At 60.5% G+C, this 55623-nt stretch carries 58 protein-coding genes and 1 pseudogene (2 of these 59 cut by a window edge); 41 read left to right on the forward strand and 18 right to left on the reverse strand.

Annotation, left to right across the window (positions count from 1 at the left end; all coding sequences use genetic code 11):
• A protein-coding gene (locus tag GTP58_RS15735; protein ID WP_161078277.1) for a glycoside hydrolase family 88 protein crosses the window boundary here: on the reverse strand, nt 1-1452 show its 5' portion. The gene continues 744 nt to the left of window position 1, outside the view; only the first 1452 of its 2196 coding nucleotides appear in the window; its start codon is at nt 1450-1452; its stop codon lies beyond the left edge, outside the window.
• Nucleotides 1453-1487: 35 nt separating this feature from the next.
• Nucleotides 1488-2300, reverse strand: coding sequence for an NAD(P)-dependent oxidoreductase (locus tag GTP58_RS15740; protein WP_161078278.1), 813 nt, complete (start codon nt 2298-2300; stop codon nt 1488-1490).
• 86 nt (nt 2301-2386) lie between these two features.
• Between GTP58_RS15740 and GTP58_RS15745 the strand changes: the two genes are divergently transcribed.
• The 6 genes from GTP58_RS15745 to gudD all read left to right on the forward strand — a co-directional run bounded on the left by GTP58_RS15745 (nt 2387) and on the right by gudD (nt 11188).
• The gene (locus GTP58_RS15745) at nt 2387-3382 is read left to right on the forward strand and encodes a LacI family DNA-binding transcriptional regulator (protein ID WP_072785769.1); all 996 of its coding nucleotides are present in this window, start codon (nt 2387-2389) and stop codon (nt 3380-3382) included.
• Between the two features lie 68 nt (nt 3383-3450).
• Nucleotides 3451-5337, forward strand: a complete 1887-nt coding sequence (locus GTP58_RS15750) for a hypothetical protein (RefSeq protein WP_161078279.1) — start codon at nt 3451-3453, stop codon at nt 5335-5337.
• Complete coding sequence (locus GTP58_RS15755; protein ID WP_072786181.1) at nt 5318-5698, forward strand: 5-carboxymethyl-2-hydroxymuconate Delta-isomerase; 381 nt, start codon at nt 5318-5320, stop codon at nt 5696-5698. Before GTP58_RS15750 ends, GTP58_RS15755 begins: the two co-directional genes overlap by 20 nt.
• A gap of 19 nt (nt 5699-5717) precedes the next feature.
• A complete protein-coding gene (locus GTP58_RS15760; protein WP_161078280.1) occupies nt 5718-7619 on the forward strand; it encodes a glycoside hydrolase family 2 protein in 1902 nt (633 codons plus the stop codon).
• 3 nt (nt 7620-7622) lie between these two features.
• A complete protein-coding gene (locus GTP58_RS15765) occupies nt 7623-9860 on the forward strand; it encodes a glycoside hydrolase family 3 N-terminal domain-containing protein (RefSeq protein ID WP_161078281.1) in 2238 nt (745 codons plus the stop codon).
• A gap of 2 nt (nt 9861-9862) precedes the next feature.
• Nucleotides 9863-11188 carry a glucarate dehydratase gene (gene gudD / locus GTP58_RS15770; RefSeq protein WP_161078282.1) on the forward strand — a complete coding sequence of 442 codons (1326 nt, stop codon included), beginning with the start codon at nt 9863-9865 and terminating at the stop codon, nt 11186-11188.
• 1 nt (nt 11189) lies between these two features.
• Here gudD and GTP58_RS15775 read toward each other — a convergent pair whose 3' ends face one another.
• From GTP58_RS15775 to GTP58_RS15800, 6 genes are all read right to left on the reverse strand, one after another.
• The gene (locus GTP58_RS15775; protein WP_072785779.1) at nt 11190-11894 is read right to left on the reverse strand and encodes an ABC transporter substrate-binding protein; all 705 of its coding nucleotides are present in this window, start codon (nt 11892-11894) and stop codon (nt 11190-11192) included.
• Entirely contained in the window at nt 11894-12790 is an 897-nt protein-coding gene (locus GTP58_RS15780; RefSeq protein ID WP_161078283.1) for a LysR substrate-binding domain-containing protein, read from the reverse strand. Before GTP58_RS15780 ends, GTP58_RS15775 begins: the two co-directional genes overlap by 1 nt.
• Before the next feature lie 300 nt (nt 12791-13090).
• Nucleotides 13091-13369 (reverse strand): YkgJ family cysteine cluster protein, encoded by a 279-nt coding sequence (locus GTP58_RS15785; protein ID WP_161078284.1) that lies wholly within the window; start codon nt 13367-13369, stop codon nt 13091-13093.
• 12 nt (nt 13370-13381) lie between these two features.
• A complete protein-coding gene (locus GTP58_RS15790) occupies nt 13382-14146 on the reverse strand; it encodes an alpha/beta fold hydrolase (protein ID WP_161078285.1) in 765 nt (254 codons plus the stop codon).
• Nucleotides 14143-15159 (reverse strand): M14 family zinc carboxypeptidase, encoded by a 1017-nt coding sequence (locus GTP58_RS15795; protein ID WP_072785788.1) that lies wholly within the window; start codon nt 15157-15159, stop codon nt 14143-14145. The genes GTP58_RS15790 and GTP58_RS15795 overlap by 4 nt, the downstream gene beginning before the upstream one ends.
• A 45-nt stretch (nt 15160-15204) precedes the next feature.
• Nucleotides 15205-16107 (reverse strand): LysR substrate-binding domain-containing protein, encoded by a 903-nt coding sequence (locus GTP58_RS15800; protein WP_161078286.1) that lies wholly within the window; start codon nt 16105-16107, stop codon nt 15205-15207.
• Between the two features lie 106 nt (nt 16108-16213).
• Here GTP58_RS15800 and GTP58_RS15805 point away from each other — a divergent pair, with 106 nt between their 5' ends.
• From GTP58_RS15805 to dkgB, 3 genes and pseudogenes are all read left to right on the forward strand, one after another.
• Complete coding sequence (locus GTP58_RS15805; RefSeq protein ID WP_161078287.1) at nt 16214-17230, forward strand: aldo/keto reductase; 1017 nt, start codon at nt 16214-16216, stop codon at nt 17228-17230.
• Nucleotides 17231-17234: 4 nt separating this feature from the next.
• A pseudogene (locus GTP58_RS31390) lies at nt 17235-17627 on the forward strand (SRPBCC family protein); the annotation flags it as partial.
• A 9-nt stretch (nt 17628-17636) separates the two neighbouring features.
• Nucleotides 17637-18443, forward strand: a complete 807-nt coding sequence (gene dkgB / locus GTP58_RS15810; RefSeq protein WP_229215651.1) for a 2,5-didehydrogluconate reductase DkgB — start codon at nt 17637-17639, stop codon at nt 18441-18443.
• Here the strand turns inward: dkgB and GTP58_RS15815 are convergent.
• On the reverse strand, nt 18440-19357 hold the full coding sequence (locus GTP58_RS15815; protein ID WP_161078289.1) for a LysR substrate-binding domain-containing protein: 918 nt from the start codon (nt 19355-19357) through the stop codon (nt 18440-18442). The genes dkgB and GTP58_RS15815 overlap by 4 nt on opposite strands.
• Before the next feature lie 95 nt (nt 19358-19452).
• Here GTP58_RS15815 and GTP58_RS15820 point away from each other — a divergent pair, with 95 nt between their 5' ends.
• The 4 genes from GTP58_RS15820 to GTP58_RS15835 all read left to right on the forward strand — a co-directional run bounded on the left by GTP58_RS15820 (nt 19453) and on the right by GTP58_RS15835 (nt 22913).
• Entirely contained in the window at nt 19453-19893 is a 441-nt protein-coding gene (locus GTP58_RS15820) for an ester cyclase (RefSeq protein ID WP_161078290.1), read from the forward strand.
• 113 nt (nt 19894-20006) lie between these two features.
• Nucleotides 20007-21590, forward strand: coding sequence for an ABC-F family ATP-binding cassette domain-containing protein (locus GTP58_RS15825; RefSeq protein WP_161078291.1), 1584 nt, complete (start codon nt 20007-20009; stop codon nt 21588-21590).
• 37 nt (nt 21591-21627) lie between these two features.
• Nucleotides 21628-22107: a hypothetical protein gene (locus GTP58_RS15830; protein ID WP_072785802.1), complete on the forward strand. Its 480-nt coding sequence runs from the start codon at nt 21628-21630 to the stop codon at nt 22105-22107.
• The gene (locus GTP58_RS15835; protein ID WP_161078292.1) at nt 22104-22913 is read left to right on the forward strand and encodes a DUF2145 domain-containing protein; all 810 of its coding nucleotides are present in this window, start codon (nt 22104-22106) and stop codon (nt 22911-22913) included. The genes GTP58_RS15830 and GTP58_RS15835 overlap by 4 nt, the downstream gene beginning before the upstream one ends.
• Here the strand turns inward: GTP58_RS15835 and GTP58_RS15840 are convergent.
• Nucleotides 22897-23808, reverse strand: a complete 912-nt coding sequence (locus GTP58_RS15840; protein ID WP_161078293.1) for a LysR family transcriptional regulator — start codon at nt 23806-23808, stop codon at nt 22897-22899. The two genes, GTP58_RS15835 and GTP58_RS15840, sit on opposite strands and share 17 nt — an antisense overlap.
• Before the next feature lie 102 nt (nt 23809-23910).
• On the opposite strand from GTP58_RS15840, the gene GTP58_RS15845 reads away from it, so the two are divergent.
• On the forward strand, nt 23911-24912 hold the full coding sequence (locus GTP58_RS15845; protein WP_161078294.1) for a zinc-dependent alcohol dehydrogenase family protein: 1002 nt from the start codon (nt 23911-23913) through the stop codon (nt 24910-24912).
• Here the strand turns inward: GTP58_RS15845 and GTP58_RS15850 are convergent.
• From GTP58_RS15850 to GTP58_RS15865, 4 genes are all read right to left on the reverse strand, one after another.
• Nucleotides 24897-25580, reverse strand: a complete 684-nt coding sequence (locus tag GTP58_RS15850; RefSeq protein WP_161078295.1) for a hypothetical protein — start codon at nt 25578-25580, stop codon at nt 24897-24899. The genes GTP58_RS15845 and GTP58_RS15850 overlap by 16 nt on opposite strands.
• A 36-nt stretch (nt 25581-25616) precedes the next feature.
• Nucleotides 25617-26186: a hypothetical protein gene (locus tag GTP58_RS15855; RefSeq protein ID WP_161078296.1), complete on the reverse strand. Its 570-nt coding sequence runs from the start codon at nt 26184-26186 to the stop codon at nt 25617-25619.
• Nucleotides 26187-26276: 90 nt separating this feature from the next.
• Complete coding sequence (locus GTP58_RS15860) at nt 26277-27155, reverse strand: DUF535 family protein (protein ID WP_161078297.1); 879 nt, start codon at nt 27153-27155, stop codon at nt 26277-26279.
• A gap of 537 nt (nt 27156-27692) precedes the next feature.
• Nucleotides 27693-27866 carry a hypothetical protein gene (locus GTP58_RS15865; RefSeq protein ID WP_161078298.1) on the reverse strand — a complete coding sequence of 58 codons (174 nt, stop codon included), beginning with the start codon at nt 27864-27866 and terminating at the stop codon, nt 27693-27695.
• A 274-nt stretch (nt 27867-28140) separates the two neighbouring features.
• Between GTP58_RS15865 and GTP58_RS15870 the strand changes: the two genes are divergently transcribed.
• The 5 genes from GTP58_RS15870 to GTP58_RS15890 all read left to right on the forward strand — a co-directional run bounded on the left by GTP58_RS15870 (nt 28141) and on the right by GTP58_RS15890 (nt 32262).
• Entirely contained in the window at nt 28141-28785 is a 645-nt protein-coding gene (locus tag GTP58_RS15870; RefSeq protein WP_161078299.1) for a TetR/AcrR family transcriptional regulator, read from the forward strand.
• A gap of 169 nt (nt 28786-28954) precedes the next feature.
• The gene (locus GTP58_RS15875) at nt 28955-29608 is read left to right on the forward strand and encodes a protein-L-isoaspartate O-methyltransferase (protein WP_072785813.1); all 654 of its coding nucleotides are present in this window, start codon (nt 28955-28957) and stop codon (nt 29606-29608) included.
• Nucleotides 29609-29625: 17 nt separating this feature from the next.
• Complete coding sequence (locus tag GTP58_RS15880; RefSeq protein WP_072785816.1) at nt 29626-29949, forward strand: rhodanese-like domain-containing protein; 324 nt, start codon at nt 29626-29628, stop codon at nt 29947-29949.
• Between the two features lie 92 nt (nt 29950-30041).
• A complete protein-coding gene (locus GTP58_RS15885) occupies nt 30042-31367 on the forward strand; it encodes a TolC family outer membrane protein (protein ID WP_161078300.1) in 1326 nt (441 codons plus the stop codon).
• Between the two features lie 160 nt (nt 31368-31527).
• Nucleotides 31528-32262: an SDR family oxidoreductase gene (locus GTP58_RS15890; RefSeq protein ID WP_161078301.1), complete on the forward strand. Its 735-nt coding sequence runs from the start codon at nt 31528-31530 to the stop codon at nt 32260-32262.
• A gap of 45 nt (nt 32263-32307) precedes the next feature.
• Here the strand turns inward: GTP58_RS15890 and gloA are convergent, their stop codons facing one another.
• From gloA to GTP58_RS15905, 3 genes are read right to left on the reverse strand one after another with little or no spacing between them, the layout of a single operon-like run.
• On the reverse strand, nt 32308-32715 hold the full coding sequence (gene gloA, locus GTP58_RS15895; protein ID WP_072785824.1) for a lactoylglutathione lyase: 408 nt from the start codon (nt 32713-32715) through the stop codon (nt 32308-32310).
• Nucleotides 32716-32755: 40 nt separating this feature from the next.
• Entirely contained in the window at nt 32756-34063 is a 1308-nt protein-coding gene (locus tag GTP58_RS15900; RefSeq protein ID WP_072785826.1) for a sorbosone dehydrogenase family protein, read from the reverse strand.
• 19 nt (nt 34064-34082) lie between these two features.
• Nucleotides 34083-34322 carry a hypothetical protein gene (locus GTP58_RS15905; RefSeq protein WP_161078302.1) on the reverse strand — a complete coding sequence of 80 codons (240 nt, stop codon included), beginning with the start codon at nt 34320-34322 and terminating at the stop codon, nt 34083-34085.
• 139 nt (nt 34323-34461) lie between these two features.
• Here GTP58_RS15905 and GTP58_RS15910 point away from each other — a divergent pair, with 139 nt between their 5' ends.
• The 19 genes from GTP58_RS15910 to GTP58_RS16000 all read left to right on the forward strand — a co-directional run bounded on the left by GTP58_RS15910 (nt 34462) and on the right by GTP58_RS16000 (nt 54139).
• Nucleotides 34462-35535 carry a DUF3667 domain-containing protein gene (locus GTP58_RS15910; protein WP_161078303.1) on the forward strand — a complete coding sequence of 358 codons (1074 nt, stop codon included), beginning with the start codon at nt 34462-34464 and terminating at the stop codon, nt 35533-35535.
• 116 nt (nt 35536-35651) lie between these two features.
• Entirely contained in the window at nt 35652-36560 is a 909-nt protein-coding gene (locus GTP58_RS15915) for an NAD kinase (protein WP_161078304.1), read from the forward strand.
• 17 nt (nt 36561-36577) lie between these two features.
• Nucleotides 36578-38230: a DNA repair protein RecN gene (gene recN, locus GTP58_RS15920; RefSeq protein WP_161078305.1), complete on the forward strand. Its 1653-nt coding sequence runs from the start codon at nt 36578-36580 to the stop codon at nt 38228-38230.
• A gap of 67 nt (nt 38231-38297) precedes the next feature.
• A complete protein-coding gene (locus tag GTP58_RS15925; protein ID WP_161078306.1) occupies nt 38298-38558 on the forward strand; it encodes a hypothetical protein in 261 nt (86 codons plus the stop codon).
• A 34-nt stretch (nt 38559-38592) separates the two neighbouring features.
• Nucleotides 38593-39702, forward strand: a complete 1110-nt coding sequence (gene hemH, locus GTP58_RS15930; protein WP_161078307.1) for a ferrochelatase — start codon at nt 38593-38595, stop codon at nt 39700-39702.
• A 221-nt stretch (nt 39703-39923) separates the two neighbouring features.
• Nucleotides 39924-40475: a nucleotide exchange factor GrpE gene (gene grpE, locus GTP58_RS15935; protein ID WP_072785840.1), complete on the forward strand. Its 552-nt coding sequence runs from the start codon at nt 39924-39926 to the stop codon at nt 40473-40475.
• A 75-nt stretch (nt 40476-40550) separates the two neighbouring features.
• On the forward strand, nt 40551-42494 hold the full coding sequence (dnaK, locus tag GTP58_RS15940; RefSeq protein WP_161078308.1) for a molecular chaperone DnaK: 1944 nt from the start codon (nt 40551-40553) through the stop codon (nt 42492-42494).
• Between the two features lie 113 nt (nt 42495-42607).
• On the forward strand, nt 42608-43735 hold the full coding sequence (gene dnaJ / locus GTP58_RS15945) for a molecular chaperone DnaJ (protein WP_161078309.1): 1128 nt from the start codon (nt 42608-42610) through the stop codon (nt 43733-43735).
• 101 nt (nt 43736-43836) lie between these two features.
• Nucleotides 43837-44514, forward strand: a complete 678-nt coding sequence (gene can / locus GTP58_RS15950; RefSeq protein ID WP_161078310.1) for a carbonate dehydratase — start codon at nt 43837-43839, stop codon at nt 44512-44514.
• A gap of 185 nt (nt 44515-44699) precedes the next feature.
• The gene (locus tag GTP58_RS15955) at nt 44700-45569 is read left to right on the forward strand and encodes a TauD/TfdA family dioxygenase (RefSeq protein ID WP_161078311.1); all 870 of its coding nucleotides are present in this window, start codon (nt 44700-44702) and stop codon (nt 45567-45569) included.
• A 16-nt stretch (nt 45570-45585) separates the two neighbouring features.
• Complete coding sequence (locus GTP58_RS15960; protein WP_161078312.1) at nt 45586-46581, forward strand: ABC transporter substrate-binding protein; 996 nt, start codon at nt 45586-45588, stop codon at nt 46579-46581.
• Nucleotides 46578-47420 carry an ABC transporter ATP-binding protein gene (locus tag GTP58_RS15965; RefSeq protein ID WP_161078313.1) on the forward strand — a complete coding sequence of 281 codons (843 nt, stop codon included), beginning with the start codon at nt 46578-46580 and terminating at the stop codon, nt 47418-47420. Before GTP58_RS15960 ends, GTP58_RS15965 begins: the two co-directional genes overlap by 4 nt.
• The gene (locus GTP58_RS15970; protein ID WP_161078314.1) at nt 47417-48289 is read left to right on the forward strand and encodes an ABC transporter permease; all 873 of its coding nucleotides are present in this window, start codon (nt 47417-47419) and stop codon (nt 48287-48289) included. The genes GTP58_RS15965 and GTP58_RS15970 overlap by 4 nt, the downstream gene beginning before the upstream one ends.
• 118 nt (nt 48290-48407) lie before the next feature.
• Nucleotides 48408-49025, forward strand: a complete 618-nt coding sequence (locus tag GTP58_RS15975; RefSeq protein WP_161078315.1) for an ANTAR domain-containing response regulator — start codon at nt 48408-48410, stop codon at nt 49023-49025.
• 377 nt (nt 49026-49402) lie between these two features.
• Nucleotides 49403-50575: a CmpA/NrtA family ABC transporter substrate-binding protein gene (locus GTP58_RS15980; RefSeq protein WP_161078316.1), complete on the forward strand. Its 1173-nt coding sequence runs from the start codon at nt 49403-49405 to the stop codon at nt 50573-50575.
• A 15-nt stretch (nt 50576-50590) separates the two neighbouring features.
• A complete protein-coding gene (gene ntrB / locus GTP58_RS15985; RefSeq protein ID WP_161078317.1) occupies nt 50591-51496 on the forward strand; it encodes a nitrate ABC transporter permease in 906 nt (301 codons plus the stop codon).
• A gap of 11 nt (nt 51497-51507) precedes the next feature.
• Nucleotides 51508-52311: an ABC transporter ATP-binding protein gene (locus GTP58_RS15990; RefSeq protein ID WP_161078318.1), complete on the forward strand. Its 804-nt coding sequence runs from the start codon at nt 51508-51510 to the stop codon at nt 52309-52311.
• Between the two features lie 265 nt (nt 52312-52576).
• Nucleotides 52577-53275, forward strand: coding sequence for a hypothetical protein (locus tag GTP58_RS15995; protein ID WP_161078319.1), 699 nt, complete (start codon nt 52577-52579; stop codon nt 53273-53275).
• A gap of 18 nt (nt 53276-53293) precedes the next feature.
• Nucleotides 53294-54139, forward strand: coding sequence for a hypothetical protein (locus GTP58_RS16000; protein WP_161078320.1), 846 nt, complete (start codon nt 53294-53296; stop codon nt 54137-54139).
• A gap of 2 nt (nt 54140-54141) precedes the next feature.
• Here the strand turns inward: GTP58_RS16000 and GTP58_RS16005 are convergent, their stop codons facing one another.
• Entirely contained in the window at nt 54142-54489 is a 348-nt protein-coding gene (locus GTP58_RS16005) for a hypothetical protein (protein WP_072785861.1), read from the reverse strand.
• Between the two features lie 86 nt (nt 54490-54575).
• Here GTP58_RS16005 and GTP58_RS16010 point away from each other — a divergent pair, with 86 nt between their 5' ends.
• From GTP58_RS16010 to GTP58_RS16020, 3 genes are all read left to right on the forward strand, one after another.
• Complete coding sequence (locus GTP58_RS16010) at nt 54576-54794, forward strand: hypothetical protein (protein WP_161078321.1); 219 nt, start codon at nt 54576-54578, stop codon at nt 54792-54794.
• On the forward strand, nt 54791-54988 hold the full coding sequence (locus GTP58_RS16015) for a hypothetical protein (protein WP_161078322.1): 198 nt from the start codon (nt 54791-54793) through the stop codon (nt 54986-54988). The genes GTP58_RS16010 and GTP58_RS16015 overlap by 4 nt, the downstream gene beginning before the upstream one ends.
• A gap of 279 nt (nt 54989-55267) precedes the next feature.
• A protein-coding gene (locus GTP58_RS16020) for an MFS transporter (RefSeq protein WP_161078323.1) crosses the window boundary here: on the forward strand, nt 55268-55623 show its beginning. The gene runs 940 nt beyond the window's last position; the window shows 356 of its 1296 coding nt (coding positions 1-356); its start codon is at nt 55268-55270; its stop codon lies beyond the right edge, outside the window.

Genomic DNA, 55623 nt, shown 5'->3' on the forward strand with positions numbered 1-55623 from the left:
GGCAGTGCGGTCGCTCTCCCACGCGAAATCGTCGAGGCGTTCCGGCACAAAGCGCGCATGGGTTTTTACGTCAGCCGGTGGCACGGCGGCCAGGCGGCTGGCCGGCAGCACCAGATAGCGGCGCGTTTCGTTCGCTGCCAGGTTCACCGGAAACAGCAGCTGCTTGCCGATCACCTGCGAGTTGATGATGGCCGAGGTGGCGGCATCCATCACGACGGGCTGCTTGATGCCGGCGCCCAGTCGGACTTCCGCCAGTTCGTCGCCGCGCACGCCGTTGGTCGGATTGGCAACGCTGACGGTTTGCGGCCTGGTCTTGTCCAGCACTGCCATGCGATAGACTTCGCTGCCCGCCAGCAGGAAGCCGCCGACGCCATAGACCTCGGTCAGGTTATCGTCAAACACTTTCGGCGCCAGGCCGATCGGCTGCACGTGGGTCAGCTTGCCGTCGCTTTGCACGTTGGCGACCAGCGCGCTCCAGGCCTTCTGCACCGCAGGCTTGAAGGTCTTGGCATCCAGCAGGCCCTGGTTGAGGCCCCATGCAAACGCGTAGGTGTACAGCGCCGAGCCGCTCGACTCTTTCATCGGATAGGTGTCCGGGTCCAGCAGGCTGGCGCGCCACAGGCCATCTGCCTGCTGCAGCGTGAGCAGTTTGGCGGCCATGTCCTTGTACTGCTGCACAAAGCGCGGACGTTCGGGATGGTTCTCGGGCAGGTATTGCAGTACGCGTACCAGGCCGCCCATCACCCAGCCATTGCCGCGGCTCCAGTAGACCTTCTTGCCATTGGCCTCGCGCTTGTCGAAGTAGTTGGAGTCGCGGAAGTACAGGTGCTCTTCCTTGTCGTACAGGTAGTCCGAAGTCGCCCACCATTCGCTGATGGCGAAGTCGAGGTAGCGCTGGTCGCCGGTGATGGCCCACAGGCGCAGCCAGGCCGGTGGCGCCATGTACAGCGCGTCGCACCATGACCAGCGGTCCTGGTTGCCCTTGACGGTGAAGTCCAGCGTGCCGGTGCGGCGGTTGGCCAGGATGTCGTCAAAGCTGGCGCGCAGCGGCGCGATCATCTTCGGGTCATGGGTTTGCAGATACAGCTCGGCGTAGGTCTGGCCGACGATGTGGTCGTCCGCGTGATAGTGGTTGGGACCCAGGTTCCAGTTGTTCTTCTCGCCCATGGCGATCATCGCATCGCGGTATTTGCTGCTGCCGGAGATATTCGCCAGCGCCATGATGCCGTTGTAGCCTACCGCCTGCGTCCAGTCGTCCGGACGGTGCTTGCTGGGATTGGCCAGCTGCCAGTCGGCCACGCGCTCCATGGTGAACAGCACGGCTTTGGGATTGATGGCGGCCGATGGTGCGGCTGCTTGCGCGGCCGGTGCTTCAGCTGCAATGGCAGGTACGGCTTGGAACATGGCTGCTACGGCAGCCAGTACGGCAATACGCAGGTGCGACGATGTCATGCAGTTGTCTCCGTGGTGGATATATTTTTTATGCGTTATTTGTACATCGGGCCGGCCGTCACGAACGGGCCACCCTGGTAAATCGTGGTGGCATCGCCTGCTTCGGGATAGTCGGCGCTGTCCGGGAATTTGCCGGCGAACTCGCTGGAGCTGTGCTGCGGCGCATAGCCCAGGTGCGATGCATGTTTGTTGTCCCACCATTTGGTGGCGTTGTCCGAGGTGCCGAAGGTGATGGTGTGGCCCACGCGCGGCGTGAACAGCGAACGGCTGATTAATTGCACCAGGTCGTCGTAGGCCAGGTAGGTCACCATCATGCGGCTGTTCTTCGGCTCGGGGAAGGAGGAGCCGATGCGCAGGCAGACAGTCTCGGTGCCGAAGCGGTCGTAGTAGTAGCGCGACAGCGCTTCGCCAAACGCTTTGGAGATGCCGTAGAAGCCATCTGGACGCAGCGGCATGTGGGCGTCCACCAGGTCCGTGGTCTTGTAGTAGCCGACCACGTGGCTGGAGCTGGCGTAGATCACGCGCTTGACGCCGCACTTGTGGATCGCCTCGTACAGATGGTGCAGGCCGAGGATGTTGGCGTTCATGATGGGTTCAAATTTGTCTTCCACCGAAATGCCGCCGAAGTGCAGCACGGCCTCTACGCCCTCCATCATGCTCATGACTTTGTCGCGGTCGCCCAGATCACCGATCACGATTTCTTCGCCTTCGCGCGCCGGACCTAGATCCTTGACGTCATTCAGGCGGACGATATCGGCCCATTCCTTGGCGCGCTCGCGCAGGATGGAACCCAGGCCGCCTCCGGCGCCGGTCAACAGAATGCGTTTGAAAGGTTTTGTAGTGGTCATGGGTTGCTTTTATGGGATGGTAAAGGTATTGTGGTTAAACGTTTAATCGCAAGTATAACGAAATTCTCTTCGAGGTCAATCGATTCATGAAAAAGCCCGTTCCCACCATTCGCGACGTGGCCGCCGGCGCCGGCGTGTCCACCGCGACGGTGTCCAAGTTTGTCAACGGTACGCAGCGCTTTTCGCCGGGGGTGGAAGAGGCCATTACCAGAGTGATCGCGGAGCTGGGCTACCGTTCCAATCCGCTCGCGCAGTCGATGATTACCGGCCGCACGCAGAGCATCGGCCTGTCGGTGCTGGATGTGGCGAATCCGCACTTTGCCAGTGTGGTCAAGGGCGCCAACCGTGTCGCGCAGGCGCATGGCTACAATCTGCTGCTGGTCGATACGGAGGAAAATCCTGGCCGCGAACGTCCGCTGCTGGAGGCGCTGAGCCGCCGCGTGGATGGCCTGATCGTCTTCACGCGGATTGCGGAAGCGGAGATGGACTGGATGGTCGAACTGGGCAAGCCGCTGGTGCTGTTCGGCCGCCTGACGCAGCACGATATTCCGTGGGTGGCGGGCGACGACCATCGCGGTGCAGCCATGCTGGCGCGGCACCTGGTCACGCTGGGCCACAAGCGCATTGCCTACCTTGGGTTTTCCAAGTCGCGCCGCGACGAGGAGCGGCTGGCCGGCATCCGCGACTGCCTGGCCGACGTGGGCTTGTCGCTGGAAGTGTATGACGCCACTGCACCGTCGGCGCAGGAAGGGGAGCGCATGAGCTCTTCCATCATGCTGGGCGCCCAGCATCCCGATGCGCTGATCTGCTACAACGACTTGATGGCCATGGGGTTCATGAAGGCCGCGCAGACACTGGGCTTCCGCATACCGGGCGATATCTCGGTCGCCGGTTTCGACAACATCGCCTTTGCCAGCTATACCTCGCCGCCTTTGACCACGGTCGATCTGCAAAGCGAACGGCTGGGCGCAGCGGCGGTGGAAAAGCTGATTGCGCAGATCGAAGGCAAGGACGCCGATCACGCCAATATCATCGAGCCCAAGCTGGTCTTGCGGCACTCGACCAGCAACCATAATCGTTAGTGCTTTACCTCGGCAGAAAAATCACATACCATATTTGTAAAACGTTTTCCAAAAATCAGAGACACCACATGACCTTTCTTCGCCTGAACTCTTCTGCGCTGGCCATCTTGCTGGCTTTTGCGCCTGCTTCCGCAGTCCTTGCCCAATCTCCTGCCAGCTATGTGGCGCCGCTGTCCACCACGCCGATGAACCGCATCGTGCAGGACAACGCGTACACCCAGCTGGACTTCTTCTTCAAGAAGCTGGTGGCGGAAAAGGAGGGCATGGTGCTGGATGGCGCGTCGCCGTTCAAGAGCGGCGACAAGTTCTTGCCAGGGAAAGTGGCGGCAGGCCTGGGCCATGTGCTGCTGAATACCGCCAAGGATGATCCGTCGCTGGCGCAGAAGCTCAAGGATTACCGAGCAATCGCCGATATGACGGTCGGCATGGATAACCATACCTGGGGCATCTACTACTACATCGGCACGCTGGTGAAGCTCAAGGAGGCTGGCCTGCTGGAACGTGCCGTCAGCCCGGCCACGCTGGAGAAGCTGCGCAAGCAACTGGACTGGCGCACCTTTGTCACGCCGCAGTGGGATCTGATTAGCCTGCCGACCAACTACTACGGCGTGGCATTCAGCATCGCGCGCCTGCGCATGCTGATGGGCTGGGAGGACGATAGCGCGGGCAAGGTACTGCTGGAGAAGATGCTCACGCATTACAAGAAGTACTCCGGCACATTCGGCTTCTCCGACGAGACGGATGGCGAGGGACGCTTTGACCGCTACAGCATCCTGCTGATTGCCGAGATCTGCGAGCGCTTCCTGGAAACCGGCCTGCAACCGACCGATGAACTCAAAGGCCTGCTGCGCAAGGCCGCTGATATCGCGCTGAATGTGGCCAACACCGCTGGCGATGGCTTCAGCTTTGGCCGCAGTCTTGGCCCATATGGTGAAACAGCACTGGTGGAAATCCTGTCCGTATCGGCCTACCTCGACGTGCTGACGCTGGAAGAGAAGCAGTACGCTTACGCCTTCTCCTCACGCGTGGCTGCGCGCTATATGGACTTCTGGTACGACCCGTCCATGCACTCGCTGGATATGTGGGGCAAGGGGCGCCGCACGGACACCTATCGCGGCAAGCACCGCATCCTGGGCGAGAACTTCTCGCTGCTGCATCAGCTGATCTACACCAACGATACCTGGAACAAGGCGGGCTTCAAGGATGTGCAGCCGAAGGCGGACTTGCAGGCATGGCTGGACAAGAACCGTCCTCAGTTCAGCACCACCACGTTTGCGCAGGGCGAGTATGACCGCGCGCTGGCCATCTTCCGCGATGGTAAGCACGTCGTCAGTCTGAACATGATTAACGGCGGCATCAGCCAGCATGACAACAGCCCTTACTATCCGCTGCCTTTCGCACCGGGCATCGTCTCTGGCGTGGCGGACAGCGGTGGTGCACATCCGCAGCTGCTGCCGAAGTTCACCATGGCTGACGGCACGCAGCTGATCGGCGCGGCGTGGATCAAGGATATCAAGACCGGCAAGGATGGCCAGCGTTACACGGTCACCTATCGCCAGGATGAACTGGACCGGCTGGGCAAACGCTCACCGGTCAAGGATGCGCGCATCAAGCTGCAAACCGCGTACACGCTGGAACATGGCATGATGACCCGCACGGACGTTTACACGCCGGTGGGGACGCAGGAGGTAGACAAGGTCACGCTGGAATTCGCGTCGTTCTCGGACCAGGCTACGCTGAACGGCAACACGGTCACGTTCAGGCAGGGCGATGTGAAGGAATACAGCGTCAGCGGCCTGCAGCAATGCCAGGCGGCGCCGACCAACGGCGACAAGAACTTCATGGCGCCCTATGGCCCGATGAAGACGCTCGTCACCTGCAGCACCGGCAAGCTGACCATGAAGGAGCCGCTGACCATCAAGTGGACGATCAAATATGCCGCATCTGAAAATTGAGTACACTGCGAATCTGGACGCGCATACCGATGTCGGCATCCTGTGCAAGGCGCTGTCGCACACGCTGGTGACGTTGAAGGACGCGGCTGGCGCGCTGGTGTTCCCGTTGTATGGCACGCGCGTGCTGGCCTATCCGTCGGCGCAGTATGCGGTGGCGGATGGAGAGCAGGACCGGGCCTTCGTCTACCTCAATATGCGTATCACGCCCGGCCGCAGCCAAGAGCTGGTACAGGCGATAGGCGATGCGGTGCTGGCCGAAGCCAGGCAGCAGCTGGCGCCGGTCATGGACAAACTGCCGCTGCGCCTGACGCTGCATATCGATGCGGCGCCGCCGGCGTACGAAGGTAAATTCACCAACTAAAAATTTCAGGAGACGATGAATGCATAAAGTGTGGAAGCTGCTGTTGTTGTCGAGTTGTCTGGCCGCGAGTTTCGCGGTGGGCGCTCAGGACGACCAGGCGCCGGGCCAGGCGCTGGCCAATCAGGGCGCTGGCAAACGCGCCGAACTGGCCAGGCAGTCGCCTACGCTGCAGAACATCTATGGCCGCCAGCATCTGCTGCTGGATGGCCGCTGGAGTTACATCGTCGATCCATACGAAACAGGTTTCTACAATTATCGCCATCAGCCGTTCGACCAGTCGCCTAGTGGCGCCGGTGGCTTCTATGATGACCGCAAACCGAAAAGCAAGGACGATGCGGTTGAATACAGCTTTGAAGGTTCGCCGACGCTGGCGATTCCTGGCGACTGGAATTCCCAGAACGCCAAACTGGAAAACTATGAAGGCACGGTGTGGATGCGCCAGCTGTTCAACGCCACGCCCAAGGACGGCAAGCGTTACTTCCTGTATTTCGGCGCGGTCAATTACGAGGCCCATGTCTACCTGAACGGCAAGAAGCTGGGCAGCCACAAGGGCGGCTTCACGCCGTTCCAGTTTGAGGTGACGGGGCGGCTGCTGAATGGCCAGAACACGGTGGTGGTCAAAGCGGATAACACGCGTCATCAGGACGATATTCCGACGCTGAATACGGACTGGTGGAACTACGGTGGCATCACGCGCGACGTGCTGCTGGCTGAAACACCGGACACTTATATCGAGGATTACCAGATCCAGCTGGCCAAAGGCGATATGGGCCGCATTGAAGGTTACGTGCAGCTGGCCGGTGTCCAGCGGACGCAGGACGTGACGGTATCGATTGCGGAGCTGGGCGTAAAAACGGTGGTGCACACGGACGCGAATGGCCGTGCGGTCGTCAACCTCGCACTGCCAAAGAACAAGGTGCGCTACTGGTCGCCGGAAGATCCCAAGCTGTATAACGTCAGCATCGCCAGCACGACGGACAAGCTGAATGACCGTATCGGCCTGCGCACGATTGAAACGCGCGGCCATGACATTCTGCTCAACGGTAAATCCGTGTTCCTGCGCGGCGTGTCGCTGCATGACGAGAACCCATTGATACCGGGCCGTCTGCGCGGCGAGGGCGATATGCGGATGATGCTGCAATGGGCCAAGGACATGAACTGCAACTATGTCCGCCTGGCGCACTACCCGCACAGCGAGGAGATGATCAAGCTGGCCGACGAAATGGGCATTCTGGTGTGGGCCGAGGTGCCGGTGTACTGGACCATCTCGTGGGAGAAGCCGGAAGTCTACGCCAACGCGGCGCAGCAGCTGACCGACCTTGTCGTGCGCGACAAAAACCGCGCCAGTGTCATCATCTGGTCTATCGGGAACGAGACGCCAGTCAGTGCACCGCGTAACGCGTTCATGGGCAAGCTGGCGGACACGGTGCGTGCGCTGGACCGTACGCGCCTGGTTGGTGCGGCGCTGGAGGTGCATCGCACTGGCGATGTGGTGACGGTGGAAGATCCATTGGCCGAGAAGATCGACCTGGCCAGCTTTAACGAATACGCCGGCTGGTACTGGTCCAACAACAAGGAGATGCTGAAGTTCTCCTTCAAGGTCAATTACAACAAGCCGGTGCTGGTGACGGAGTTTGGCGCCGACGCGCTGGGCGGCTATCATGCCGACAGCGATACCAAGTGGAGCGAGGAGTATCAGGACCAGCTGTACAAGAATACCTTCAAGCTGCTGGATGCGATTCCCGGCTTGCGTGGCATGACGCCGTGGGTGCTGACGGACTTCCGTTCGCCACGCCGCCCGCATCCTTACTTCCAGGATTTCTGGAATCGCAAAGGCTTGATCTCGGAGACTGGCAAGAAGAAGCAGGCCTTCTACACGCTGAAGTCGTATTACGAACAAAAACAGCAGCAGTACAAATAAGCCATGAAAAATCCCATCACACACCGCGCGCTGTCGCTCGCAATTGGTACCGCTACCCTTGCCATGGGCATGGCTGCGAACGCGCAGGATGCGCAGATTGACCGCAAAGTGGCAGAGCTGATGAAGAAGATGACGGTCGCGGAAAAAGTCGGCCAGTTGCATCAACTGTCGGGTCGCCAGTTCACTGGCCCCACCAGCAGCGCCTATGCGGACAAGCTGGCCGATATCCGCGCCGGTAAAGTCGGCTCCATGCTGAACGTCAAAGGCGTCGCCGACACGCGCGAGATTCAGGCGCTGGCGTTGCAATCGCGGTTGAAGATTCCGCTGCTGTTCAGCCTTGACGTCATCCACGGCTATCAGACCGTGTTTCCTGTGCCGCTGGGGGAATCCGCTTCCTGGGATATGGAGGCGATTGAGCTGTCCGCCCACATCGCAGCGAAGGAGGCCGCAGCTGCCGGCATCCACTGGACCTTTGCGCCGATGGTGGATGTGGCGCGCGATCCGCGCTGGGGCCGTGTGATGGAAGGTGCGGGCGAAGATACTTACCTTGGCTCGCGCATTGCCGCCGCGCGTGTGCATGGTTTTCAGGGTAAGCAGCTAGGCGCTACTGATTCCGTGATGGCCACCGCCAAGCACTTCGCCGCTTACGGCGCGGCGATTGCCGGTCGTGACTACAACGCGGTAGATATGAGCAACCAGCAGCTGTTTGAAACCTATCTGCCGCCGTTCAAGGCTGCTGCGGACGCAGGCGCCGCGACGTTTATGAATTCGTTCAATACGCTGAATGGCGTGCCTGCCACCGGCAATGCCTTCCTGCAGCGCGATATCCTGAAAGGCGCCTGGAAGTACAAGGGCTTTGTGGTCAGCGACTGGGGTTCGGTGCGCGAGATGGTGCCGCATGGGTATGCGGCCGATTTGTCCGATGCCGCCGTCAAGGCCATCAATGCCGGCAGTGATATGGACATGGAAGGCTACGCCTACAGCCAGCATCTGGAAGCCGCAGTCAAAACGGGCAAGGTGAAGATGGCTACCCTGGATGACGCCGTGCGCCGCATCCTGTACAAGAAATTTGAACTGGGCCTGTTCGATGATCCTTACCGCTATTCGGACGCCGCGCGCGAGAAGACCGTGCTGGGTGATGTCTCGCATCGCGCTGCGGCGCTGGATGTGGCGCAGAAGTCCATCGTCCTGCTGAAGAATGGGAACCAGCTGTTGCCACTGTCGCGCGAGGCCCGGCGCATTGCCGTGATTGGCCCGCTGGCCGATTCGCAGCGTGATCTGGAAGGCGGCTGGGTGGTGCAGGGCGAGCGTGCCAAAGTAGTGAGCATCCTCGAAGGCATGCGTAGCCATGCGGGCAAGGCGGAGATCAGCTATGCGCAGGCGTGTGCGCCGGGCTGCACCAGCAACGAAGGCTTTGCCGATGCGGTGGCGAAGGCCGCAGCGGCGGATGTCGTCGTACTGGCCATCGGCGAGACGTGGGATCAGAGTGGCGAGGCCAAGTCCCGCAGCGATATCACGCTGCCTGGCCAGCAGGAGGCGCTGTTCAACGCGCTGAAGGCGACCGGCAAGCCAGTGGTTGTCGTGATGCTGGCCGGACGTCCGCTGGTGTTCAATACGATTGCCGACCAGGCGGACGCGATTGTCTATGCGTGGTTCCCGGGCAGCGAAGGCGGCAACGCGGTCGCCAATGTGCTGTTCGGTGACTACAACCCATCGGCCAAGCTGCCGATTACCTTCCCGCGCAGCGTGGGACAGATTCCGCTGTCGTACATCCAGTACAACACTGGTCGCCCGGTGACAGACGAGAAGAACGTGGTCTACAAATCGGCCTACATCGATTCCGTCAACACGCCGCGCTATGCGTTTGGTCATGGCCTGAGCTATACCGAGTTCAAATATTCCGGTATGACGCTGAGCAGTCCCTTGATGAACGGTGCGCAGAAGGTGACGCTGTCCTTTGACCTGGCCAATACCGGCAAGGTCGAGGGCACGGAAATCGTGCAGCTGTATTTGCGCGACATGGTGTCGTCGGTGGTGCGTCCTTTGAAAGAGTTGAAGGGCTTTGAGAAGGTGCGCCTGAAACCGGGGGAGAGCCGACGTATCAGCTTCACGATTGACCGCGATACGCTGTCCTTCTTCAACAGCCAATTGACGTGGGGCGCGGAAGCAGGCGACTTCAAACTCATGGTCGGCAGCGCATCGGATGACATCCGCCTTGAAAGCACTCTTAAACTGAACTGATTATGACGACGCCTACCATTACCGCCATGCGCGTGATTCCTGTCGCGGGCCGCGACGGCATGCTGCTCAACCTGAGCGGCGCGCACGCGCCATTCTTCACCCGTAACCTGCTGATCCTGACCGACAGCGCCGGCAATACCGGTGTTGGCGAAGTTCCCGGCGGCGAGAAAATCCGCGCCACGCTGGAAGATGCGAAAACGCTCATCGTCGGTCAGTCCATCGGCCAATACAATGCAGTGCTGAACAAGGCGCGTGCTGCGTTTGCCGACCGCGATAGCGAAGGCCGTGGCTTGCAGACCTTTGACCTGCGCATCGCTATCCATGCCGTGACGGCGATTGAATGTGCACTGCTGGATCTGCTGGGCCAGCACCTCGGCGTGCCGCTGGCGGCGTTGCTGGGCGACGGCCAACAGCGCACGCAGGTGCCGATGCTGGGTTATCTGTTCTTCGTTGGCGACCGTACGGTCACCGATCTGCCGTATGCCAGCGAGCCGGATGCGGACAATGCGTGGTTCCGCCTGCGTCATGAGAAAGCGATGGACGCCAACGCTGTCGTGGCGCTGGCCGAAGCGGCGTATGAGCGCTACGGCTTCAAGGACTTCAAGCTGAAGGGCGGTGTGCTGCGCGGAGAAGACGAGATCGAAGCCGTCACCGCGCTGGCCGAACGCTTCCCGGATGCGCGCGTGACACTGGACCCGAACGGCGGCTGGTTGCTCAAGGATGCGATTCGCCTGTGCCGCGATAAAGGCGATGTTCTGGCCTACGCGGAAGACCCATGCGGTGCGGAGAATGGCTATTCAGGCCGCGAAGTGATGGCGGAATTCCGCCGCGCCACCGGCCTGCCTACCGCCACCAATATGATCGCCACCGACTGGCGCGAGCTGGGACATGCGGTGCAGCTGCAGTCGGTGGATATCCCACTCGCCGATCCGCATTTCTGGACCATGCAAGGTTCGGTGCGCGTGGCGCAGTTGTGCCATGAATGGGGGCTGACCTGGGGCTCGCACTCCAATAATCACTTCGACATCTCTCTGGCGATGTTCACGCACGTGGCAGCGGCAGCGCCGGGCAACATCACGGCGATCGATACGCACTGGATCTGGCAGGATGGTCAACGCCTCACCACGGAACCGTTGAAAATCACTGGTGGCCTGGTGGATGTTCCGACCAGGCCGGGACTCGGTGTGGAGCTGGATATGGCGGAAGTGGAAGCCGCGCACCAGCGCTACCTGTCGATGGGATTGGGCGCACGCAATGACGCCGCCGCGATGCAGTTCCTGATTCCAGGCTGGCGCTTCGATCCCAAGCGTCCGTGCCTGGTGCGCTGAATCAGCGCAGGCGCAGTATCTTCGTCAGTTCGCCGCTCCTGTCCAGCGCATTGATCGCCGCGTCGAATTCGGCGACGGTGATCTTGCTCTTGCGGGAGACGGCGCAGCGGGTCTGTGCTTCGTAGACCACCAGCACGTGTGCGCCGTGCGGCACTTTGCCGCCGGCGAACTGGCGGTGGACGACGGTGGTTGGCGTTACCAGATAGTCAAAGCGTCCGTTCAGCCATTTGCGGATCGACAGCGCGCTGGATGGCGCGTCGTCGCGGATGTAGTCCTTGCCGACGATTTTCTCCAGCTCCGGGTAGCGGAAGCCGAGTACCGTGCCAAGGCGTTTGCCGCGCAGCTCTGCCAAGGAAGCTGGCGGCTTCACGCGCGGTGATGAAATCACCACCTCGCTGATCGGAATGAAGGCTTGCGTCCAGTCGACATCGCCCGGCAGCCATTCGGGCAGGTAGCTGCACAGGATGTCGCCATCGCCGTTCTCCAGCGCCGCCATGACGCGCGTGCGTGGCAGCTCCACGTATTTGAGCGGCATGCCGAGCTGGCGTGCCAGGGCTGCGCCCAGCTTGTCCTGAAACTCCGACTTGGGCAGTGGATTGGCGGTCAACATGCCATCCACTTTTTCGACATAGCGTAGTGGTTCTTTTTCGATAGCGTGTGTGGACGCCATGACCAGCAGCAAGCTGGCCAGCATTGCGGCGCGCATCAGTTCAAGCCTTTCTGCATCTCGGCGACTTCTTCGCGCAACCAGTCGCAGAAGTGGATGATCTTGCTCATGCTTTGTTTGCTGCGGCTGACGATGAAACGATAGCCGCGTTCATACGGCGCGCTGGCGCAGTTCACCATGCGCAAGGCGCCGTTGCGCAAGTCTTCGCTGGCGATGGCGTGCGATACCAGTGCCACCCCCTGGCCGGCGACGGCCGACTGCACCATCACGGCGAAGTTGGTAAAACTGCGCGAAAAGTTGAACTTGCCTTTGAGGGCATTGTTATGTCTCAGCAGCGCGATCCAGGTGTCGGTAGTGAATTCGTGCAGCAGCGGATAGCGGTGCAGCGTCTCCAGCGTGATCTCGGTTTCGCCGGGCGCCAGCAGCGACGGGCTGTAGACGGCGACCAGACAGTCGTGGAATAGCAGTGCGGGGTCGCCAGGGACCACGTTGTAGGTGCGCAGTGCGATGTCGGTGCTGCCGTCCTCGATGTCCACCAGACGGTCGCTGGAGTCGATGCGGATATCCAGCTCGGGATAGCGTTTGGTGAAGCGTGTAATGCGCGGCACCAGCCACTTGATGGCCAGCGATTGCGTGGTCGAGATGCGCAGGATTTTTTCTTCATCGCCGCCTTGCAGGGCCGCGACCTTGGTATTCAGCTCGTCGAGCATGCGGCGCACGGTGGCAGCCATTTCCTGGCCTTTTTCGGTGAGCGTGATGTGGCGCGGATGGCGCACGAACAGGTCGAAGCCCAGCGCTTCTTCCAGCTGTTTTACCTGCAAGCTGATGGCCGCAGGTGTCTTGTGCAGCTCCTGGGCGGCCAGTTTAAAGCTGCCCCAGCGCGCTGCGCAGTCGAAATCGATCAAGCCGGAAAGTGATCGCAGCAGTTTGGGCATGGCTAAGTTTTTCTTATGCTCAGGTCGAAAATAACTCGTTTGATAACAGTTTGGAACAAGCAGAAAATATAACCTATCAGCAGTTAAAACTCCATGAACAAGTTTTCTTTAGAGGAGATTCTCATGTCCGACCTGATCCTGCGCGTGCAACAGTCCCGTTTTACGAATGAACTGGTCAAGCTGTTGGCACAAATGGCGCATCGCGAATTCCATTGACCTGAAGCGAACGTGGTAACAGCAAAATTATCGTGAATCCCGCCATCCAAGCCGATGAGCGGCTGGCTTTCTTGATGGGCTGATTCAGACTGGCGCGGTAGCGCGCTCGAGTTCACCCAGCCAGCGGATGGCGTATTCGCGTGTGTCGCCGCACATGTCGGCTGCCGGTTGCAGGCCGCCGCAGAACGCCGGCCGTGATGGCTGGCCGAAGATCAGGCAGCGGTTGTCATCCGCGAGCTGCACGCAGCGCACACCCGCCGGTTTACCTTTCGGCATACCGGGGATGGGGCTGGTGATGGAGGGGGCCGTGCAGCATGCGCCGCAGTTCGGCCGGCACTCCAGTGCGGACGTGGTGGAATTCATAGGGGCAGTATTTTACCGCGCTTCGCCAGGCGTCAGCCATTTTGCGACGGCGTGCGCCACCCACGCGCCATCATCCAGAGGCAGGTCGTGGCCAGCGGTTGGGTGTACCGCATGCGCGGCCTGCCACGCGCTGGCCAGGTTGGCGGAGCAGCGTGGATCGACCAACTGGTCGCCGGCGCTGCTCAGCACCAGCACCGGTATCGCCGGTGGTTTGGACGGCGCGCGGAAACGGGCGGCCGACCATAGCTGCCGCAAGGCGTTGGCGCGGGTGACGGGATACTCGCGCTGATACTCGAGCCAGCGCTCCATCAACCCCGCGCGCCGTGCCAGGTCGCCTTCGCGGCTGGTCAGGCGCAGGATCAGGCGCTCCTGATTCTCCACGCCGCCTTTCACCATCTGCCGCAGGATGGAAGGGTAGTTCTGCCAGCGCAGGCGCTGGTGAAAGCGGCTGTACGGCCGCATGCTGGTGTTAATCAGCACGCAGCGTTGTATCTCCTGCGGATAACGGCTGGCCCATTCCACGGCCACCATGCCGCCCAGCGAGAGTGCCAGCAAGGAGTAGGGCGCTTTGACGCCGCGCGCGCGCAAATCGGCGCGGCAGAACTCCACCATCTGCGCCACGCTGGTGGCACTGCGCAAGGCGTGGCGCTGGCCATTGCCCGGCAAGTCGGGTGTGATGATGTCGGCATCCGGCAGCACTGCGGACAGCTCGCCGGGGAAACGCCCCCAGTGACGCTGCTCCCGCATCAGGCCACGCAACAGCACCCAGGTGCTCATGTGTGATACCACTGCGACAGTGCGCGGCGATGCTGGACGGTACGCGCCATGCCTTCGGGCAGCCAGCGTCCGTGGCTGTTTGCGGCGCGCATCAGAAAGTCGAACAGGATCAGGTGGCGGCGCAGCACGCGCTGCAAGCGGTGGCGCGCGGTCGGGTTGAAGATGGCGATGCGGTCGAAGATCTGGCGCGGGTTCTTTTTCACCCACAGCCACGAGCCCATCTCCAGTGTGAAGGGCAGGAACACGCGCTGGTTGTAGCTGGTGCCGTTCAAATACAGATAGTCCCACAGGTCGCCGTGCGTGCGGTACTGACGGCTCTGTGGCTCGAACACGTAGTTGTGATTCGGGTAGGCCTGGCTGAACAACTCTTCCAGCGCGCCGATGTCGGCCAGATGCGGAATCGGCGCCGTGGTGTGCGCGTGCGGGAACCAGATGCGGTCGCGCAGGCCAAAGCCGGAGTGACAGTCAAGCGCCATGCTGAACTGGCGCGTCAGCAGTTCCTTCTCCACCAGTGCACATACGGCCTGGCTTTCCGGCTCCATGGGCGCATCCTCGGCGCCGCGATACCACGGCAGGTGATGGCTGTAGCGCTGGCCGCCCAGCATGAAAGGCACGCGCTCGACTGCGCTCAGCGGCGCGTTGCGCATCAGGTCCACGCCTTGCGGATTGCAGCGCGTGGCTTGCCACATGCCTCCCGGGTTCACCAGCGGCATGAACACCAGCCGCATCGACTCCAGTTGCTGATGCAGCGTGCTGTCCCAGCGCAGCCGCGCCAGCAGGCTTTCCAGGAACGACAGCACGACCTGCGTGCCGATGCGTTCCAGTCCGTGGATGCCGCCAAAGAAGCCCAGCGCCGGCACATCCAGACTCGGATTACCCAATGCGATGCTGTAGACGGGGAACTGGCGTCCGTCCATGGCGACGGTGCAGGCGGTGCTGACTTCAAGATGCTTCCCGCCTTCGTCGATCAGACGTTTGAGGGTGATCAGCTCGGGCAGGTTCTTCTCAGGCATGGGCGCGGCGCAAAAAAGATGTGACGGCTAGTGTAGCCGATATTCCTAGCGTTCCGTCGCCGCCAATTGCAGCAGTGTCTCGCGGAAGGTGGCTACCAGCGGCCGCAGGTTGATGCGGTGCCAGGCCGCCCACAGCGCGGCGCGGTAGGTGAACCAGGGCAGTTCGCGCAGCACTACGCCCGGCGGCGCCTGATGGCGCAAGCCTTGCTGCACCAGGGCGATGCCCAGTCCCGCCGCCACCAGACCCAGTGCCGTCGTCGGTTCGCTGGCTTCCATCTTGATGTTGGGCGTGAAGCCGGAGCGTACACAGGCCGCCACAAAGTTGTGGTGATGGTCGCCTGTTTCGTGGTGGCGCACGACGATGAACTCCTGTTCGGCCAGGTCGTCCGGCTTGAGCGTCTTGAGCTTGGCCAGCGGGTGCGCTTCCGGAATCGCCAGGATCATCGGATCGCTGAGCACCTGCGCGCCTTCCAGGTCGGGATCGTCGGCCGGCGGTGGATCGCAGACCAGCGCGATGTCCAGGCTGCGCTGGCGCAGGCCTTCCAGCTGCTCGGACGAATGCAGGCTATACAAGGCCACGTGCACATTGGGCCGCGCGGCGCGCAGGGTGCGCAGGCCGGCCGGCAGCACGCCCGCATGCATGGCGTTCTCGATGTAGCCGATGCACAGGCCTCCTTCGTCGCCGCGCCCCAGCCGTTTGGCCAGTCCTTCCAGCCGCTGGGCGTGGGTGAGGAAGGCTTGGGTCTCGGCCAGGAAGGTGCGGCCGTCACGCGTCAGGCGGATGCGCTGCTGGCTGCGTTCAAATAGTGTGAGCCCCAGCTTTTCTTCCAGCTGCGCGATCTGGCGGCTCAGTGGCGACTGCGAGATGTGCAGGCGCTCGGCGGCGCGTCCCACATGCTCTTCCTCGGCCACGGTGACGAAATATTGAAGTTGGCGGATATCTAACATATCAGACCTATAATGACTTAAGTTGTGCAAATTATGTCTTGGACAGTCTGATCTCGTCAACTTAAACTGGCCTCACTTTCTTCATTTATCTTCATAAGGAATCGAGATGAGTATCCGTCAAAAACTGCAAGGCCAGCTGGGTTTCGGCACCGCCCCACTGGGTAATATGTTCCGCAATATTCCACAGGCCGAAGCGCTGGCCACCGTGGACGCGGCCTGGGAACAGGGCATCCGCCACTTCGACACGGCGCCGCTGTACGGCGCCGGCCTGGCCGAACTGCGCCTGGGCGAGGCGCTGGCCAAACGCAAGCGTGAAGACTATGTATTGAGCAGCAAGGTAGGCCGTGTGATCCTCGACGAAATCGAAGATCCCGCCGCGCGCCAGCTGGGCGAGAAAGGCGGCGTGTTTGAGCATGGCCGTCCTAACAAGATTGTTAACGACTACAGTGCCGACGCTACCCTGCGTTCGATCGAAGACAGTTTGAAACGCCTGAAGACTGACCATCTGGACATCGTCTACGTCCACGACGTGGCGCAGGATTTCTACGGTGATGAATGGCTGGCGCAATTCGAGATCGCCCGTACCGGCGCCTTCCGTGTGCTGGACCGCCTGCGCAATGAAGGCGTGATCAAGGCCTGGGGCCTGGGCGTCAACCGCGTCGAGCCGCTGGAACTGCTGCTGGACCTGAACGAGCCGCAGCCTGACGCTTTCCTGCTGGCTGGCCGCTACACACTGCTGGATCACGGGCGCGCGTTGCAGCGCCTGATGCCCGCTGCCACCAAACGTGGCGTGGACGTCGTGGTTGGCGGTCCTTACAGCTCCGGCATTCTGGCCGGCGGCACGCACTTTGAATATCAGAAGGCGTCACCGGAAATCATCGCCAAGGTGGAGCGCATCAAAGCCATCGCACAGCAGCACGGCATCAGCGTAAAAGCCGCCGCCTTGCAGTTTGCATTGGCTCATCCTGCCGTGGCATCGGTGATTCCTGGCGCCAGCCGCCCGGAGCGCATCGCCGAAGACCACGCTGCGTTGCATGAGCAGATTCCAACGGCATTCTGGAATACGATGCGTGAACAAAACCTTGTGGCTGCGGACGCACCGCTGCCAGGCGATAAGGAGTAAGGCCATGGCCAGCACGATTGCAAGCATCACGATTCCGGTTGCGCCAGCGCGCGTATGGCAGCTGATCGGCGGATTTAACGCACTGCCGGACTGGCTGCCGTATATCCCGCACAGCGAACTCAGTGAGGGCGGCCGTGTACGCACGCTGGCCAATCCGGCCGGTGAAGCGATTGTCGAACGGCTGGAAGCCTTTAACGATCAGGAGCGCTTCTACAGCTATTCGATTTTGCAGGCGCCGTTTCCGGCCAGGGACTATCTGGCGACGCTGCAGGTAAAACCGGCGGGCGATTCGGCCTCGGTGGTCGAATGGTCGGGCAGCTTTACGCCGGTAGGCGTGACCGAACAAGAAATTGCGCAGCACTTCCACGGTATTTACACCGACGGTCTGCGTGCACTCAAGGAGAAGATGGTGGGTATTCCAGCATTGGGTATGGGGACGTTCCGCCTGCAGGGCGATGTGGTGATGGATTCGGTCCGCAACGGTCTGGACGCCGGGTACCGCGTGATCGATACCGCACAGATTTACGGCAATGAAGCAGAAGTCGGCACGGCGATCGCCGCTAGCGGCGTGCCGCGTGAAGAGCTGTTTATCACTACCAAAATCTGGATCGAGAATCTGTCGCGGGACAAGCTGATTCCCAGCCTGCAGGAGAGCCTGGCCAAGCTGCGCACGGACTACGTGGACCTGACCTTGATCCACTGGCCGTCGCCGGGCGGCGAGGTGCCTGTGCAGGAGTTCATGGTCGCGCTGGCGGAAGCCAAGGCGCAAGGGCTGACGCGCCAGATCGGCGTCTCCAACTTTACGGTGGAGCTGATGCGCCAGGCGATTGATGCTGTCGGCGCGGATGCAATCGCCACCAACCAGATCGAGCTGCATCCGTATCTGCAAAACCGCAAGGTGGTGGAGTTTGCGCGCGGCCAGGGCATCCACATCACGTCCTACATGACGCTTGCCTACGGCAAGGTGCTGGGCGATCCGGTGATTGCGAAAATCGCCGAGCATCACGGTGCAACACCGGCGCAGGTGGTGCTGGCATGGGCGATGAAGCTGGGCTATGCAGTGATTCCGTCATCGACCCAACGCGCTAACCTGGACAGCAATCTGAAAGTGCTGAACGTAAAACTGAGCGACGACGATATGGCGCAGATTGCGGCACTGGATCGCAACGAGCGCCTGACCAGCCCTGACGGCCTGGCCCCAGCCTGGGACTAAGCCTTCCGACGGCACACCAGCGCGATCTGTTCACGCAGCCAGCGCTGGGCGGGGTGGGCATCGTTGCGCCGGTGCCAATGCAGTACGAAGGGTACCGGCGCCAGGTCGATTTCCTTTGGCAGCGACAGCAGCGATAGCGCATCCCGCAAGCCGCTGGCCTGCACCGCGCCTTCCATCATCGTGGCCATCAGGTCGCTGTGGGCGATGATGGACGGCGCCGCATACATCTGCGGCAGTGTGATGACGATATGGCGCTTGCGGCCCAGCTGCGCCAGCCGCGTGTCAACGTGGCCTACGCCATCACCCTCCGGCGACACCAGCAAATGCGGATGCGCGAGGAATGCATCCAGCGTCATTTTCTTTTTGGTCAGCGGATGCTTTTTTCGGGTGACGCAGACAAAGCGTTCTTCGAACAGCGGCATGGTCGGAATGCGCGGCGTGTTACCGCCGGGGACACCAATCGCCACATCAGCTTCTCCCGCATCCAGCAATGCCAGTGCATCCTCGCGGGCAGTGAATGACTTTATCTTTACCGTCATTCCCGGCCCTTGTTGCGCCAGACGTTGCAGCAAGGCTGGCAACAAGGTGAATGCCGGATGGTCCGATAGCCCCAGCGTGAAGCGCACGGTTGAACGGGATGGCTCAAACGCCTGCGTGAAGTCCAGCGTACGCTGAATGCTGGCCAGCGCGTCACCCAGCGGTACGGCCAGTTCGAGTGCGCGTGGCGTCGGCTGCAAGCCGCTGGCGCTGCGGATGAACAAATCATCCTTCAACAGCAGGCGCAGACGGGAAAGCGCCGCGCTCATGGCGGGTTGTGTGCGGCCTATGCGTACGCCAGCGCGCGTGACATTACGCTCGCACATCAGGGCGTCGAAGGCGACAAGCAGATTGAGGTCGATTCCATACAAATCCATGCCATTGATAATACTGCATATCCATTATCGATTGGACTTGCGTTGTGGCGGATTGCTACAGTGAGTACATCATCCACTTGAGCAGGAAGCACATCATGACCATGCAGGAAAACGGCCTGACCACGGCCCAGCAGCAAGCCATTGAGCATTTGTACCGCGCCTTTAACGAGCAGAATCCCGATTTGCTGGACCTGGCGCTGATGCCGGACTGGCAGGACATTCCGCTCGGTCCCGGGCAGCAGCCCGGCCTGGCGGGCATGAAGCCCATCATCGGCATGTTCATTGCCGCCTTTCCCGACGTGAAAATCACCATCCTCGATCTATTTGGCCGCGACGGCAAGGCGGCGGTGCGCGCGCAGATCACGGGGACGCACCGCGGCGCGTTCTTTGGCGTTCCGCCAACCGGCAAGCCGATGGCGATTGCCATTCACGAGTTTCATCTGCTGACCGGGGACCGCATCGCCCAGACCTGGCATCTGGAGGACTGGTTCGGCATGTTGAACCAGGTCGGTGCGTGGCCACCGGCCATGGTATAGTGAGCGCCTGATTCATCACACACGAGGTATTGGTCCGATGCGCAATTGATGCTGTTGTCCTGAACACTGCTGCTCCTTTCCGGGGCTGTTTTGACACATCAATTGAGATCGCGATGACGAATACCTGTCTGACGCTGGAAGGCGTCTCATACATGCTGGCCGATGGCCGCATGCTTTTCCAAAACCTCAATGAAGTATTTGACCAGCGCCGTACCGGCCTGGTGGGTCGCAATGGCGTCGGCAAGAGCGTGCTGGCACGCGTGATGGCCGGCGAGCTGGCGCCATCCGCCGGCCGGTGCGCGCGCGGCGGCACGGTGCATTACCTGTCGCAGCAGCTTGAGCGGCAAGGCTCGGTCGCTACCCTGGCGGGTGTGCAGCCTGTTTTGGCGGCACTGGCGCGCATTCAGGAAGGCAGCATTGATGCGGCGGACTTTGACGCTGTTGGCGAACATTGGGATGTGCGCGAGCGCCTGCAGTCCGAGCTTGACCGCTGTGGCTTGCCGCATCTGCGGCCGGACACGCTGGCGTCAACGCTGAGCGGCGGCGAAGCGATGCGTTTGGCGCTGATTGGTGCTGATCTTGCCGATGCTGATTTCCTGATACTCGATGAGCCCAGCAACCATCTGGATCGCGCCAATCGCCTGGCGTTGCTGGCGCAGTTGCAGCGCTGGCCGCGTGGCCTGCTGACGATCAGCCACGATCGTGAATTGCTGGAGCAGATGGAGCGTGTCGTTGAGTTGTCGCCAATGGGATTGCGCAGTTATGGCGGGCCTTACTCCTTTTACGCCACCTGCAAACGCGCCGAACATGAAAACGCGCAGCGACAGCTCGAGCAGCGCAAGCTGGAACGCAAGCGCGAGACGCAGGCCATGCATGAACAACAGGAGCGGCAGGAGCGCCGTCTTGCCAAAGGCGCCAGCGATGCAGGCAGCGCCAATCAGGCGGCGATTCTACTGGGTGGCATGAAGAACCGGGCGGAAGGCACGGCGGGAAAACTGCGGCAGCAGCATGCCGCGCAGCGCGCGCTGTTGTCGCAACGCGTGCAGGATGCCGCACGCCAGGTCGAGCCGCAAGCTGAAATCGCGATGCATGCCGTGGCGTCCGCGCAAGCGGCGCGGCTGCGCATCGCGGAATTGACGGATGTGGTGCTGCCGTATGGCGCGCGCACGCAGCCCATCAATCTGACCATCACAGGTCAGCAGCGCATTGGTGTAGTGGGTCCTAATGGCTGCGGCAAATCGACGCTGCTCAAAATGCTGGCGGGCCAACTGGCGCCGCGCACTGGCAGTTGCCAGGTGTGGGGCAGGACTGCTTACCTCGATCAGCAACTGGCGACGCTGGCGCCGGAGCGTTGCGCGATATCGCACCTGCTGGATGTGAATAGCGAGGCCGGCGAATCGGCCTTGCGCACTCATCTCGCGCAAATGGGACTGGATGCGCAACGTGCATCGGCGCCAGTGTCAGCACTGAGCGGCGGCGAGCGGCTGAAAGTTGCGCTGGCCTGTGCGCTGTATGCCCATCCGCCGGCGCAGCTGTTGCTGCTGGATGAACCCAGTAATCATCTGGATATCGCTTCGCTGGAGGCGCTTGAACACATGCTGCGCCAGTATCAAGGGACGCTGATGGTGGTCTCGCATGACGAGATGTTTATGCAGTCGCTGAATCTTACGGAACGCTTGCAGTTGTTAGCAAATTGAGAATATGATGCGGAATATAATGAACAGGAGAGAGCATATGACGGCAAACGCCGCAATCCGCACGGCCATCACGGCTGCCATGTTGACGATGACGACTGCTGCGATGGCAGGCGATGGTTCCACTCACATGACGGCTTCCGAGAAAGTCTCCATCGGCACCATGTCCATCGTGGCGGCGCCGGCGATCAGTGTTGCAGGCTCCGCGAAAGGCGATTCGGGGCCGGTGGAAGGTTCGGTTGCTGTGGTGGCCGGTGGTGCTTATGTCGTCAGCGGCATCGTGGAAGGCGCGTCCAATGTGGTGGAGATCCTGCTGTCATCGGTAGCGAATGGCGCCAAGCTCTCCGTCAAGATCAGCGGCAAAACGGCAAATGCAATCGGCTTGTCGGCTGGTGCTACGGTGCAGGTGATTTCCGAAACCACGGGCACGCTGCTGGTGGCGTCGGGCAAGGTGATTGCCTTCATTCCTAACGCGCTGGGTGAAGCGCTGTTCTCGCAAAAACGCCTGTCCGCACAATGAATGCGCGTTTGAAGGGCGCGCTTGCCGTCGTTGCGATGGCTGCTGCGGTGTGTGCCGCGCCTGCATATGCGGGACAGTCGTGCGAAGAACATCTCGTTACGCAGCAGTCCTTTAGCGACGCCATTTTCACGGGGCAGGGTGTGCAGGCTGCACTGGATGCCACGGGCGTTGATGTCGCCGTCGTGGCGCGGCAGGGGCAGGACCTGTCCAAATTCGGCTTGAAGTACTCGCATGCCGGCCTGGCATTTCGTACAGCGCCCGGCCAGCCCTGGCGCATTTACGAACTGTTGAACGATTGCGGCACCGCCGATTCCGCGTTGTGGGTAGATGGCCTGGCCAACTTCTTCCTGGATGAACCCTACACGCTGGATGCCTTGCTGCTGGTGCCGCCACCGCAAGTCGCGGCACGGCTCAAGGCCGCGCTGAATGATCCAGCCGCGCTGCGCAATCTGCACCAGAAGAAGTACAACATGGTGGCCTATCCATTCTCGACCAAGTACCAGAATTCCAACCAGTGGATACTGGAAGTGCTGGCGTCAGCGGAGGCCAGCGATGTGCGCGTACATACGCGCGAGCAGGCGCAGTCGTGGCTAAAGATGGTTGGTTATCAGCCCACTGAAATGGTGATCGGGCCGCTGACGCGACTGGGCGGGCGCATGTTCAAGGCCAATATCGCCTTTGACGACCATCCAGGCGCCTTGCGGTTTTCAGATCGCATCAATGCGGTGACGGTGGAGTCCATGCGCCGGTTTTTGCTGGCACGCGATGAAGGCTGGCGCGCGCAGGAAATCAAGGGCCGTCGTTAAAGCTCGCCACCAGCGCATCAATCGCCGCACGGGTTTTTAGCGGCATCTGCGGCGATTGCAGCCACATGGCGTAGTGGTCGTAGACGAGGGGCGGCTGCCGGACCAGTACCTGTTTCAGTTTGCCAGCCTGCAGTTGTTCGCTGACCAACCAGCGTGGCAGCCATGCCAAGCCGGCTCCAGTGCAGGCGGCATCGACGATGGCTGACAGATCGTCAAGGCGCAAACGGTGGTGTGGCATGTATTCAGTGTAGCTGCCGTCTGCCTGCGGAAAACGCCACGGCTGTGCGTGGCCGTGACGGGCGAACATGATGGCCTGATGCGACGGCAGCGCATCGGGTCTGGCCGGCGTGCCGTGCTTCTTCAGATAAGACGGCGCTGCGCACACCAGCATGTCATCGCTGCGCAGAAGGCGTGCAACAACGCCGGCCTGGTTGCCCATGCCGCCACCATCCCGCGCCAGGCTGCGGATCGCCAGATCGACGCCATCACCTGCCAGGTCGGCAAAGCCGTCACCAAAGGCCAGGTCCAGTTCCAGCCCCGGATATTTTTTAGTTAGCGCCATCAGCACCGGCAATGCACATACGCGGCCAAACAGCTGCGGCATGCTGACGCGCAGCCTGCCGGATGGCTGCGCCAGCTGATCGGCGGCCATGCCATCGGCGGCGTCCACCTCCGCCAGGATGCTGCGGCAGCGGTCATAGTAGGCTTTGCCGAAATCGGTCAGGCTTTGCCGGCGCGTGGTGCGGTTCAGCAGGCGCACGCCAAGGCGCTGTTCGAGGAACAGGATATGTTTGCCGACCATCGGGGCGGAAATATCCAGCGCGTCCGCTGCAGCGGCAAACGAGCCCAGGTCCACTGCGCGGACGAATACCGCCATGCTGGTCAAACGGTCCAATTAAAAACTCCTGGTTTTTACTGTCACGCCGGAATGGCGATTTATCCTGGGAATAGCCGCTGTCATCATTGATTCCATCAAAATTATATAGGAATGAATGCCATGACCCGTATCGTACGATTCCATGAATTTGGCGCTGCCGATGTGCTGCGTATCGAGCATGTGGACTTGCCCGCGCCTGCCGCTGGCGAGGTGCAGATCAAGGTGAAGGCGTTGGGCCTGAACCGCGCCGAAGTGCTGATGCGCTCCGGGACTTACATTGAAACGCCGTCACTGCCGTCCGGTCTGGGGCTGGAGGCCGCCGGCGTCATCACGCGGGTTGGCGCGGGGGTGACGGCGCTGCGTGAAGGCGATGCGGTCAGCGTGATGCCGCCGATATCGATGGCGCAATGGCCGACGTATGCGGAAGCCATCAACTACCCGGCGTCGCAGGTCGTATGCCATCCATCGTCGCTGAGTTTTGAAATGGCCGCCGCCGCATGGATGCAGTATCTGACTGCTTATGGTGCGCTGGTCGATATCGCCGGCTTGAAGGCTGGAGAGCTGGTGGTGATTACCGCGGCATCCAGCAGCGTCGGGCTGGCGGCGATCCAGATTGCCAACCGGCTGGGGGCGGTGCCGGTGGCGGTCACGCGCCGCTCTGGCAAGGCGGATGCATTGCGGCAGGCGGGCGCGCGGCATGTGATTGCATCGGCAGAGGAAGACCTGCGCGCCCGGCTGCATGCGCTGTCGGGTGGCGAGGGCGTGCGTGTAGTGTTCGACCCTGTCGCAGGGCCGCTGTTTGAACCTTTGACTGCTGCCATGTCGCGCGGCGGCATCCTGATCGAATATGGCGGCCTGAGTGCGCAGCCTACGCCGTTCCCGCTGGCCAGCGTGCTCGGTAAAAGCCTGACGCTACGCGGCTATCTGGTACATGAAGTGCTGCGCGACCCCGGGCGTTTGCAGGCCGCGCAGCGTTTCATTTTCGATGGTCTGGCCAGCGGGGCGCTGTCACCAGTCATCGCCAGAACCTTCGCCTTCGAGCAGATCGCTGATGCCCATCGCTACCTGGAAAGCAATGAGCAGATGGGCAAGGTCGTGGTGGTGATTCAACCGCCGGTGTAGCGCACCTTGACGCGGAAGTCGAGTTCAGCCAGACGCTGCCTGGCGGTCTGCTGCTGTGCTGGCGTAAGCCGGCCGGCAAGCTCCTCAAGCTGCGATGACGCGGCCGGGTCGCCCAGCCTTTTGGACAGCAGCAGCCAGGCGTAGGCTTCATCCGGCTGCTGATCGTTGAGGTATTTCTGCGCCAGCACCAGTCCCGTATGCAGATGGCCGGCAATCGCCGCGTCGCCCAGATACTGTTTGCCCAGCTGTTGCGGGTCAGCGTTAAAGTTGTAGTCCTGGTCCCATTGCAGAGAAGCGCTTTCGTTGTAGTACTGTTCGCCCAGCTGCAGCATGGCATAGACGTCGCCTTTGTCAGCCAGTGCGTTAAGCTGCTTCAGATCCATCTCGAAATAAGCGTCGGGCGTTGGATAGCCCTGTGCTTGCATGCGTTGTTTGCGCTGCTGCCGTATCGCGGCCATCTCGGCCGGCGTGGGTGGATGGCCGCGCTGGAACAGCGACGTCATGGTTTGCGCCGGCGCGGCGCCCGTCATGGCGGTGCTGCTTGCCGCCGCCACCACGACGGGCGCGGTGGCGGTGGTGATACGCGGCTCAGCATCCCGGACAGCATAAATCCCGATCGCCATGGTGAGCACCGCAGCGGGCCAACGCCATCGCCATTTGTTCATCATCTTGTCCTCAGGTGGGCGCCGCATCATGTCAGGCCATTAGTTTGGTGGACACATACCCAGGGTGGATGGCGCCGACCGTGCCAGCGCTTCTTGTAACGTGCAGGCGTAGACGATGCTGCTGTAACGGAAGGGCGGGAAGCCGCGGCAGACGCCAAAGGGAATTTGCTGTCCACCGAGCTGGCAAGGAATGCCGGTGGTTGGCGCGCTTGGATCGATGGACTTGTTATGCCAGATCACACGGTTGCCTTCGTCCAGGATATATACCAGACCGTTGTTGGCGACGCCCAGCTTAAAGTTGGGATTGGCGGCATGACCGCCCGTGTTGGACGCCCAGACCGCCGCCCCCGCGTTGTTGTACTGAACCAGATTGCCGTCCTGCTGAATGGCGGTATAAGCACCGTTGGCGTAAGTAGCCCACAGTGGCTTCATGTCGGATTTGCGATACGACACCAGGTTGCCGTCGCCCTGCTGCACCAGGAAATAGTTGCCGTTGTCGGAATCCAGCGTTTGATTTACTTGCAGTGTGGAGTTGGCCGGAATGACTGCGGCCTGGCAGTGCAATGTGATAGTTGCTGCCAAGATACTCAGTACTTTGAACACTTTCATGCATTTCCCCTCTAAAGTAGTCAGGTTAGTATTGCATGATCAATGTTATATAAAAAATATTATAAAATTATAACTAATTGTCACAAGCACTCACGCACGGCAATTGCTGAGGGCATGGGTGACCGATTGCTCTATCTCGGCCCAATGCTGGCGGCGTTTCCTTGCGCGGTTGCGGTGTTTGGCGGTCACTTCTGCCAGGTCTTTGTCAGGCGTATCGAGCGGCACGATGTAGCCATAGCGCGATGTCATGACGCCATTCAGGGATAGCCAGAACGTGTCGTAGGAGCTGTAGAAGCGCTCGTCATCGCCGTCCTTGAGTGCAATCTGCGCGTGTCCTGGAATACCCACCATCACATCGCTCTGCATGGCTGCGGCTACCCCTTTGAGCGCTGCCAGACAAAACATTTTCGGCCAATTATTGGGGAAGGCGTCACTGAACTTGCTTGCGCGGTCGACCCGCTCCCGCGAGATGCCTTGGCAAGTGGTGATCCAGGGGACGATGGTGCCCGGCTTGCCGATTTTCGCGCCATCCAGCCAGGAGAATTTATAGTTGTAGAGGCGTTCGCCATCGACAAACATGACCAGTTCCAGATCGCCTTCCGGTGCGATACGGGATGCCATTCTGAGCTGTATCTGGAAACTCATGTCCTTCACGGTCTGCTCCCAGACAACCAGGCCGCCTTTAAGATAAACGTTTTCTTTGTAATGGTCGTTAAACGCCTGGTTTTCCACGCCCATGTGGGACAGCGCAAACTCTGCACGTTCAGCCAAGGAAAGGAAGTTGGCCAAATAGTTGCGATGATTCAGATGATAGAAAAGGTCGTGCTGTGCCGCCTGCCGGACATATTGCCAAACAACAGTCATATTTAATAATTTGACATGGTGTCCATAATATGCAAGTGAACGTACGGAACGCCAGGCAGCAGCCAAAGTCGACTTGGTCGAATAATTAGTTTTGGCATGCTTCATAAAATTCAAAGTATGCCCCAAAACTAATCTCGGAGATTGACCCAAAGTAATGTGGTTACTTTTAAGCATTTTATGTTGCATGAAAGTTGAATGTAACACATTGTACAGTGGTGAAACTGGATTCACATTACCAATTTGTAACGAATATTTCCGTGCATCTGTGCATAGCCGTTTTCATAGGGAGAATCGGGATTAATATTGCAAATAGGTAACAACCCAAGGTTAAAGGTCGTATACAATACGTTACAAACAGTTGCTGCGGGATGTAATAAAGTCCCCCGATTCCCATGTTGCGAATGACCTTACTTATATTGTTGCTTGCGATTATTCCGATATACGCATCAAATCAATCCGAGGAAAATTATCGGGAAAAGCTGGAGGTGCATTCGGTGACGTATTATTTTGAGCATCGAATCGAGGCGCAATCACTGGCTATTCAGTGTCGGCAAATAGATAAGCAGCGCTGGCTTGAGTCAGATATCTGGGGCTATCAATATTGGAGGATGTCCGATTTCTGGACTAACTGCACCAATGCGATCAGCGTGGTGGACGCGCTGGCGATTGCTGGCCGCTCGCAACCCGTGCCTGCGCGATAAAGCCAGCGGTGCCGCTGCCTGGCTTCAAGGTGACGGCTCCGGCCTTATCGGTCAGCAGCGCATCGCTTCCGTTTTCCACATAGCGCCAGGCTAGCGCCTTGTCTGCCTGCAGCACGCCTGCGCCGAAATGAACTACGTCATGGTTGGCAAAACAGCGGTTCGCCGACAGCCTCAGCGCCTGATATTGCGGTGTGCTTGGACACTGCCGACAGCGGCCGAAGAACCGAACCACCGACCTCTCCTGCTGACACGCCGCTTTGCTTGACATTAAGTTTCAAGGCGAACTCGACTTGTGTGAGACCACAAGCTAATGGGATTAGCCTTGCACTTCTCCGGGGGAGCGCTTATATTAATGACTTATAAGTTAGTTATTATATTAAAACCCACCCATGCAAGCCCCTCAAGATACCAAGCCACGTTGGGAGCGGCGCAAGGACGCGCGCCCGCAGGAGTTGCTTGCGGCCGCGCTGAATCAGTTCGTTGAACGCGGCTTTGCCGCTACCCGCCTGGAAGATGTCGCCAAACATGCCGGCGTGTCCAAGGGGACGCTGTATTTGTATTTCGCCAATAAAGAAGAGCTGTTTAAAGAAGTGGTGCGTGCCAACATCGTTGCCACCATTGGCGAGGCGGAGCAGGATGCTGCCGCTTACGACGGCCCCAGCGGTGAGCTGCTGGCCACGCTGCTGATGAAATGGTGGGCAGAAATCTGCGCCACGCCGCTGGGCGGTATCACCAAGCTGATGCTGGCAGAAGGCAATAATTTCCCTGAACTGGCGCAGTTTTATAACGAGGAAGTGGTGGCGCGCGGCAGCGGCCTGTTTACGCGCGTGCTCGAGCGCGGCATCGCGCGCGGCGAGTTCCGCCCGGTCGATCCGGTGGTCATGACCCAGGTGCTGATTGCGCCCGTGCTCATGCTCATGATGTGGACCCATTCGTATATGCCGACCTGCGATATGCCGCCGATCTCGCCGCAGGCGTTCATGGAGACGTTTATCAGCACCACGCTGCGCGGTTTGAAGCTGGATGCACCGTGATGCGTGCTCCAGGCTTTTCCGTCCAGCTTGCCATTTTGGTAGGTTCACCCCCCTTAAACTGCAGACTGTCGCAATTTCCCGCGATCTGGCCGTCTAATCGTTAATATGTGCCTCGTTGCCAGTTCAACGATAAAATGACGGATTATTTAATCCCGACATGAGTCATAAGATGAATATCGAACAAGCCCGCTTCAACATGATCGAACAGCAAATCCGTCCTTGGGACGTTCTGGACCCGGAGGTTCTGGAATTGCTGCACGTCGTCAAACGCGAGAATTTCGTCGCTGCCGAGCACAAGGCTCTGGCGTTTGCCGACATTGAAATCCCGCTGCCTGGCGGCGAATCCATGCTGGCGCCCAAGATCGAGGCCCGCCTGCTGCAAGACCTGGGGCTGAAAAAGCATGAGTCCGTGCTGGAAATCGGCAGCGGCTCCGGCTACATGGCGGCACTGCTGGCGCACAAGGCGCGCCACGTGACGACCGTGGAAGTGTCGCCTGAGCTGAAAGCGCTGGCGCAGAAGAACCTGGCCGCCAACGATGTCAGCAATGTGTCGGTTGAGCTCGGCGATGGCGCCCAGGGCTGGACCAATGGCGCGCCGTTCGATGTCATCGTGGTCTCCGGTTCGCTGCCGGTGCTGCCGGAAGCACTGTTGCAACAACTGAAGGTGGGCGGCCGTCTGGCGGTCATCATCGGCCAGGCGCCGGCGATGAAGGCGCAGCTGATCACCCGTACCGGCGAAGCGGGCTACGACACCCGCACCCTGTTCGAGACCAACGTCAAGGCGCTGGCATCGGCAGTGGCGCCATCGAAGTTCCAGTTCTGAGCCTGACGGAGTAGACCATGCAGCAGATTACTGCGCTGGAGCTGGCCGACTGGCTGGCAGACGACGCACGCCCCAGCCCGATGTTGCTGGACGTGCGTGAAAACTGGGAATTTGAAACCTGCCGCATTGAGGGCTCGGTGCAGATTCCCATGAACACCATACCGGCGCGCATCGATGACCTCGATGAAGATGCAGCAATTGTCTGCATCTGCCATCACGGCGCGCGCAGTATGCAGGTGGCAGCCTTCCTGGAGCGTAACGGCTTTGGCAAGATGGTCAACCTGACCGGCGGTATCCACGCCTGGGCGGTGCAAGTCGATAGCACGATGGCCAAGTACTGATCTGGCCGCGCCTGTGCTGTCGGCCGGCGCGGCGATCAGGTGGCAGTGTGATGGATTTGTTTAACTTTTTGATGACTCCAACGGAGAATGCAATGCAGAAACCCCTTATCGCCGTGCTGATCACCAGCGCCTTCTTGACGCTCAACGCACAGGCGGCCGACCTGATCCAGGTGTACCAGCAAGCACTGGCCAACGACGCCACGTATGCTGGCGCCCGCTCTTCGCTTGCAGCTGGTCAGGAACGCATTACACAGGGGCGTTCTGGCTTGTTGCCGGTGATTTCGGCCAGCGGCAGCAACACCCGCAACTCCGGCGACAGCACGCAAGTGCAGGAGATCACCGGGATTCGCTTCCAGGGCGACACCAAGTACCATACCAACACTTATACCGTCGCACTGACCCAGCCGCTGATCAACTGGGGCGCCTGGCAGACCTACCAGCAGAGCAAGCTGTCGCAAGCATCGGCCGAGGCCACCTTCTCGCAAGCCCAGCAGGATCTGATCGTGCGGGTGGCGCAGGCCTACTTTGATGTGCTGACCGCGCAGGACAACCTGACCGCGACCCAGGCGCAGAAAGTGGCCACCACCGAGCAGCTGGCATCGGCCAAGCGTAACTTTGAAGTCGGCACCCAGACCATCACCGATACCCACGAGGCGCAAGCGGCCTACGACCTGGTGGTGGCGCAGGAATTTGCCGCCATCAACGATCTGGACAACAAGCGCACCGCGCTGCAGGTGATCGTCGGCCAGACGCCTGGCGAACTGGCGCCGCTGCGCACCGGCGTGACGATTGCGCCGCCGTCGCCGGCCGCGGTGGACCCATGGATCAGCTCGGCCGAGAGCCAGAACTATGCCGTGGTGGCAGCTGGCCTGAATGTGGAAATCGCCAAGCGTGAGATCTCGCGCAACCGCGCCAACCATCTGCCAACCGCGAACCTGATTGCCAGCAACTCGCACCAGAACCAGACCGGCGCGAATGGCGGCACGGTCAATAACAATGCCATCGGCGTCAGCTGGAGCATTCCTATCTTCAACGGCTTTGCCGTGACCAGCAAGGTGCGCGAAACCATTGCGCTGGAAGAAAAAGCCCGCAACGACCTGGAAGCCACCAAACGCGCCGCGTCGCAGACCGCACGCCAGGCCTTCCTGGGCATGACCAGTGGCTTGGCCCAGGTCAAGGCGCTGGAAGCGGCCGAAGTGTCGAGCAAATCGTCGCTGGATTCGAACAAGCTGGGTTACCAGGTCGGTGTGCGTATCAACATTGACGTGCTGAATGCGCAAAAGCTGCTGTACTCGACCCAGAAAGACCTGTCGAAAGCCCGTTACGACACCATCATGAACGGCCTGCGCCTGAAGTCGGCCGCCGGTTCGCTGAGGGAAGAGGACCTGGGCCCGGTCAACGCGCTGCTGGCCCGCTAAGCGCGGTTCCGCGCCACCCGCAACGCCGGCCGATGCCGGCGTTTTTTTATGCTGAGATTATTGGTAAAAACTGCATAGTCATAGCAATTTTCATGGATTTATTCATTCTGGCTATAAGAGGATACTGCATCCATTCCAAACAGATTGAAGGAGCAGGACCATGAAGCAAGTTGCTATTGTGACCGGCGCATCGCGTGGCATTGGCGCCGCCATCGCCCAGCGCCTGGCCAGGGATGGCTTGGCGGTGGTGGTCAACTATGCGGGCAATGCGGTGGAGGCGGACAAGGTGGTTGGCGCCATCCTCGCCAGTGGTGGCACGGCCATTGCGGTGCAGGCAGACGTCGCCAGCGCCGCCGATGTCCGCAAGCTGTTTGACCAGACTATCGCCCAGCTGGGCCGTGTGGATGTGCTGGTCAACAATGCCGGCATCATGCCGCCACAGCTGCCGCACCTGTCGGCCACCGACGATGACACTTTTGACCGCCTGGTTGCCGTCAACCTCAAAGGCAGCTTCAACACCATGCGCGAGGCGGCGCAGAAGCTGGAAAACGGCGGCCGCATCATCAACTTCTCGTCCAGCCTGGTCGGCACGCTGCTGCCAGGTTACGCGGCGTACGTGGCCACCAAGGCTGGCGTGGAAGCCATGACGTCCATCCTGTCCAAGGAACTGCGCGGCAAGAACATCACGGTCAACGCCGTGGCGCCCGGCCCGACTGCGACGGCGCTGTTCCTCGATGGAAAAACGCCCGAACTCATCGAGCGCCTGGCCAAGATGCCGCCGCTGGAACGCCTGGGGCAGCCGGAAGACATTGCCAATGCGGTGTCCTTCCTGGCGGGCGCAGACGGCGGCTGGATCAATGGCCAGACGCTGCGCGCCAACGGCGGCATGGTGTAAGGAGCGCGCCGCTGCATTGCCGCCCCGCGCATGCCAGCGCTGTTTTTACAGGCCGGCGCCCTGGCCGTCGAAGCTGCGTTCGATGAGTTCGATCTTGTAGCCGTCCGGGTCGGTCACAAACGCGATCACCGTGGAGCCGCCTTTGACCGGCCCCGGTTCGCGCGTGACCGTGCCGCCATTGGCTTTCACGGCAGCGGCGGCGCTGTAGATGTCGGTTGCCGAAATCGCGATGTGGCCGTAGGCGTTGCCCATGTCGTAGCTGGTGACGCCATAGTTGTAGGTCAGCTCCAGTTCGGCGTGGTCCGGGTTGGCGCCGTAGCCCAGGAAGGCCAGCGTGTACTGGTACTCGGGATTGTCGCTGGTGCGCAGCAGTTTCATGCCGAGTACCTTGGTGTAGAAATCGATGGAGCGCTGCAGGTCGCCAACCCGCAGCATGGTGTGCAGAATACGCATGGTAAATCCTTGTCTATGATGAAGCGAAACAAGAATTTTATCAGCGGCTGGCGGTTTTCGCCGCCGGCGCCACGCGCCAGATCACGTTGCCCACATCATCCGCCACCAGCAGCGCACCCTGCTTGTCGACCGCCACACCAACTGGCCGGCCGCGCGCCTTGCCGTCGCTATCGAGGAAGCCGGTCAGGAAATCCTGCGGCGCACCGGACGGCTTGCCGCCGCTGAACGGAATAAACACCACCTTGTAGCCGCTGTGCGGCTTGCGGTTCCAGGAGCCGTGCTGGCCGATGAACACGCCGCCCTGGTAGGGCTGCGGGAAGGCCTTGGCGTCATAGAAGGTCAGGCCCAGCGAAGCCGTGTGACCGCCCAGCGCGTAGTCCGGCACGATGGCCTGGGCCACCAGCTCCGGCTTTTGCGGCGAGACGCGCGTGTCCACATGCTGGCCGTAGTAGCTGTAGGGCCAGCCGTAGAAGCCGCCTTCCTTCACCGAGGTCATGTAGTCGGGCACGAGATCGTTGCCCAGCTCGTCGCGCTCGTTGACCGTGGTCCACAGCGTTTTGGTCTGCGGCTCCCAGCCCATGCCATTGGCGTTGCGCAGGCCGGTGGCGTACAGGCGCGACTTGCTGGTGGCGATCTCCAGCTGCCAGATGGCGGCGCGGCCGGTTTCCGCATCGATGCCGTTCTCGCCCACATTGCTGTTGGAGCCGACCGTCACGTACAGGTACTTGCCGTCCGGGCTGGCGGTGATGTTCTTGGTCCAGTGGTGGTTGATGGTGCCGGCCGGCAGGTCCATGACCTTGGTGCCGGGCCCGCTGATGCTGTTGGCGCCTTCCTGGTACGGGAAACGCAGCACCGCGTCGGTATCGGCCACATATAAATCCTTGCCGACCAGGACCATGCCGAATGGCGAGTTGAGTCCCTGGATAAAGACGGACTTGCTTTGCGCCACGCCCCTGGCGTCCAGCCCGCGCAGCAGCGTGATGCGGTTGGCGGACTTGCTGACCGCGCCGGCTTTCTTTTGCACCTGTTTCATGACCATGCCTTTGACGCCCTTGGCGTCGTCCGGCTTGGGCGGCGCATTGGTTTCCGCCACCAGCACATCGCCGTTGGGCAGCGGGTACACCCAGCGCGGATGGTCGAGATCGCGCGCATACGCCGTCACACTGAACCCGGCCGGCGCCACCGGCTGCTGCTGGGCCGACCATGGCGCCGCCGGGGCGATGTTCACGGTGGGCACCAGCTTGCGTTCCGGTTCAGGCAGAGCGGGATTGGGGCCATAGCCCACCGGGTAGCTTTGGGCGAGGGCCCACAGTGGTGTCAGGGTCAGGATGGCAAGGGCAGGGCGCATGGGCTTACTCCGGTATGGTTCAGTCGCGTTTGACGTTGGGTTGTGGCTGGGCCTTGGCATCGGCGCGCGGCTTTTGCACGCCGCGCTGGTTGTGCAGGTCGGTATCGACCATGCCGCTGTCCACATCGGCCGCGGCCTGGCGCATGATGCTGTGCTGTTTATTGCCTTGCCCCTCGGGCGACTCGTCGCGCTCGTGCGGCATGCGCTTGACGCCGTCGTTTTTCACCTTGGCATCCGTATTGACGTGCTGGTCTTTCATGATGGGCCTCCTTGGATATGGGGCCATGTTAGCGAGTTGGTTTTGTGTCAGTCGCCACATTGAATTTTGACAATATTGGTGGGAAGTCGTTTATCATCGTTTATCTTTTCGACCACTTTGCACTCCCAGGATTTCTTGCATGAGCACTGCTGCCGCCCCGGATAACTGCGCCAACTGCGAAACGCCACTGAATGGCCATTACTGCTCCCACTGCGGACAGGAGGCGGTATTGCACCACGCCAGTACGCGCGAGTTCCTGCATGAGTTCATCGGCCACTATGTGGCGCTGGAAGGCAAGCTGTGGGGCTCGCTGAAACGGCTGATCCTCAATCCGGGCGAACTGACCAATGAATACATCCGCGGCCGCCGCGTGCGCTATGTGCAGCCGCTGCGCCTGTACCTGACCTTCAGCGTGCTGTTCTTCGCGCTGCTCAAGTTCACGGGTGGCGAATCGGACGGCAAAGTGGATATCGAAGGCACGACGGCCAAGGTGATGGCCCCGGTCAGCGAACTGGCGCAGAACGTCGGCAAGCAGCAGGGCCGCCTGGACAAGCTGGATCCGGCCGCCGCGCAAAGCAAGGCCGCCGCCGAAGCGGCACTGGCGGACATGGTCAAGGAAATGCGCGAAGAGGACGACAAGTCCGCTGCGCGTCTGGCCGAAGTGGAAAAGCATCCGGCCGCCAAAGTAGTGCACCCGGCTGCGGAAGCGAAGAAAGATAGCAAGGACAGCGACAACATCAGCGAGGAATACATCGAGCGCAAGCTGATGGGCTGGCCGCTGCTGCAGCACCAGTGGCAGATATTCAATACCCTGCCGGCGGATGAGCAGCTGAAGACCTTCAAGAACGCCATGCACCACTATGCGCCGTATGCGATCTTCATGCTGATGCCGGTATTCGCTCTGTTCCTCAAGGTGCTGTACCTGGGCTCCGGCCGCCGCTTTGGCGAGCACATGCTGTTCGCATTGCACACCAACGCGTTTGCCTTCCTGATCTTCAGCCTGATCCTGGTGGTCAACTTTGGCCTGGTGCAATTTGTCCTGTGGTGCTGGCTGATCGGCTACCTGCCGTGGGCCATGCGGCGCGTCTACCATAGCAGCCGCCTCGGCACCTTCCTGCGCTGGAGCGTGCTGATGCTGCTGTATATGCTGGCGATGGGACTGGCGCTGATGTTCTCGTCGCTGTTCATGGGCATACTCACGGTCGGCCATTAAACTTGCACAAAATACTGTTTAAATGTACAGTTGCGGCGCTAGGCGGTGATAGCCGAAGCAGGCGATATGAGTTACCCTGCTGCGTGTCCCGCCCCTAGCCCAAAGCCGAGATTTTTATGACCGCCACCCACGCTGTTTTTCAAACTATCGCACTGGTCGTGCGCCCGAATACTGACGGCATCGCCGAGTCGGTGGGCACCGTGGTCGATTTTCTGCGGCAGGGCGGCTACGAGGTGGTGTTTGAAGAGCAGACGGCCGCCCACCTGAGTCCCGCCTTCCGCGAGCTGCGCGTGATGAATGCGGCGGAGATCGGCGCCAACTGCGACGCCGCCGTCGTCATGGGCGGCGATGGCACAATGCTGGGCATCGCGCGCCAGCTGGCGCCGTTCAACGTGCCGCTGATCGGGATTAACCAGGGCCGCCTCGGCTTCATGACCGATATCCCGCTGGACGGCATGCAGGACGCGCTGGCGCGCATCCTGAGCGGCAGCTACAAGGCCGAACGCCGCACCTTGCTGGAAGGCCGCGTGGTGCGCGGCGGCGCCTCGATCCATGTCGGCATGGCGGTCAACGACGTCGTGGTCTCGCGCGGCACGGGCGCCGGCATGGCCGAGCTGCGCGTGGATGTGGATGGCCAGTTCATGTACAACCAGCGCTCCGACGGCCTGATTATCTCGACCCCGACCGGCTCCACCGCCTACGCGCTGTCGGCGGGCGGCCCGCTGCTGCATCCGTCGCTGGGCGGCATCGTGCTGGTGCCGATTGCGCCGCATGCGCTGTCCAACCGGCCCATCGTGCTGCCGGAGTCGAGCGAGATCGTGGTGGAAATCGTGCGTGGCCGCGACATCAGCGTCAACTTCGACATGCAAACCTTCGCCAGCCTGCAAGCGCAGGACCGGATCGTGATTCAGCGCTCGCCGCATGCGATGACCTTCCTGCATCCGGACGGCTGGAGCTACTACCACACCCTGCGTGAAAAACTCCACTGGAACGAATATCCGTCCAGTGAGGGCAAACTCATTTAACCACTCTACAGGCCTCCATGCTGCGTACCCTGTCCATCCGTGATTTTGTAATCGTCGACTCGATCGAACTGGAATTCTCCGCAGGCTTTACGGTTTTTACTGGCGAGACCGGGGCCGGCAAATCGATCCTGATTGATGCGCTGACGCTGGCGCTGGGGGGCCGTGGCGATGCCAGCGTGGTGCGCGAAGGGACGGCCAAGGCCGACATCACGGCGGACTTCGCCGTCAGCGAGCAGGCGCGCGCCTGGCTGGTGGCGCATGAATTCGCGGTGGAAGAGGACGGCGCACTACTGCGCCGCGTGATCGACAATGCGGGCCGCAGCAAGGCCTACATCAACGGCGTGGCGGCGACCGCAGCGCAGCTGCGCGAGCTGGGCGATCTGCTGGTGGACATCCACGGCCAGCACGCCCACCAGTCGCTGATGAAGACCGATGCCCAGCGTGACCTGCTGGACGGCCAGGCGGGCGCGGCCGGCGAGGCGCGTGCGGTGGCGCTGGCCTACAAGGCATGGCGGGCGCTGGCGCGCCAGCTGGACGAGTTTGAAACCAATGCCGCCAATGTGCTGTATGAGCGCGAGCGGCTGGAGTGGCAGGTCAACGAGCTGGAAAAGCTGGCCGTCAAGCCAGGCGAGTGGACAGAGGTCAGCAATGAGCAAAGCCGCCTGTCGCATGCGGCCAGCCTGATGGCGGGCGCGCAGGAAGCGCTGGCGGCGATTTCGGAGTCGGAAGATCATCCCATCCTGTCGCAGCTGTCATCGCTGAACCAGAAGCTGGGCAAGCTGGCGGATATCGACAGCGGCCTGCAGGCAATCGTGGATCTGATCGAGCCGGCGCGCATCCAGCTGCAGGAGGCGGTGTATGCGCTCAACGACTATCTGGACCGCGTGGACCTGGACCCCGAGCGCCTGCGCAAGGTGGAAGCGCGCATGGATGCGATTCACTCGGCAGCGCGCAAATTCCGCGTGCCGGAAGATGAGCTGCCGGCGGAACACGCCAAGCTGGCCGAGCGTCTGTCGCAGATCGCCGATGCCAGCGATATCGAAGGTTTGCGCAAGCAGGAGGAAAAGCTGAAGGCCGCCTATCTGGCCGAGGCGCAGAAACTCACGGCCACGCGCACGCGCGCCGCGCAGCAGCTGGGCGAGGCGGTGACCAGGGCGATGCAGGAACTGAACATGACGGGCGGCCGTTTCGAGGTCGCGCTGCATGCGGGCGAACCGGCGGCGTATGGGCTGGAGCAGGTGGAATTCCTGGTCGCTGGCCACGCCGGCGTGGCGGCGCGGCCGCTGGCCAAGGTGGCGTCGGGCGGCGAGCTGGCGCGTATCTCGCTGGCGATTTCCGTCATCACCTCCAACGCCACCACGGTGCCGACCTTGATCTTCGACGAAGTCGATAGCGGCATCGGCGGCGGTGTGGCCGAAGTGGTGGGCCGTCTGCTGCGTCGCCTGGGCCAGGAGCGCCAGGTGCTGTGCGTAACCCACTTGCCGCAGGTTGCCAGCCAGGCGGGCCAGCACTTCCAGGTGGCCAAGGGCATGCTGGACAACGGCAAGACCGCGTCGCGCATCGACGTGCTGGATTCGAAGTCGCGCGTGGAAGAAATCGCCCGCATGCTGGGCGGCCTGGAAATCACCGCCACCACCCGCAAACACGCCCGCGAGCTGCTGGCTTCTTGATTTCACGCAGACCCGCACAGGCAAAAAGGACTAAGATTGATCAATGCCCTTTACAAGGGAGGCGATCATGGAAACTGAGCAACGATTTGAGAAGCAGGAAGCTTTTGCCGATGATGCCAAGCAGAGGCTGGTCCGAATTGAAATGCGGCTTGATGGCATAGAGCTGCGCATGACTACCAGTATGGCTACCAAAGAAGATATCGCTAGTCTTCGAGCGGATATTTATCAGCTGGAAGTCCGCATGGTGAAATGGTTTATTTTTGCCGCATTCGGAATGACCACGGTCATGGGCGGTGTTGCCGTCGCTGCAATCAGACTTATGCATTAAGATACGGGCTAACGGTATTCGCCCTTAGCCATTCATGACCTTTCAAAAAGAACCTCCTCACAAGCACGGCAGCGTCGGCCGCAGCGCCATCGTCCTGGTTAATCTGGGTACGCCTGATGCGCCGACCCGCTCCTCCGTGCGCCGCTATCTGAAAGAATTCCTGTCCGATCCGCGCGTGGTCGAGATTCCCCGGGCCGTGTGGTGGTTCATCCTGAATCTCATCATTCTGCCGTTCCGCTCCGGCCAGTCCGCCAAAAAATACGCGTCGATCTGGACCCGTGAAGGTTCGCCGCTGCGCACCCACACGGCCGCCCAGGCGCAATATCTGCGCGGTGCACTGGGCGAGCGCGGCCATCAGGACCTGACGGTGGCCATGGCCATGCGCTACGGTTCGCCATCGCTGCCGGACGTGCTATCCAAGCTGAAGGCCGACGGCGCCGAGCGCATCCTGCTGCTGCCTGCCTACCCGCAATATTCCGGCACCACCACCGGTTCCATCTACGACGCCGTGTTCCAGCACTACGGCAGCGTGCGCAACGTCCCGGAGCTGCGCTTCGTGCGCAACTATCACGACCACGACGGCTATATCCGCGCGCTCCAGCATTCCGTACTCAACCACTGGGAGCAGCACGGCCGCCCGGAAAAGCTGGTGATGTCCTTCCACGGTGTGCCGAAGCGCACGCTGCTGCTGGGCGACCCTTATCACTGCGAATGCCTGAAAACCGCGCGCCTGCTGGCCACCGCCCTCAAACTGACGCCGGACCAGTACGTGGTCACGTTCCAGTCGCGCTTCGGCAAGGCCGAGTGGCTGCAACCGTACACGGCGCCCACCGTCGCCCAGCTGGCGCGCGACGGCGTCAGGCGCATTGATGTGATCTGTCCCGGCTTCATTGCCGACTGCCTGGAAACGCTGGAAGAAATCGCCATGGAAGTGCGGCATGACTTCGAGCAAAACGGCGGCAAGGAATTCCATTACATCCCTTGCCTGAACGAATCGCCAGCCTGGATCGCTGCGCTGGCCGAGATCGCCGAGCAGCACATCATTGGCTGGCCGACCCAGATGCCGCCGTCCCAGCGCGAACAGCGGAAACAGGAAGCGGAAGCGGGCCGCGCCGCCGCCTTGCAGCTTGGCGCCCAGGACTGAAAAGCAACATTACTCCCCTCACCACACCGTCACCCGTTAATCAGCACTTGCGGGTGACGAGTGCCAGCCTGTTAAAATAGCCGCCTGATGTGCTGCCGGCGTGTTGGTTGTTGTCAAATTGATAGGCAAAAAAGACCCTTGAAAACATAGGTTATTGCCCAATTTACTGCCACACCGGTAACAAAGTAATGTCAAACAAATACGATTGTAGGAGTCTCTAGATGCAAGATCAGGAAAACCAAGCCGTACCACCTAATCCAGAGGCGGCCGCAGCCGCTGCGTCGGCCCCACCATCGACCCCGGAAGCGGGCCTGCCATCGCTGGAAGAACAGCTGGCCGCAACCGAAGCCAAGCTGGCCGACATGCATGACGCCTTCATGCGCGCCAAGGCGGATGGTGAAAACATCCGCCGCCGTGCCCAGGAAGATGTTTCCAAGGCCCATAAATTCGCGGTAGAGAGCTTCGCCGAAGCGCTGGTGCCAGTGAAAGACAGCCTGGAAATGGCGCTGAAAGTTGAAGCGCCAACGCTGGAATCGTTGAAGGAAGGCGTCGAAATGACGCTGAAACAGCTGTCGGCAGCCTTCGAGCGCAATCGCCTGATCGCGATTGAACCGGCACAGGGCGAGAAACTGGACCCGAACAAGCACCAGGCCGTTGCCGTGGTGCCTGCCGACCAGGAAGCCAATACCGTTGTTTCCGTGCTGCAAAAAGGCTATATGATCGCCGACCGCCTGCTGCGTCCGGCCATCGTCACCGCAGCCCAAGCAAAATAATTTCAAGCTCTTGAAAAGACAGAGCTTTTCCACATATTAGTACCATCTGAACTCTAGCAAATAAGGAAGAAAATCATGGGTAGAATTATCGGTATCGATTTGGGAACCACCAACTCCTGCGTTTCCGTCATGGAAAACGGCCAGCCTAAGGTTATCGAAAATGCCGAAGGCGCACGTACGACGCCATCTATCATTGCTTACCAAGAAGATGGTGAAATCCTGGTCGGCGCCCCGGCAAAACGCCAGGCAGTGACCAACCCAAAAAACACGCTGTTTGCGGTCAAGCGTCTGATCGGTCGTAAGTTCGACGAAAAAGAAGTGCAGAAAGACATCGGTCTGATGCCTTACTCGATCACCAAGGCCGACAACGGCGATGCATGGATCGGCGTACGCGACAAGAAACTGGCGCCACCGCAAATCTCGGCGGAAGTGCTGCGCAAGATGAAGAAAACTGCGGAAGACTACCTGGGTGAAGAAGTCACCGAGGCCGTCATTACCGTACCGGCGTACTTCAACGACTCGCAGCGTCAGGCCACCAAAGACGCCGGCCGTATCGCTGGCCTGGACGTCAAACGCATCATCAACGAACCAACCGCAGCCGCACTGGCCTTCGGCCTGGACAAGACCGAAAAGGGCGACCGCAAGATCGCCGTGTACGACTTGGGCGGCGGTACCTTCGACGTCTCGATCATTGAAATCGCTGACGTGGATGGCGAGAAGCAGTTTGAAGTGCTGTCGACCAACGGCGACACCTTCCTGGGCGGCGAAGACTTCGACCAGCGCATCATCGATTACATCATCGAAGAGTTCAAGAAGATCAACGGCCTGGACCTGAAAAAAGATCCGATCGCCCTGCAGCGCATCAAGGCTTCGGCCGAGCGCGCGAAGATCGAACTGTCGTCGTCGCAGCAGACCGAAATCAACGAGCCGTATATCGCCATGGCGAACGGCGCGCCGGTCCACCTGACCCTGAAAATGACCCGCGCCAAGCTGGAATCGCTGGTGGAAGAGCTGATCATCGCCACCATCGAGCCATGCAAAACCGCAATCAAGGATGCCGGCGTTAAAGTCACGGACATCGACGACATCATCCTGGTCGGCGGTATGACCCGTATGCCGAAGGTGCAGGAAAAGGTCAAAGAGTTCTTCGGCAAAGATCCACGTAAAGACGTGAATCCGGACGAAGCCGTGGCGGTCGGTGCTGCGATTCAAGGTTCGGTCCTGTCGGGCGAGCGCAAGGACTTGCTGCTGCTGGACGTGACCCCGCTGTCGCTGGGTATCGAAACCCTGGGCGGCGTGATGACCAAGATGATCCACAAGAACACCACGATTCCGACCAAGTTCTCGCAAGTGTTCTCGACCGCTGACGACAACCAGCCTGCGGTGACCATCAAGGTCTACCAGGGTGAGCGCGAAATCGCTGCCGGTAACAAGGGCCTGGGCGAGTTCAATCTGGAAGGCATCCCGCCAGCAGCACGCGGTACGCCACAGATCGAAGTGACCTTCGACATCGACGCCAACGGCATTCTGCACGTGGGCGCGAAAGACAAGGCCACCGGCAAGGAAAACAAGATCACGATCAAGGCAAACTCCGGCCTGACCGAAGCGGAAATCCAGAAAATGGTGAAAGACGCTGAAGTCAACGCAGAAGAAGACAAGAAAGTGAAAGAACTGGCTGAGTCGCGCAACCAGGCTGACGCACTGGTGCACTCGACCCGCAAATCGCTGACCGAATACGGCGACAAGCTGGAAGCTGGCGAGAAAGAGAAGATCGAAGCTGCGATCACCGACCTGGAAGCCTCGATCAAATCGGGCGACAAGGCCGAGATCGACGCCAAAGTGGCAGCACTGTCGACCGCTTCGCAGAAGCTGGGCGAGAAGATGTACGCTGACATGCAGGCACAGCAGGCCGCTGGCGGTGCTGAAGGTGGCGCCCAGCCAGGCGCAGGCGCCGAGCAAGCCAAGCCACAGGACGACGTGGTCGACGCTGACTTCAAAGAAGTCAAAGACAGCAAGTAATCGTCATTCCCGCTGCGGCGGGAACGGCAAGCCGAGCCGTGTGGCCGTGTAAGCGGTACCGGCTCGGCTTTTTCGCATAAATCAGTACAGAATATAAGCAAGGTTCCGACAATATGGCAAAGCGTGATTTCTACGAGATACTCGGTGTAGCGAAAAGCGCCACCGAAGACGAGATCAAGAAGGCCTATCGCAAACTGGCCATGAAGTACCATCCGGACCGCAATCCGGACAGCAAGGACGCGGAAGAGAAATTCAAGGAAGTCAAAGAAGCCTACGAAATGCTGACCAATCCGGAGAAGCGCGAGGCGTATGACCGCTATGGTCACGCCGGCGTGGATCCCAACATGGGCGGCGGCGGTGGCTTCGGTGGTGGCGCGGGCGGTTTCGGCGACGCCTTTGGCGATATCTTCGGCGACATCTTTGGCGGTGGCCGCGGCCGCAGCCAGGGTCCGCAGGTGTACCGTGGCGCCGACCTGCGCTACAACCTGGAGATCACGCTGGAACAGGCAGCGCATGGTTTCGACACCACCATCCGCGTGCCGTCGTGGGACAAGTGCGACACCTGCCACGGTACCGGCGCCAAGCCAGGCACCTCGCCGGTGACCTGCTCGACCTGCGCCGGCCATGGCCAGGTCCGCATGCAGCAGGGCTTCTTCAGCATCCAGCAGACCTGCCCGAAATGCCACGGCACCGGCAAGATCATTCCTGAGCCATGCGCCGCATGCTCGGGCCAGGGCCGCATCAAGCGCAACAAAACGCTGGAAGTGAAGATCCCGGTCGGTATCGACAACGGCATGCGTATCCGCTCGTCCGGCAACGGCGAACCGGGCACGAATGGCGGGCCGTCAGGCGACTTGTACGTGGAAATCCACATCAAGCCGCACCAGGTGTTCCAGCGCGAAGGCGACGACCTGCACTGCGAAATGCCGATCTCGTTTGCCAAGGCAGCGCTGGGCGGCGAAATCGAAGTGCCGACCTTGTCTGGTAAAGTAGCGTTTACGATCCCTGAAGGCACCCAGTCGGGCAAGACCTTCCGCCTCAAGGGCAAGGGCATCAAAGGCGTGCGTTCCGGCTTCGCGGGCGACCTGTTCTGCCACGTGGCAGTCGAGACGCCGGTCAAGCTGACCGACAAGCAGAAAGATCTGCTGCGCGACTTTGAAAAATCGACCACGGAAGGCGGCGCCAAGCATAGCCCGCAGACCAAAACCTGGCGCGACAAGGTGAAGGACTTTTTTGAGTAAGCAATGAGTCACTTCGCTGTCACGTGTGATTGGTAATATCAAGACCGCCGCGCTGCCTTTTCGGGCAGACCGGCGGTCTCTTTATGTACGAGAGGAGCATCATGGAAAGTCTGAAAAACAGCACGTCCCCCCTGCGCAACCTGCTGGAGAACAACCGCCGCTGGGCGGAGTCGGAAGTCGAACGCGACCCCGAGTTCTTCAAACGCCTGGCCAACCAGGCCGCACCGGAATACCTGTGGATCGGCTGCTCCGACAGCCGCGTACCGGCCAACGAACTGCTGGGCCTGGCGCCGGGCGATGTCTTCGTTCACCGCAACATCGCCAACGTCGTGGTGCATTCGGACCTGAACTGCCTGTCCGTGCTGCAGTTCGCGATTGAGGTGCTGAAGGTCAAACACGTCATTATCGTTGGCCACTACGGCTGCAAAGGCGTGCATGCCGCCATGACCGGTACCCGCGTCGGCCTGGTCGACAACTGGCTGCGCCACGTCCACGACGTCAATCAGAAGCACGAACGCTACCTGGGCAGCGTGGTCAACGAGCAGAAGCGCTCCGAGCGCCTGGTAGAACTGAACGTGGTCGAGCAGGTGACCAACGTCTGCGCCACCACTATCGTGCAGGACGCCTGGGACCGTGGCCAGGACCTGACCGTGCACGGCTGGGTCTATGGCATCAACGACGGCAAGCTGCAAGACATGGGCATCGCCGTCAGCGCCCTCGACCAGCTGTCCCCGGCAGTCCAGCAACGCCTGGCAAAGTACGACACTGTCACTGCCTGATTAAGCCGTACAGCCACCCCAAAAGGTCAGGGTCTGACCCCGTACAGGGTCAGACCCTTGGTCGCCGCAGTGCGGGTTGGAACGATGCCCGCACGCTGACCGTATATCGATATCAGATAAGCTTCGTTTTCTAAATAAGGATGGCGGCATAGACTGTATTGCACATATTTCTCAAGGTGTGTGCCATGGCTGCCGTTCTGCAGGATTCGTTTCAGATTGAGTTGTTCGACGCACCGCTCGGTGCGGAGGTTATCGGGCTGGATCTGAACCGCTCGCTGCCGCCGCGGGAGTTCCAGCGTATCCATGAGGCGCATCTGGATCACCACTTGCTGGTGTTCCGCGACCAGCGCATCACGCCACAGCAGCAAGTGGATTTCAGCCGCCGTTTCGGGCCGCTGCAGATCCATGTGCTGCGCAATTTCCAGCTGGCCTCCCAGCCGGAAGTCCTCATCATTTCCAACATCATCGAGAACGGCAAACCGCTCGGTCTCGGTGACGCCGGCCATTTCTGGCATTCCGATCTGTCGTACAAGGAAAAGCCCAGCCTCGGTTCGATGCTGCACGCGCAGGAACTGCCGCTGGAAGGTGGCGATACGCTGTTCGCCAATATGCATTTGGCATACGACACGCTGCCAGTCGCCTTGCGTCACGCGGTGCAGAACGCGCGCGCCGAGCACAGTTATCTGGCGCAGTACGAAGCGCTGCGCCGCCGCAGCCCATTCCGCCCGGCGCTGACGCAGGCGCAGATCGATGAGGTGAAGCCGGTCGTGCATCCTGTCGTACGCACGCATCCGGAGACGGGCCGCAGAGCCCTGTTTGTCAGCGAGCACTTCACCACGCGCGTGATCGGCCTGCCCGAAGATGAAAGCCGCGCGCTGCTCGATGAGCTGTTCGCGCACAGCGTCAAGCCGGAGCATGTGTACCGCCACCGCTGGGCGCCGCATGACTTGGTGTTCTGGGATAACCGCTCGCTGATGCATCTGGCAGGCGGCACGCCGGACCATCTGCGCCGCAAGCTCTATCGCACCACTATCGAAGGCGACGTGCCTTTCTAATTCACCGAGGATCTCCATGTTCAGACGCACCGCCGCCGTACTTGCCTTGAGCCTTGCCTTCGCCGCACCTGCGCAGGCGGAGGGCCGCATCCGTATCGCCGAACAGTTCGGCATCGTGTACCTGCTGCTGAACATCGCCCAGGACCAGCAGCTGATCGAGAAGCAGGGCAAGAAGCTGGGCGTCGATATCACGGTGGAGCGCACGCAGTTGTCCGGCGGCTCAGCGGTGAACGATGCGCTGCTGTCGGGCGCTATCGATATCGCCGGTGCAGGTGTTGGTCCGTTGCTGACCATCTGGGACCGCACCAATGGCAAACAGAATGTGAAAGGCGTAGCTTCGCTGGGTAGCTTCCCGTACTACTTGGTCAGCACCAATCCGAAAGTGAAATCGATTGCGGACCTCAGCGAGAAGGATCGCATTGCGCTGCCGGCAGTGACGGTATCCGTGCAGTCGCGCATCCTGCAGTACGCCGCGGCCAAGCAGTGGGGCGAAAAGGAGTTTGCGCGCCTGGATAAATTTACGCAGACCTTGCCGCACCCGGATGCCACGGCGGCCGTGATTGCAGGCGGTACGGAGATCAACGGCCATTTTGGCAATCCACCGTATCAGGAGCAGGAGCTGGCCGGCAATCCGAATGCGCACATTGTGCTGAACTCCTACGATGTGCTGGGCGGCCCGAGTTCGGCCACCGTGCTGTATGCAACCGAGAAGTTCCGCAACGAGAATCCGAAGACCTATCGCGCCTTCACCGCCGCGCTGGCGGAAGCCGCGCAGTATGCGACCAAAAATCCTGAGGGCGCTGCCGACACCTATCTGCGCATCAGCAAGAGCAAGGTAGACCGCGAGCTGCTGCTGAAGATTATCAAGAACCCGCAAGTGCAGTTCAGCGTCGCGCCGCAGAATACCTACAGCCTCGCACAGTTCCTGTACCGCGTTGGGGCAATCAAGAAGCAGCCGGCCAGCTGGCGCGAGTACTTCTTTGAAGACCCGGTGATTGTGCAGGGATCATGAGCCTGCAAATTGTCAGCCCTACTGGCGGCATCGCACCGTTGCTGCGTGCCGATGGCGTGAGTCTGGAGTATGGTCACACGCGCGCCACGCATGACGTCAGCTTCGATGTGTACCGCGGCGACCGCTTCGTACTGCTTGGCCCTTCGGGTTGCGGCAAGTCCTCGCTGTTGAAGGCGGCGGCGGGCTTCGTCAAGCCTGCCGCTGGCAGCATTACCATCAATGGCGCGCAGGTGCTTGGGCCGGGGCCGGACCGCATGGTCGTGTTTCAGGAGTTCGACCAGCTGCCGCCGTGGAAGACGGTGCTGGAGAACGTCATGTTCCCGCTGTTGATGGCCCGGCGCGTGAGCCGCCATGAAGCCGGCGAGCGCGCCGCGCACTGGATCGCCAAGGTGGGCTTGAGCGGCTTTGAACACGCGCATCCGCACACGCTGTCCGGCGGCATGAAGCAGCGCGTAGCGATTGCCCGTGCGCTGGCGATGCAGCCGGAAGTGCTGCTGATGGATGAGCCGTTCGCCGCGCTCGATGCACTCACGCGCCGCAAGATGCAGGAAGAACTGGGACGCTTGTGGGAAGAGCTGCGCTTTACGCTGCTGTTCGTCACGCATTCGATCGAAGAGGCGCTGGTGGTGGGCAACCGCATCCTGCTGCTGTCGCCGCATCCGGGGCAGGTGAGGGCGGAACTGAACAGCCATCAGTTCGATCTGGCCAGCGCGGGCAGCGCTGAATTTCAGGCGGCCACACAGCGCATCCACACGTTGCTGTTTGGTGAACGGCGCAGCGACACAGCGCCTGATCGCGGTGCGTCGCAGGCGGCGCATGGCCGGAGCGCCGCACCGTGAGCCTTGTCCTTGATCCACCGATCCGCCAGGAATACGAATACACGGTCGCCGCGCCGTCGTTGCGCGCTGCTGATCCTGCCCTGCCGCTGGCGCGCCGTGCATGGCAGCAGGGCTGGCTGCGCAAGACCTTTATCCTGATCCTGCTGGCTGCGTTGTGGGAGCTGATCGCCCGCTGGCAGGCGAATGACCTGCTGCTGCCAAGCTTCCTGCAAACCGGGCAGGCTTTCGTCGATGGCATCATCAGCGGTGAGCTGCTGGACCGTGTGCGTGTCTCGCTGAGCGTCCTGCTGCAAGGTTATGTGGCCGGCATCGCCGCCGCCTTTACGCTGACGGCACTGGCCGCGACCACCCGCATCGGCCGCGATTTGCTGGAGACGCTGACCACCATGTTCAATCCACTGCCGGCCATCGCCCTGCTGCCGCTGGCGCTGTTGTGGTTTGGGCTCGGCAAAGGCAGCCTGCTGTTCGTGATCGTGCATGCCGTGCTATGGCCGCTGGCGCTGGGGGGCTATGCGGGATTTCAGTCGGTGCCGGACACCTTGCGCATGGCTGGCCGTAACTACGGCTTGAGCGGCCTGCGGTTTGTGTTGCACATCCTGGTGCCGGCCGCACTGCCATCCATCCTGTCCGGCCTCAAGATCGGCTGGGCCTTCGCGTGGCGGACGCTGATCGCCGCCGAACTGGTATTCGGCACCACAGCGGGACAAGGGGGACTTGGCTGGTACATTTTCCAGAACCGCAATGAGCTGTACACCGATAAAGTCTTCGCTGGTCTGGCCGCCGTCATCCTGATCGGCCTGCTGGTGGAAAATGTGGTATTTCTTCCACTGGAAATGCTGACCGTGCGGCGCTGGGGCATGCAACGCTAGGCGATGAGCTGGCAGACTGCCGTTGTTCTGCCTTAGAATCTGGCCATGGACACCAAAACTACTGGTTTGATTCTTGCATGCAGCAGGGTCATCTGCCACTCCCATGCTTAAGCCGGCCATGCCCAATTTGCGGATTGTTGTCGTCAACACCGTCATTCACGATGAGGATGACGAGTCGCTGCACGCGCAGGCGGAGCGCGCGCGGGTGTTGCGCATCGGGCTGCTGGAGGCGGGCTATGACATCATCGCCTCGCTGCCGCCGGATATGTACCTGCCAGACCGCATCGCGCAGCTGCAGCCCGATATGATTATCGTGGACGCGGAATCCGATGCACGCGATGTGCTGGAGCATATCGTCATCGCCACCCGCGATGAACGCCGCCCCATTGTCATGTTCACCGAGAGCGAAGACGCGGAGAGCATGGAGGCGGCGGTGGCAGCGGGCGTCTCCGCCTACATCGTGGCCGGCTTGCAGAGCGAGCGTATCAAGCCGGTGCTGCAGGTGGCGCTGGCGCGCTTTAAACGCGAGCAGAAGCTGCTGGACGAGCTGTCCGATACCAAGAGCAAGCTGGCCGAGCGCAAGGTGATCGAAAAAGCCAAAGGCCTGCTGATGCAGCGCCAGGGCTTTACCGAAGACCAGGCCTATCAAAAGCTGCGCACCATGGCCATGAGCAAAAACCTCAAGCTGTCCGAGGTCGCCCAGCGCATCCTCGATGTGGAAGACCTGCTAGGCTGACCGGCGCACCCCAAAATGATGCACCGCGCAATTGCGGTGCATTTTTTTTGCCCACAGCCTGCCACTGCGCACCATTTCCCTCTGTGAGCCTGTTGGCACGGACATTGCATAACCGTATGCAGGCGCAATGATGCGCCGCTGCGCCTTGCCAACGGCGGTAAGGCCCACCAGACAATGACGTCTACCAATCATGAATGCGTTCGTGAGGGTAGGCGTTTTTTTTGGCCGATAGTGATAGTTATTGACGACTACAACGAGGGATAGCCATGGAATACAAAAAGCTCGATACACCACGCGCGTTACCACCCGGGACGGAAGCGGTGAATGTCACGCGCAGAAAAATTATTCATGGTGCAGGTCTGGTAGCGGGAGCGAGCATGTTGGGTTTGGCAACGGGGGGCGTATGGGCGGCAGGTTCGGACAAGCCGGAGAAAGAAGAAATCAAGATCGGCTTCATCCCGCTGACCGACTGCGCTTCCGTGGTCATGGCGTCGGTGCTGGGCTTTGACAAGAAGTATGGCGTGAAATTCGTATTGAGCAAAGAAGCGTCATGGGCCGGTGTGCGCGACAAGCTGGCCAATGGCGATCTGGATGCAGCCCATGTGCTATATGGCCTGCTTTATGGCGTCCAAATGGGCATCGGCGGCCAGAAGAAGGACATGGCAGTGCTCATGGGCCTCAATAACAACGGCCAGGCTATCACACTGTCGAAGAAGGTCGCGGACAAAGGCGGGGTTGACGGCCCGTCGCTGGCAAAGCTGATGCAGACCGATAAGCGTGAATACACTTTCGCGCAGACTTTCCCGACTGGCACGCACGCCATGTGGCTGTACTACTGGCTGGCGGCGAACGGCGTCAATCCACTCAAGGATGCCAAGGTCATCACCGTACCGCCACCGCAGATGGTGGCCAATATGCGCGTCGGGAATATGGATGGCTTCTGCGTGGGGGAGCCGTGGGGCCATCGCGCCATCATGGATGGTGTGGGGATTACTGCCGCCACCACGCAGGATATCTGGAAGGACCATCCGGAGAAGGTGCTGGGCTCCACGCTGGAATTCGCCAAAAAATATCCCAACACCTGCCGCGCCATGATGGCGGCGATACTTGAAGCAGGCAAGTGGATCGATGCCTCGCTGGCCAACAAGAACAAGATGGCTGAGGTCATCGCCGACAAGTCCTACGTCAACACCAGCAAGGATGCAATCGACCAGCGCATCATGGGCCGCTACCAGAATGGCCTGGGCAAGACCTGGGACGATCCTAACCATATGAAGTTCTACAACGACGGCGCGGTCAACTTCCCGTATCTGTCGGATGGCATGTGGTTCATGACCCAGCATCGCCGCTGGGGGCTGCTGAAAGACGATCCGGATTATCTGGCAGTGGCCACTGCGGTCAATCAGATCGATCTGTACAAGGATGCCGCCGCCATGACCAAAACCCCTGTACCTAAGAGCCCTCTGCGTAGCTCGAAACTGATGGATGGTTCCGTATGGGACGGCAAGAATCCCAAAGCATTTGCCGCCTCGTTCAAGATCAAAGCCTGATAACAGGAGAGTGCCATGAACGCCATGCTGAAACCTGACAGCGTTGAAACGCTGGTCACCGACGCAGTGCCTGCGGCATCCCCGCCATCCCGCCGCCCACGCCGGCCGCTTGCGGTGAACGGTGCGGCGCGTGTGCGCAAACAGGTCTCTGCCACCGTTATGAAAATTGTCGCGCCGCTGGTGGGCGCGGCGTTGCTGGTGCTGGTCTGGCAGCTGATCACGGTAAATAACGCACAGTTCCCGACGCCAGCTGTCACGCTGGACGAAGCCGTGAAGCTGTTCTCCGATCCCTTCTACCGCAAAGGCCCGAATGACCAGGGCATAGGCTGGAACTTGCTGGCGTCCTTGCAGCGCGTGGGCGTGGGCTTTGGGCTCGCTGCGCTGGTGGGCATTCCGCTGGGTTTCCTGATCGGCCGCGTGCAGTTTGTCGGCGCCATGTTCGGCCCCATTATCAGCCTGTTGAAACCGGTGTCGCCGCTGGCCTGGCTGCCGATAGGGCTGCTGGTGTTCAAGTCCGCCAACCCTGCTGCCATCTGGTCTATTTTCATTTGCTCGATCTGGCCCATGATTATCAACACGGCGGTGGGCGTGCAGCGTGTGCCGCAGGATTACATGAACGTGGCCCGGGTACTCAACCTGTCCGAGTGGAAGGTGCTGACCAAAATCCTGCTGCCTTCGGCGCTGCCCTACATCCTGACGGGTGTACGTCTGTCGATCGGCACCGCGTGGCTGGTGATCGTCGCCGCCGAGATGCTGACCGGCGGTGTCGGCATCGGTTTCTGGGTGTGGGATGAGTGGAACAACCTGAATGTCCCGCACATCATCATTGCCATCGCCGCCATTGGCATGGTGGGCTTGCTGCTGGAGCAGGCGCTGATGGCGCTGGCCCGGGCCTTCACCTACGAACAGGTATCCAACTAGGGAGTACGATCATGGACGAATCCAGATTCATCGATATCGAAGGCGTGGAGATGATTTTCCATACGAAGAAAGGCGTGTTCCACGCACTGCGCGAGATTGATCTGAAAGTGGCCAAGGGAGAATTCATTACGTTGATTGGCCACTCGGGCTGCGGCAAATCGACCCTGCTGAATCTGGTCGCCGGTCTGCTGGAACCCAGCGATGGCGTGCTGCTGTGCGCCAACCGCGAGATCGCCGGACCATCGCCGGAACGCTCGGTGGTATTCCAGAACCACTCGCTGCTACCCTGGCTGACCTGCTACGAAAACATCCATCTCGGCGTGGAACGCGTATTCGGCAAGACCGAATCGCGCAAGCAGCTGCGCGAACGCACCTTGCAGGCGCTGGCGCTGGTCGGTTTGTCGCAAGCGGAAAGCAAGCGGCCCAATGAAATCTCGGGCGGCATGAAACAGCGTGTCGGCATCGCCCGCGCGCTGGCGATGGAGCCGAAAGTGCTGCTGATGGATGAACCATTCGGCGCACTGGATGCACTGACGCGCGCCCATCTCCAGGACGAACTGTTGAAGATCGTCGCTGCCACCAAGTCCACCGTCGTGATGGTGACGCACGATGTCGACGAAGCGGTGCTGCTGTCGGACCGTATCGTCATGATGACCAACGGCCCGGCTGCGACCATAGGCGAAATCGTCGATGTCCAGCTGGAGCGACCACGCGACCGTGTGGCGCTGGCTGCGGACTCGCGATACATGGCATACCGTACGACGGTCCTAGAGTTCCTGTATCGAAAACAGGCACATCCAGCACAAGCCGCGTGAAGAGAACCGGGTTGTTGGCGATCAGCCGTGAGCAGCCACGGTCACGTGGAAACTGCAGCCCCCATCGGCTGGACGGTTGAATATTGTCACATAAATAGTTCTGAATTTGGCAATTCAGGCGTACGTCATGGATGAGTAAATCAAGGCATGATGATGCGCGTTATGAATTCTGCCCAACTTCACCATGCGAAATGCTGCCCATTTACTGATTGCTTCCATCTTGCTGGCTGGTTGCTCAAAGCAACCTCCAGCCGCTCCGCCGTCTGTGAAACCCGCTGCCAGCCGTGACGATGCGTTGATGCAGGCAGTCTTTAACAAAGACATCGTCGAACACGAAGGCCAGTTTTATAAGATGTCGCACCTCGCCGACATGGATTTGCCTGATGGCCGCACGGTATTGATCGTCAACGGTTCGCCAGTCACCGAAAAAGGCGAAGACGATGCGTATAACGCCACGCCGGGCATGCTCAGCGCCTACCTGCTTCAACGCACAAACGACGGCTGGAAAGTCCGCCAGCGCCGGTTAAACCTGGATCAGATAGGTTCGAATGGCCAGGCGGGGGCGGTCAAATGGATCACGCTGGGACCGGGCAAGCCGGGCTTTATGGTGTCCGCGTTCTATAGAGGACAGGGCCTTTCCACGTCCAGCGCTGCAATCTATGACGTGAGCGGCGAGATACGCAGCCTGGGTGGTTTTAGCACCAGTTCAGACAACGGCGACGCCTGCCTGCCGGAGACCGCACAGTGCTGGGCGATCGAGAGCAGCATCCACGTAGACGCGGAACCACAGGCCTCCGGCTACAATGACATGCTGGCAGACTTCACCGACAAACGCTACACAGTGGAAGAGGGGAAAAACGAATTACAGGTCAAGAGCCATGTCAAACAGCGCGCCCGCTATCATTTTGACGGCACAAAATATGTGCTCATATCTGGCGAGAATCCAATCAACAGCGTTAACTGATCGATGAAATATCTTCCGATGTACACCTTGTCCGCGGTCATTGCGCTGGTCGCATGTTCGCGTCACGAAAAACCGGCGGCAGTGCCTGCCCCCGCCGCCAGCGCATCGGCAGCGGCGGCACCGGCGTCTGCTGCGAAGTCCCGCGATGCGGAACTGATGCGTGCCGTCTTTGGCGACAGCTACGACGCACAGAAGCGCAGCGCGCTGGCGACGATACTGGTCGAGGGGGCCGAAGCACCTCATCTGATGACACTGAACGCCAGCACCGATCTGCCCGATGGCCGCACCGTCATGATCGTCAACGGCGCACAGGCCGACGAAGAGGGCAACGACACAGCTGGTCACGTCACACCCGGCATTCTGAATGTGTACCTATTACGCCATACGGACTCGGGCTGGAAAGTACTGGAACGTCGCGAGGGTGTCGACGATTTGGGTTCAGACGGCCAAATCGGCTCAGTCGAGTGGGTCACGCTGGCGCCGGGGAAGTCCGGCTTCATCGTTTCCCATGGCGGTATCTGGCAGGGCTACTGGATCCAATATGCGGTGATTTTCGACCTGGACGCCGGCGTGCGCAGCCTGGGGAGCTTCAAGGAAGGTTCCGGCAACGAAGGTGCCTGCGGTCCCACCACATCCGAATGCTGGGCGACCGAAGGCAAGATCACCTTCGCATCAGAGGCGCAGCCGAGTGGCTACCGCGATATCGTCGTGAACTTCAACAACAAGCGCTACACCGTCAAGGAAGACAAAGACGGCTCGTTTGTCGAACAGGTGCAAAGCAATACCAAATCAAGCGCCCGCTATCATTTCGATGGCAAAGCCTACGTGCTGGCCGCCGGCACCAACCCCGTGCAAGACATCTGAGCTTACTGCCACTCACCTTTCTCTTCAAGGATGACCTTCTTGCCTTGGGTGACGGATAGCTCGCCGCCTTCAAACACCTTGTAGCTGGTTTTGCCGTTGCGGAATTCATAGCCCAGGAAGCGGCATGGCGTCACGCCGTCCGCGCACAGGGTGTGCATGGTTTTTCCACGCAGCTTGATGCTCTTGCCGGTCTTCTTGCTGGTGCCGGTATAGCTGACGTCATCGCAGCTGACGTTGCCTTCCTCGCAGTTGACTTTGATGTCAATGACAAAGGACGGTGTGGTCAGCGTATCTGCACGGGCTGGCAGCAGGCCGAACGCCAGGGCCATGCCTACTAAAAGACGTTTCATAAATTCTCCCAGGTTGTTGTTGCATTGTACAGAACAGCCCCGGATTGGAATGCCTGCTACGATGGTTCTTTCACCGGGGAGGTGATATGTCAATTTACCGCCGAGAAGGCCAACGGGCGTTTGCCGAATTTGCCAGCGCGCTGGCGGAAGAGCATGCCGCAGCCCACGAGCTGGCGCAATGCGCCAAGATCGATGCCTACAATCTGGTCGCCCGGGACGTATTCACGCGATTGGTTGCAGCCCATGACAAGACCAGCGCCGCCTTTGCGCGGATCGAATGTTTCAGAATATCGGGGGACTTATGACTGCACTGGTACGTTTGCTGATGACCGAACAATATCGCCTGCGGCGCGAAGAACTTGCTGTGAAACCCGAAAATCAGGCGCTGCCCACGCCCACCGGCGTTGAACGCGCGCTGGACGAGGCGCTGGATGAAAGCTTTCCGGCCAGCGACCCGGTAGCGATCTCGATTACCCGAACGCCGAATCGTCCGGCATAGCACGCGTCGCACCGATAGCGTGCAGGCACGCACCGCAACATCGCACGGCGCCATGCCGCTGCGTGCTCTTTATCTTGGTCCTCCCTCTGTCGCAGCACATCCAGCCTCTGGCACGGCTCTTGCAACGTAGTTGAGCAAGAGGTCAACGGCGATCTCCCGCAGTACACGAATTCATCGCTGGTCCAAGGACGGACTGGCAGGACAACGGCGTCCGCGCAACCCGGTCTTTGAGACCCGGTTGCGCGGACGCCTTTTTGTTTTCTGAACGGGATAAAAAAAATGGCCAGCAAAGCTACCAGCATCAAGCTCTTATCGATTTCAACGCCTCAGATGCGGGCGTTCCACTTGACCTGGATGGCGTTCTTCATCTGCTTCTTCGCCTGGTTCGCCTGCGCGCCGCTGATGCCGGTGATTAAAGGTGAATTCGGCCTGACGCCAGCGCAGATCGCCAACATCAATATCGCCGCCGTTGCCGTCACCATCCTGGTACGCCTGATTGTTGGCCCGCTATGCGATCACTTCGGTCCACGCAAAGCATATACGGGCTTGCTGCTGCTGGGCTCCATTCCGGTGATCGGGGTCGCCTTCGCACAGAGTTATGAGAGCTTCCTGTTCTTCCGTCTCGCGATCGGTGC

This window comes from Duganella sp. CY15W (assembly GCF_009857555.1).
GTDB classification, from domain to species: Bacteria; Pseudomonadota; Gammaproteobacteria; order Burkholderiales; family Burkholderiaceae_D; genus Rugamonas; species Rugamonas sacchari.

Excerpts from the sequence above, each read along its gene's own strand:
- GTP58_RS15740 (WP_161078278.1), bottom strand. The coding sequence starts at position 2,300 with ATGACCACTACAAAACCTTTCAAACGCATTCTGTTGACCGGCGCCGGA.
- GTP58_RS15745 (WP_072785769.1), top strand. The coding sequence starts at position 2,387 with ATGAAAAAGCCCGTTCCCACCATTCGCGACGTGGCCGCCGGCGCCGGC.
- GTP58_RS15750 (WP_161078279.1), top strand. The coding sequence starts at position 3,451 with ATGACCTTTCTTCGCCTGAACTCTTCTGCGCTGGCCATCTTGCTGGCT.
- GTP58_RS15755 (WP_072786181.1), top strand. The coding sequence starts at position 5,318 with ATGCCGCATCTGAAAATTGAGTACACTGCGAATCTGGACGCGCATACC.
- GTP58_RS15760 (WP_161078280.1), top strand. The coding sequence starts at position 5,718 with ATGCATAAAGTGTGGAAGCTGCTGTTGTTGTCGAGTTGTCTGGCCGCG.
- GTP58_RS15765 (WP_161078281.1), top strand. The coding sequence starts at position 7,623 with ATGAAAAATCCCATCACACACCGCGCGCTGTCGCTCGCAATTGGTACC.
- gudD (WP_161078282.1), top strand. The coding sequence starts at position 9,863 with ATGACGACGCCTACCATTACCGCCATGCGCGTGATTCCTGTCGCGGGC.
- GTP58_RS15775 (WP_072785779.1), bottom strand. The coding sequence starts at position 11,894 with ATGCGCGCCGCAATGCTGGCCAGCTTGCTGCTGGTCATGGCGTCCACA.
- GTP58_RS15780 (WP_161078283.1), bottom strand. The coding sequence starts at position 12,790 with ATGCCCAAACTGCTGCGATCACTTTCCGGCTTGATCGATTTCGACTGC.
- GTP58_RS15785 (WP_161078284.1), bottom strand. The coding sequence starts at position 13,369 with ATGAATTCCACCACGTCCGCACTGGAGTGCCGGCCGAACTGCGGCGCA.
- GTP58_RS15790 (WP_161078285.1), bottom strand. The coding sequence starts at position 14,146 with ATGAGCACCTGGGTGCTGTTGCGTGGCCTGATGCGGGAGCAGCGTCAC.
- GTP58_RS15795 (WP_072785788.1), bottom strand. The coding sequence starts at position 15,159 with ATGCCTGAGAAGAACCTGCCCGAGCTGATCACCCTCAAACGTCTGATC.
- GTP58_RS15800 (WP_161078286.1), bottom strand. The coding sequence starts at position 16,107 with ATGTTAGATATCCGCCAACTTCAATATTTCGTCACCGTGGCCGAGGAA.
- GTP58_RS15805 (WP_161078287.1), top strand. The coding sequence starts at position 16,214 with ATGAGTATCCGTCAAAAACTGCAAGGCCAGCTGGGTTTCGGCACCGCC.
- dkgB (WP_229215651.1), top strand. The coding sequence starts at position 17,637 with ATGGTGGGTATTCCAGCATTGGGTATGGGGACGTTCCGCCTGCAGGGC.
- GTP58_RS15815 (WP_161078289.1), bottom strand. The coding sequence starts at position 19,357 with ATGGATTTGTATGGAATCGACCTCAATCTGCTTGTCGCCTTCGACGCC.
- GTP58_RS15820 (WP_161078290.1), top strand. The coding sequence starts at position 19,453 with ATGACCATGCAGGAAAACGGCCTGACCACGGCCCAGCAGCAAGCCATT.
- GTP58_RS15825 (WP_161078291.1), top strand. The coding sequence starts at position 20,007 with ATGACGAATACCTGTCTGACGCTGGAAGGCGTCTCATACATGCTGGCC.
- GTP58_RS15830 (WP_072785802.1), top strand. The coding sequence starts at position 21,628 with ATGACGGCAAACGCCGCAATCCGCACGGCCATCACGGCTGCCATGTTG.
- GTP58_RS15835 (WP_161078292.1), top strand. The coding sequence starts at position 22,104 with ATGAATGCGCGTTTGAAGGGCGCGCTTGCCGTCGTTGCGATGGCTGCT.
- GTP58_RS15845 (WP_161078294.1), top strand. The coding sequence starts at position 23,911 with ATGACCCGTATCGTACGATTCCATGAATTTGGCGCTGCCGATGTGCTG.
- GTP58_RS15850 (WP_161078295.1), bottom strand. The coding sequence starts at position 25,580 with ATGATGAACAAATGGCGATGGCGTTGGCCCGCTGCGGTGCTCACCATG.
- GTP58_RS15855 (WP_161078296.1), bottom strand. The coding sequence starts at position 26,186 with ATGAAAGTGTTCAAAGTACTGAGTATCTTGGCAGCAACTATCACATTG.
- GTP58_RS15860 (WP_161078297.1), bottom strand. The coding sequence starts at position 27,155 with ATGAAGCATGCCAAAACTAATTATTCGACCAAGTCGACTTTGGCTGCT.
- GTP58_RS15870 (WP_161078299.1), top strand. The coding sequence starts at position 28,141 with ATGCAAGCCCCTCAAGATACCAAGCCACGTTGGGAGCGGCGCAAGGAC.
- GTP58_RS15875 (WP_072785813.1), top strand. The coding sequence starts at position 28,955 with ATGAATATCGAACAAGCCCGCTTCAACATGATCGAACAGCAAATCCGT.
- GTP58_RS15880 (WP_072785816.1), top strand. The coding sequence starts at position 29,626 with ATGCAGCAGATTACTGCGCTGGAGCTGGCCGACTGGCTGGCAGACGAC.
- GTP58_RS15885 (WP_161078300.1), top strand. The coding sequence starts at position 30,042 with ATGCAGAAACCCCTTATCGCCGTGCTGATCACCAGCGCCTTCTTGACG.
- GTP58_RS15890 (WP_161078301.1), top strand. The coding sequence starts at position 31,528 with ATGAAGCAAGTTGCTATTGTGACCGGCGCATCGCGTGGCATTGGCGCC.
- gloA (WP_072785824.1), bottom strand. The coding sequence starts at position 32,715 with ATGCGTATTCTGCACACCATGCTGCGGGTTGGCGACCTGCAGCGCTCC.
- GTP58_RS15900 (WP_072785826.1), bottom strand. The coding sequence starts at position 34,063 with ATGCGCCCTGCCCTTGCCATCCTGACCCTGACACCACTGTGGGCCCTC.
- GTP58_RS15905 (WP_161078302.1), bottom strand. The coding sequence starts at position 34,322 with ATGAAAGACCAGCACGTCAATACGGATGCCAAGGTGAAAAACGACGGC.
- GTP58_RS15910 (WP_161078303.1), top strand. The coding sequence starts at position 34,462 with ATGAGCACTGCTGCCGCCCCGGATAACTGCGCCAACTGCGAAACGCCA.
- GTP58_RS15915 (WP_161078304.1), top strand. The coding sequence starts at position 35,652 with ATGACCGCCACCCACGCTGTTTTTCAAACTATCGCACTGGTCGTGCGC.
- recN (WP_161078305.1), top strand. The coding sequence starts at position 36,578 with ATGCTGCGTACCCTGTCCATCCGTGATTTTGTAATCGTCGACTCGATC.
- GTP58_RS15925 (WP_161078306.1), top strand. The coding sequence starts at position 38,298 with ATGGAAACTGAGCAACGATTTGAGAAGCAGGAAGCTTTTGCCGATGAT.
- hemH (WP_161078307.1), top strand. The coding sequence starts at position 38,593 with ATGACCTTTCAAAAAGAACCTCCTCACAAGCACGGCAGCGTCGGCCGC.
- grpE (WP_072785840.1), top strand. The coding sequence starts at position 39,924 with ATGCAAGATCAGGAAAACCAAGCCGTACCACCTAATCCAGAGGCGGCC.
- dnaK (WP_161078308.1), top strand. The coding sequence starts at position 40,551 with ATGGGTAGAATTATCGGTATCGATTTGGGAACCACCAACTCCTGCGTT.
- dnaJ (WP_161078309.1), top strand. The coding sequence starts at position 42,608 with ATGGCAAAGCGTGATTTCTACGAGATACTCGGTGTAGCGAAAAGCGCC.
- can (WP_161078310.1), top strand. The coding sequence starts at position 43,837 with ATGGAAAGTCTGAAAAACAGCACGTCCCCCCTGCGCAACCTGCTGGAG.
- GTP58_RS15955 (WP_161078311.1), top strand. The coding sequence starts at position 44,700 with ATGGCTGCCGTTCTGCAGGATTCGTTTCAGATTGAGTTGTTCGACGCA.
- GTP58_RS15960 (WP_161078312.1), top strand. The coding sequence starts at position 45,586 with ATGTTCAGACGCACCGCCGCCGTACTTGCCTTGAGCCTTGCCTTCGCC.
- GTP58_RS15965 (WP_161078313.1), top strand. The coding sequence starts at position 46,578 with ATGAGCCTGCAAATTGTCAGCCCTACTGGCGGCATCGCACCGTTGCTG.
- GTP58_RS15975 (WP_161078315.1), top strand. The coding sequence starts at position 48,408 with ATGCCCAATTTGCGGATTGTTGTCGTCAACACCGTCATTCACGATGAG.
- GTP58_RS15980 (WP_161078316.1), top strand. The coding sequence starts at position 49,403 with ATGTTGGGTTTGGCAACGGGGGGCGTATGGGCGGCAGGTTCGGACAAG.
- ntrB (WP_161078317.1), top strand. The coding sequence starts at position 50,591 with ATGAACGCCATGCTGAAACCTGACAGCGTTGAAACGCTGGTCACCGAC.
- GTP58_RS15990 (WP_161078318.1), top strand. The coding sequence starts at position 51,508 with ATGGACGAATCCAGATTCATCGATATCGAAGGCGTGGAGATGATTTTC.
- GTP58_RS16000 (WP_161078320.1), top strand. The coding sequence starts at position 53,294 with ATGTACACCTTGTCCGCGGTCATTGCGCTGGTCGCATGTTCGCGTCAC.
- GTP58_RS16005 (WP_072785861.1), bottom strand. The coding sequence starts at position 54,489 with ATGAAACGTCTTTTAGTAGGCATGGCCCTGGCGTTCGGCCTGCTGCCA.
- GTP58_RS16010 (WP_161078321.1), top strand. The coding sequence starts at position 54,576 with ATGTCAATTTACCGCCGAGAAGGCCAACGGGCGTTTGCCGAATTTGCC.
- GTP58_RS16015 (WP_161078322.1), top strand. The coding sequence starts at position 54,791 with ATGACTGCACTGGTACGTTTGCTGATGACCGAACAATATCGCCTGCGG.